The sequence below is a fragment of the Streptomyces sp. NPDC093085 genome (assembly GCF_040683935.1).
Lineage (GTDB): Bacteria > Actinomycetota > Actinomycetes > Streptomycetales > Streptomycetaceae > Streptomyces.
Genome location: NZ_JBFBFB010000001.1, coordinates 1,379,049 through 1,435,526, shown reverse-complemented (window position 1 = coordinate 1,435,526; position 56,478 = coordinate 1,379,049). Strand labels below are relative to the sequence as shown.

At 72.9% G+C, this 56,478-nt stretch carries 50 protein-coding genes (2 of these 50 running past the window's edge); 23 read left to right on the top strand and 27 right to left on the bottom strand.

Annotated elements, in window-relative coordinates; genetic code table 11:
* Both AB0O07_RS05940 and AB0O07_RS05935 read left to right on the top strand, forming a co-directional pair.
* Positions 1-299, top strand: partial view of a cytochrome P450 gene (locus AB0O07_RS05940; RefSeq protein ID WP_365627404.1) — the 3' end only. 919 nt of this gene lie to the left of the window's left edge; only the last 299 of its 1,218 coding nucleotides appear in the window; the start codon falls outside the window, past its left edge; its stop codon occupies positions 297-299.
* Positions 300-355: 56 nt separating this feature from the next.
* On the top strand, positions 356-2,062 hold the full coding sequence (locus AB0O07_RS05935) for a glycoside hydrolase family 13 protein (RefSeq protein ID WP_365627401.1): 1,707 nt from the start codon (positions 356-358) through the stop codon (positions 2,060-2,062).
* Positions 2,063-2,064: 2 nt separating this feature from the next.
* On the opposite strand, the gene AB0O07_RS05930 is transcribed toward AB0O07_RS05935, so the two are convergent.
* The gene (locus AB0O07_RS05930; protein ID WP_365627398.1) at positions 2,065-2,643 is read right to left on the bottom strand and encodes a cupin domain-containing protein; all 579 of its coding nucleotides are present in this window, start codon (positions 2,641-2,643) and stop codon (positions 2,065-2,067) included.
* 139 nt (positions 2,644-2,782) lie between these two features.
* Between AB0O07_RS05930 and AB0O07_RS05925 the strand changes: the two genes are divergently transcribed.
* The 9 genes from AB0O07_RS05925 to AB0O07_RS05885 all read left to right on the top strand — a co-directional run bounded on the left by AB0O07_RS05925 (position 2,783) and on the right by AB0O07_RS05885 (position 12,337).
* On the top strand, positions 2,783-3,253 hold the full coding sequence (locus AB0O07_RS05925) for an Rrf2 family transcriptional regulator (RefSeq protein ID WP_365627396.1): 471 nt from the start codon (positions 2,783-2,785) through the stop codon (positions 3,251-3,253).
* A 47-nt stretch (positions 3,254-3,300) separates the two neighbouring features.
* The gene (locus AB0O07_RS05920; RefSeq protein WP_365628062.1) at positions 3,301-4,191 is read left to right on the top strand and encodes a DsbA family protein; all 891 of its coding nucleotides are present in this window, start codon (positions 3,301-3,303) and stop codon (positions 4,189-4,191) included.
* 520 nt (positions 4,192-4,711) lie between these two features.
* On the top strand, positions 4,712-6,301 hold the full coding sequence (locus tag AB0O07_RS05915) for an ABC transporter substrate-binding protein (RefSeq protein WP_365627393.1): 1,590 nt from the start codon (positions 4,712-4,714) through the stop codon (positions 6,299-6,301).
* The gene (locus AB0O07_RS05910; protein WP_365627390.1) at positions 6,298-7,326 is read left to right on the top strand and encodes an ABC transporter permease; all 1,029 of its coding nucleotides are present in this window, start codon (positions 6,298-6,300) and stop codon (positions 7,324-7,326) included. Before AB0O07_RS05915 ends, AB0O07_RS05910 begins: the two co-directional genes overlap by 4 nt.
* A gap of 1 nt (position 7,327) precedes the next feature.
* The gene (locus tag AB0O07_RS05905; RefSeq protein WP_365627387.1) at positions 7,328-8,221 is read left to right on the top strand and encodes an ABC transporter permease; all 894 of its coding nucleotides are present in this window, start codon (positions 7,328-7,330) and stop codon (positions 8,219-8,221) included.
* On the top strand, positions 8,221-9,129 hold the full coding sequence (locus AB0O07_RS05900) for an ABC transporter ATP-binding protein (RefSeq protein WP_365627384.1): 909 nt from the start codon (positions 8,221-8,223) through the stop codon (positions 9,127-9,129). Before AB0O07_RS05905 ends, AB0O07_RS05900 begins: the two co-directional genes overlap by 1 nt.
* 116 nt (positions 9,130-9,245) lie before the next feature.
* A complete protein-coding gene (locus AB0O07_RS05895) occupies positions 9,246-10,070 on the top strand; it encodes an ABC transporter ATP-binding protein (protein ID WP_365628059.1) in 825 nt (274 codons plus the stop codon).
* A gap of 79 nt (positions 10,071-10,149) precedes the next feature.
* Positions 10,150-11,484, top strand: a complete 1,335-nt coding sequence (locus AB0O07_RS05890) for an LLM class flavin-dependent oxidoreductase (protein WP_365627381.1) — start codon at positions 10,150-10,152, stop codon at positions 11,482-11,484.
* 1 nt (position 11,485) lies between these two features.
* A complete protein-coding gene (locus tag AB0O07_RS05885; protein ID WP_365627378.1) occupies positions 11,486-12,337 on the top strand; it encodes an alpha/beta hydrolase in 852 nt (283 codons plus the stop codon).
* A 100-nt stretch (positions 12,338-12,437) separates the two neighbouring features.
* On the opposite strand, the gene AB0O07_RS05880 is transcribed toward AB0O07_RS05885, so the two are convergent.
* From AB0O07_RS05880 to AB0O07_RS05845, 8 genes are all read right to left on the bottom strand, one after another.
* Positions 12,438-13,589, bottom strand: a complete 1,152-nt coding sequence (locus tag AB0O07_RS05880; RefSeq protein WP_365627375.1) for a glutathione-independent formaldehyde dehydrogenase — start codon at positions 13,587-13,589, stop codon at positions 12,438-12,440.
* Between the two features lie 184 nt (positions 13,590-13,773).
* Complete coding sequence (locus AB0O07_RS05875) at positions 13,774-17,946, bottom strand: amino acid adenylation domain-containing protein (RefSeq protein WP_365627372.1); 4,173 nt, start codon at positions 17,944-17,946, stop codon at positions 13,774-13,776.
* Positions 17,943-18,176 carry a phosphopantetheine-binding protein gene (locus AB0O07_RS05870; protein WP_365627369.1) on the bottom strand — a complete coding sequence of 78 codons (234 nt, stop codon included), beginning with the start codon at positions 18,174-18,176 and terminating at the stop codon, positions 17,943-17,945. The genes AB0O07_RS05875 and AB0O07_RS05870 overlap by 4 nt, the downstream gene beginning before the upstream one ends.
* Complete coding sequence (locus AB0O07_RS05865) at positions 18,173-18,814, bottom strand: isochorismatase family protein (protein ID WP_365627366.1); 642 nt, start codon at positions 18,812-18,814, stop codon at positions 18,173-18,175. The genes AB0O07_RS05870 and AB0O07_RS05865 overlap by 4 nt, the downstream gene beginning before the upstream one ends.
* Positions 18,815-18,861: 47 nt before the next feature.
* Positions 18,862-20,637 (bottom strand): (2,3-dihydroxybenzoyl)adenylate synthase, encoded by a 1,776-nt coding sequence (locus AB0O07_RS05860; RefSeq protein ID WP_365627363.1) that lies wholly within the window; start codon positions 20,635-20,637, stop codon positions 18,862-18,864.
* Positions 20,634-21,905, bottom strand: a complete 1,272-nt coding sequence (locus AB0O07_RS05855; RefSeq protein WP_365627360.1) for an isochorismate synthase — start codon at positions 21,903-21,905, stop codon at positions 20,634-20,636. The genes AB0O07_RS05860 and AB0O07_RS05855 overlap by 4 nt, the downstream gene beginning before the upstream one ends.
* A 191-nt stretch (positions 21,906-22,096) precedes the next feature.
* Positions 22,097-22,879, bottom strand: a complete 783-nt coding sequence (locus AB0O07_RS05850) for a 2,3-dihydro-2,3-dihydroxybenzoate dehydrogenase (protein WP_365628056.1) — start codon at positions 22,877-22,879, stop codon at positions 22,097-22,099.
* A gap of 125 nt (positions 22,880-23,004) precedes the next feature.
* Positions 23,005-23,994: an ABC transporter substrate-binding protein gene (locus tag AB0O07_RS05845; RefSeq protein WP_365627357.1), complete on the bottom strand. Its 990-nt coding sequence runs from the start codon at positions 23,992-23,994 to the stop codon at positions 23,005-23,007.
* A gap of 146 nt (positions 23,995-24,140) precedes the next feature.
* Between AB0O07_RS05845 and AB0O07_RS05840 the strand changes: the two genes are divergently transcribed.
* The 4 genes from AB0O07_RS05840 to AB0O07_RS05825 all read left to right on the top strand — a co-directional run bounded on the left by AB0O07_RS05840 (position 24,141) and on the right by AB0O07_RS05825 (position 29,819).
* The gene (locus AB0O07_RS05840) at positions 24,141-25,202 is read left to right on the top strand and encodes an iron chelate uptake ABC transporter family permease subunit (RefSeq protein WP_365627354.1); all 1,062 of its coding nucleotides are present in this window, start codon (positions 24,141-24,143) and stop codon (positions 25,200-25,202) included.
* Positions 25,199-26,305, top strand: coding sequence for an iron chelate uptake ABC transporter family permease subunit (locus AB0O07_RS05835; protein WP_365627350.1), 1,107 nt, complete (start codon positions 25,199-25,201; stop codon positions 26,303-26,305). The genes AB0O07_RS05840 and AB0O07_RS05835 overlap by 4 nt, the downstream gene beginning before the upstream one ends.
* A 92-nt stretch (positions 26,306-26,397) precedes the next feature.
* Positions 26,398-27,693, top strand: coding sequence for an alpha/beta hydrolase-fold protein (locus AB0O07_RS05830; RefSeq protein ID WP_365627347.1), 1,296 nt, complete (start codon positions 26,398-26,400; stop codon positions 27,691-27,693).
* Between the two features lie 131 nt (positions 27,694-27,824).
* Positions 27,825-29,819, top strand: coding sequence for an alpha-glucuronidase (locus AB0O07_RS05825; RefSeq protein ID WP_365628053.1), 1,995 nt, complete (start codon positions 27,825-27,827; stop codon positions 29,817-29,819).
* A 56-nt stretch (positions 29,820-29,875) separates the two neighbouring features.
* On the opposite strand, the gene AB0O07_RS05820 is transcribed toward AB0O07_RS05825, so the two are convergent.
* The 5 genes from AB0O07_RS05820 to AB0O07_RS05800 all read right to left on the bottom strand — a co-directional run bounded on the left by AB0O07_RS05820 (position 29,876) and on the right by AB0O07_RS05800 (position 36,370).
* A complete protein-coding gene (locus AB0O07_RS05820; RefSeq protein WP_365627344.1) occupies positions 29,876-31,999 on the bottom strand; it encodes a beta-galactosidase in 2,124 nt (707 codons plus the stop codon).
* A complete protein-coding gene (locus AB0O07_RS05815) occupies positions 31,996-32,643 on the bottom strand; it encodes a hypothetical protein (protein WP_365628050.1) in 648 nt (215 codons plus the stop codon). Before AB0O07_RS05815 ends, AB0O07_RS05820 begins: the two co-directional genes overlap by 4 nt.
* 104 nt (positions 32,644-32,747) lie before the next feature.
* Entirely contained in the window at positions 32,748-34,394 is a 1,647-nt protein-coding gene (locus AB0O07_RS05810) for an extracellular solute-binding protein (protein WP_365627341.1), read from the bottom strand.
* A 51-nt stretch (positions 34,395-34,445) separates the two neighbouring features.
* Complete coding sequence (locus AB0O07_RS05805) at positions 34,446-35,291, bottom strand: carbohydrate ABC transporter permease (protein WP_365628047.1); 846 nt, start codon at positions 35,289-35,291, stop codon at positions 34,446-34,448.
* Positions 35,292-35,404: 113 nt separating this feature from the next.
* A complete protein-coding gene (locus AB0O07_RS05800) occupies positions 35,405-36,370 on the bottom strand; it encodes an ABC transporter permease subunit (RefSeq protein ID WP_365627339.1) in 966 nt (321 codons plus the stop codon).
* 230 nt (positions 36,371-36,600) lie between these two features.
* Here AB0O07_RS05800 and AB0O07_RS05795 point away from each other — a divergent pair, with 230 nt between their 5' ends.
* Complete coding sequence (locus AB0O07_RS05795) at positions 36,601-37,590, top strand: acetylxylan esterase (RefSeq protein ID WP_365627336.1); 990 nt, start codon at positions 36,601-36,603, stop codon at positions 37,588-37,590.
* A gap of 55 nt (positions 37,591-37,645) precedes the next feature.
* Here the strand turns inward: AB0O07_RS05795 and AB0O07_RS05790 are convergent, their stop codons facing one another.
* From AB0O07_RS05790 to AB0O07_RS05775, 4 genes are all read right to left on the bottom strand, one after another.
* Positions 37,646-38,776, bottom strand: a complete 1,131-nt coding sequence (locus tag AB0O07_RS05790; RefSeq protein WP_365627333.1) for an LLM class flavin-dependent oxidoreductase — start codon at positions 38,774-38,776, stop codon at positions 37,646-37,648.
* 90 nt (positions 38,777-38,866) lie between these two features.
* The gene (locus AB0O07_RS05785) at positions 38,867-40,243 is read right to left on the bottom strand and encodes an NtaA/DmoA family FMN-dependent monooxygenase (protein ID WP_365627330.1); all 1,377 of its coding nucleotides are present in this window, start codon (positions 40,241-40,243) and stop codon (positions 38,867-38,869) included.
* Positions 40,240-41,451: an LLM class flavin-dependent oxidoreductase gene (locus AB0O07_RS05780; RefSeq protein WP_365628044.1), complete on the bottom strand. Its 1,212-nt coding sequence runs from the start codon at positions 41,449-41,451 to the stop codon at positions 40,240-40,242. The genes AB0O07_RS05785 and AB0O07_RS05780 overlap by 4 nt, the downstream gene beginning before the upstream one ends.
* 159 nt (positions 41,452-41,610) lie before the next feature.
* A complete protein-coding gene (locus tag AB0O07_RS05775) occupies positions 41,611-41,685 on the bottom strand; it encodes a putative leader peptide (RefSeq protein ID WP_365628041.1) in 75 nt (24 codons plus the stop codon).
* Between the two features lie 511 nt (positions 41,686-42,196).
* Between AB0O07_RS05775 and AB0O07_RS05770 the strand changes: the two genes are divergently transcribed.
* The 3 genes from AB0O07_RS05770 (at position 42,197) to AB0O07_RS05760 (ending at position 45,052) form a co-directional block, all read left to right on the top strand.
* Positions 42,197-43,069 (top strand): ABC transporter permease, encoded by an 873-nt coding sequence (locus AB0O07_RS05770; RefSeq protein ID WP_365627327.1) that lies wholly within the window; start codon positions 42,197-42,199, stop codon positions 43,067-43,069.
* An 89-nt stretch (positions 43,070-43,158) separates the two neighbouring features.
* Positions 43,159-44,220 (top strand): ABC transporter substrate-binding protein, encoded by a 1,062-nt coding sequence (locus AB0O07_RS05765; RefSeq protein WP_365627324.1) that lies wholly within the window; start codon positions 43,159-43,161, stop codon positions 44,218-44,220.
* Complete coding sequence (locus AB0O07_RS05760; RefSeq protein ID WP_365627321.1) at positions 44,204-45,052, top strand: ABC transporter ATP-binding protein; 849 nt, start codon at positions 44,204-44,206, stop codon at positions 45,050-45,052. Before AB0O07_RS05765 ends, AB0O07_RS05760 begins: the two co-directional genes overlap by 17 nt.
* Positions 45,053-45,088: 36 nt before the next feature.
* On the opposite strand, the gene AB0O07_RS05755 is transcribed toward AB0O07_RS05760, so the two are convergent.
* A complete protein-coding gene (locus tag AB0O07_RS05755; RefSeq protein WP_365627318.1) occupies positions 45,089-45,826 on the bottom strand; it encodes an SDR family oxidoreductase in 738 nt (245 codons plus the stop codon).
* 245 nt (positions 45,827-46,071) lie between these two features.
* Between AB0O07_RS05755 and AB0O07_RS05750 the strand changes: the two genes are divergently transcribed.
* A complete protein-coding gene (locus tag AB0O07_RS05750; protein ID WP_365627315.1) occupies positions 46,072-46,719 on the top strand; it encodes a hypothetical protein in 648 nt (215 codons plus the stop codon).
* A 98-nt stretch (positions 46,720-46,817) separates the two neighbouring features.
* Here AB0O07_RS05750 and AB0O07_RS05745 read toward each other — a convergent pair whose 3' ends face one another.
* From AB0O07_RS05745 to AB0O07_RS05730, 4 genes are read right to left on the bottom strand one after another with little or no spacing between them, the layout of a single operon-like run.
* Positions 46,818-47,417, bottom strand: a complete 600-nt coding sequence (locus tag AB0O07_RS05745; protein ID WP_365627312.1) for a DinB family protein — start codon at positions 47,415-47,417, stop codon at positions 46,818-46,820.
* A gap of 50 nt (positions 47,418-47,467) precedes the next feature.
* A complete protein-coding gene (locus AB0O07_RS05740; RefSeq protein WP_365627309.1) occupies positions 47,468-47,818 on the bottom strand; it encodes a cytochrome C oxidase subunit IV family protein in 351 nt (116 codons plus the stop codon).
* Positions 47,819-47,826: 8 nt separating this feature from the next.
* On the bottom strand, positions 47,827-48,471 hold the full coding sequence (locus tag AB0O07_RS05735; protein ID WP_365627306.1) for a cytochrome c oxidase subunit 3: 645 nt from the start codon (positions 48,469-48,471) through the stop codon (positions 47,827-47,829).
* The gene (locus tag AB0O07_RS05730; RefSeq protein ID WP_365627304.1) at positions 48,468-49,298 is read right to left on the bottom strand and encodes a hypothetical protein; all 831 of its coding nucleotides are present in this window, start codon (positions 49,296-49,298) and stop codon (positions 48,468-48,470) included. The genes AB0O07_RS05735 and AB0O07_RS05730 overlap by 4 nt, the downstream gene beginning before the upstream one ends.
* A gap of 193 nt (positions 49,299-49,491) precedes the next feature.
* Here AB0O07_RS05730 and AB0O07_RS05725 point away from each other — a divergent pair, with 193 nt between their 5' ends.
* A complete protein-coding gene (locus AB0O07_RS05725) occupies positions 49,492-50,256 on the top strand; it encodes an SDR family oxidoreductase (protein ID WP_365627301.1) in 765 nt (254 codons plus the stop codon).
* 189 nt (positions 50,257-50,445) lie between these two features.
* On the opposite strand, the gene AB0O07_RS05720 is transcribed toward AB0O07_RS05725, so the two are convergent.
* From AB0O07_RS05720 to AB0O07_RS05705, 4 genes are all read right to left on the bottom strand, one after another.
* A complete protein-coding gene (locus tag AB0O07_RS05720; RefSeq protein WP_365627298.1) occupies positions 50,446-50,643 on the bottom strand; it encodes a ferredoxin in 198 nt (65 codons plus the stop codon).
* The gene (locus AB0O07_RS05715) at positions 50,640-51,854 is read right to left on the bottom strand and encodes a cytochrome P450 (RefSeq protein WP_365627295.1); all 1,215 of its coding nucleotides are present in this window, start codon (positions 51,852-51,854) and stop codon (positions 50,640-50,642) included. The genes AB0O07_RS05720 and AB0O07_RS05715 overlap by 4 nt, the downstream gene beginning before the upstream one ends.
* 68 nt (positions 51,855-51,922) lie before the next feature.
* Positions 51,923-52,327, bottom strand: a complete 405-nt coding sequence (locus AB0O07_RS05710) for an iron-sulfur cluster assembly protein (protein ID WP_365627292.1) — start codon at positions 52,325-52,327, stop codon at positions 51,923-51,925.
* Positions 52,324-53,409, bottom strand: coding sequence for an amidohydrolase family protein (locus tag AB0O07_RS05705; protein WP_365627289.1), 1,086 nt, complete (start codon positions 53,407-53,409; stop codon positions 52,324-52,326). The genes AB0O07_RS05710 and AB0O07_RS05705 overlap by 4 nt, the downstream gene beginning before the upstream one ends.
* 140 nt (positions 53,410-53,549) lie before the next feature.
* Between AB0O07_RS05705 and AB0O07_RS05700 the strand changes: the two genes are divergently transcribed.
* Positions 53,550-55,124, top strand: a complete 1,575-nt coding sequence (locus AB0O07_RS05700; RefSeq protein WP_365627286.1) for an AMP-binding protein — start codon at positions 53,550-53,552, stop codon at positions 55,122-55,124.
* A 228-nt stretch (positions 55,125-55,352) separates the two neighbouring features.
* On the top strand, positions 55,353-56,478 hold the 5' portion of the coding sequence (locus AB0O07_RS05695) for an aromatic ring-hydroxylating dioxygenase subunit alpha (RefSeq protein ID WP_365627283.1). Its footprint extends 17 nt past the window's final position; the window shows 1,126 of its 1,143 coding nt (coding positions 1-1,126); it begins with the start codon at positions 55,353-55,355; its stop codon lies off the right edge, out of view.

Sequence of the window (56,478 nt, the reverse complement as noted above, 5' to 3'; positions counted from 1 at the left end):
TCACGGTCCCCCGGGGCGCCCCGCTGATCCTGGTCCTCGCCTCCGGCAACCGGGACCCCCGCCGCTTCACCGACCCCGACCGCTTCGACCCGCTGCGCGAGGACAACCAGCACCTGGGTTTCGGCAGCGGCGTCCACAACTGCTTCGGCGCCCCGCTCGCCCGGGTGGAGGCCCAGATCGCCCTGCACGCCCTGCTCCCCCGGCTGGCCACCCTCCACCCGGTCGAGGACCCGCCCCCGTACCGCCGCAGCCCCATCCTGCGCGGGCCCCGCTCCCTGCTGGTGGAACGGACGGGGTGACGGAGCCGGCCGTGCGCCCTTCCCTCCGGGCCGTCCGGGGAGGGAGAATCGCCGGCATGTCACCCACCGCGCCGTGGTGGCGCAGCGCTGTCATCTATCAGGTCTACATCCGCAGCTTCGCCGACGGGAACGGGGACGGCGTGGGCGACATCGCCGGGCTCCGGGACCGGCTGCCGTATCTCGCCTCGCTGGGGGTCGACGCCCTCTGGATCAACCCCTGGTACGCGTCGCCGATGGCCGATCACGGGTACGACGTGGCCGACTACCGCCGGATCGACCCGCTCTTCGGCACCGTGGCCGAGGCCGAGGAGCTCATCGAGGAGGCCCATCGGCACGGGCTCCGCATCATCCCGGACATCGTGCCCAACCACACCTCCGACCGGCATGTGTGGTTCCAGGAGGCGCTGGCGGCGGGGCCCGGGGGCGCGGCGCGGGAGCGGTACATCTTCCGGGCCGGGCGGGGGGCCGGCGGTGCCGAGCCGCCCAACGACTGGGTCTCCGCGTTCGGCGGCCCCGCCTGGACGCGGCTGCCGGACGGCGAGTGGTATCTGCATCTGTTCGCGCCCGAGCAGCCCGATCTCAACTGGGACCACCCCGAGGTCCACGAGGAGTTCGCCTCGGTGCTGCGGTTCTGGTTCGAGCGGGGCGTCGACGGGTTCCGTATCGATGTCGCCAACGGGCTGCGCAAACACCCGGATCTGCCGGATCTGGCGCGCCACCCTGATCCGGCCGGGGCCGACGGGACTGACAGGGCTGACGGGGCGGAGAGTGCGGACGGGGCGGACGGGGCGCGGGTGCGGCGCCATCGGGATCATCCGCACTGGGACCGCGACGAGGTGCACGCCATCTTCCGGGCCTGGCGCAAGGTGGCCGAGGAGTTCCCCGGTGACCGGTGCTTCGTCGCGGAGGCGTGGACGGACACGCCCGAACGGCTCGCGGCGTATGTCCGGGCGGACGGTCTGCACACGGCGTTCAACTTCGACTTCCTCATGTCCGCCTGGGACGCCGGGGAGCTGCGCACGGTCATCGACGACTCCCTGGCCTCGCTCGGCGCGGTGGGCGCGCCCGCGACCTGGGTGCTCTCCAACCATGACGTCATGCGCCACGCCAGCCGTCTCGGCCGGGGGGCCGCCCGCCGCTGGACGGTCGAGACGGGGTACGCGCCGGCCGGCCCCGTCGACCGGGAGCTGGGCGTCCGCCGGGCCCGCGCCGCGGCCCTGCTGATGCTCGCGCTGCCCGGCGGCGCCTATGTCTACCAGGGGGAGGAACTGGGCCTGCCCGAGGTCGAGGACCTGCCGGACGCCGTCCTCCAGGACCCGGTCTGGGAGCGCTCGGGCCACCGCGAGCGGGGGCGGGACGGCTGCCGGGTCCCCCTTCCCTGGTCGGGCGGGGCCGCCCCGTTCGGCTTCAGCCCGGAGGGCGCGTCGGCCGGGCCGTGGCTGCCGCAGCCGGCCGGCTGGGGGCGGTACGCGGTGGCGGCGCAGGACGGGGATCCGGCCGCCGTGCTGGAGCTGTACCGGTCGGCGCTGCGGCTGCGCCGTCGTCATCCCGCGCTCGGGGACGGCGGCCTGACCTGGCTCGACGCGCCCGCGGGGGTGCTCGCGCTCCGCCGCGACCCCGGTTTCGTCTGTGTGGTCAACCTCTCCGCCGAGCCCTGCCCGCTGCCGGAGCACACGGCGGTCCTGCTGGCGAGCGGGCGGGTCGAGGACGGCCTGCTCGGGCCGGACCAGGCGGTGTGGCTGGCGACGGAGGTACGGGCCTGACGTCACCCCGCGTCGGCGGGGCCGGGGTCAGGGGCGGCGCCGGGCGGGTCGGCGTCGGCGGGGTCCGTGCCGGGGGTGTCCGCGTCGGCGGGGAGGGCGTACAGCCGGGGCAGGTTGACGACGATCGCCTCCTGTGTGCTGCGGGCGATGACGACCACCGCCTCCTCCTCCGGGTCCGGGTTCTCCTCCCGGTGCGGTACGAACGGGGGGACGAAGACATAGTCGCCGGGCGAGGTCCGCAGCCGTACCTCCACGGGCTCCGCGCCGGAGTCGTCCAGGAAGACGAACTCGGGGTGGCCGCTCACCACATGGATGGCGGTCTCGGAGGCGCCGTGGTGGTGGTCGGAGGAGGAGGTCGCGGGGGCCACATGGGTCTGGCCCATCCACAGCTTCTCGGAGCCGACGGTCTTTCCGCTGATCGCGGCGAATCTGCGCATGCCGCCCGTCTGGGCGGTGCCGCCGTCCAGCGCGTCGGCGCGGATGTGGTGGAGACGGGTGTGGAGGGGCGCCGTCGAGGGGTCCGGGGTGGGGTGGAGATGGGGGTGAAAGCCTTCACCGGGGGTGGTCAGCGGCTCGCTCATGGCGTGGACGGTAGAGCGCCCCCGAAAAGGATGTCAAGAGGTGTCCATTGCGCTTCACCTGCGGCAATGTTCCCGCAACGTGGGGAGCGGGGCGGCTCGGGGCGGCCTCTTCCGACACATGCTCAGGCATGATGTGGGCATGCATATTTCCGCGAAAGCGGACTACGGCACACGGGCGCTGCTGGAGCTGGCCCGCGAACCCGCCCGTCCGCTCACCTGTGAGGCCATCGCCTCCTCGCAGGAGATCCCGTTCCGGTTCCTCAAGTCCGTGGTGGGCGAGTTGCGCAGAGCGGGGCTGGTCCGGAGCCAGCGCGGCTGCGAGGGCGGTTACTGGCTGGGCAGGCCCGCCGGTGAGATCACCCTGCTGGACATCGCGCGCGCCGTGGACGGCGAGCTGATCACCCTGCGCGGTACGGGTCTCGCCGGGCTCGCCTACCCGGGCCCGGCGGCGGGGCTGCCCGGGGTGTGGCGCGAGGTGGAGGCGGGCGCGGCGGCGGTGCTGGGCGGGGTGACACTGCTGTCGCTGCTGCCCGGCGCCGCCGCCGGTGCGCCGGCCGGTGCGCCGGCCGGTGCGCCGGCCGGTGGGCCGGCCAGGACGGGCGCCGCGTGACGGGCGGGGCCGGGGAGGTCGTGGAGAGCGTGCACGTCGGGGAGAGCGTGGACGTCGGGAAGGTCGTGGAGGTCGTGGAGTACACCGACCCGCTCTGTCCCTGGGCGTGGGGGTCGGAGCCGGTCTTCCGGGCGCTGCGCCGGGCGCTGGACGGGCGGGTGCGCTGGCGGCGGGCGTACGCGATCCTCTTCGACCACGACGACGACCCGGCGCCCGACCCGGCGGCGGAGACCGCCTGGTACGCGCGGTACGTCGAGGAGGTCAGCGCCCACACCCTGGCCCCTCGGGCGCCCCGGCTGAGCCGGATGCCGGCCGATTCCTGGCCCTCCTCGCTGGTCGCCAAGGCCGCCGGGCTCCAGGGCGAGGAGGTGGCGGCGCGGGCGCTGCGGCGGCTGCGCGAGACCGTCTTCGTCCTGGGTGAACCCGCGGACACGATGGCATCGGCGCTCGCGGCCGTACGCTCCGTACCGGGGCTGGATCCGGTACGGCTCGCCGCCGACGCGGGCTCCCCCGAGGTGTTGGCGGGGGTACGCGCGGACCATGCGGAGGCGCGCCGTCCGGTGGCCGGGGTGCGCACCGTACGGGGTGACTCGCCGCATCCCGGCGCGGCCAAGGAGACCCCCGGCGGCGGGTACCGGTACGCGCTGCCGACCCTGCTGGTCCGGGGGCCCGGGGGCGAACGGGCGGTGCCGGGGTGGCGGAGTCCCGGGGAGTACGCCGCCGCGGTGGCCGAGGTCTGTCCGGGGGCTCCGGTGACCCCGGTGGCGCTCTCGGCGGTGGCGGCGCTGGAGCGGTACCGGAGTCTGACGGATCCGGAGCGCGCGCTGCTGGCGGAGGGCGCGTGGCCGCCGCCGGGCGCCGTACGGGTGGAGACCGGCAACGGCCCCCTGTGGCTCCATCCCGAGGAGGCGTCCGCCCGCCCCGATACCGCCGGTTGACCCCCTCCGCGCTCCTTCGGGGCGCTGAGCTGCGGAGGGAGGCCGTTCCGCCGAATGAGACACCAATTGGTGTCCATTGACAGCCGGGCTCGGCTGCCTCCAGGATGTGCACCATGCTGACGACACACCCCGGTGTGGTGTGCCGCTACGTGGATCTGCGGCGCACCAGCAGCGCACTCTGTCGCTGACCGCCCGCCCCCGGCCGACCGCCGCCTGACCGCCCCGCGCGGTCGCGCCGCCCGTCGCCGGGCGCTCCCCGCCCCGCCGGGTGCCACCCCGGGGACCTCTTCTCCCGGGGCTTTCCGTCGCCGCCCGGTCCCGTCACCCTCCGGTCCCGTCACCGCCCGGCCCCGGCGCCGGTCTCTCGTCGCCCGGCCCGCCCGCGCCGCCGGGCAACCGTCAACTCCCGTACGCCTTACGCCCGTACGCCATCAGTCCGTACGCCCCGATGGTGCGCGCGGTGGCAGGCCAGGACCCGGCCCTGCCCGCGCCCCTCCCTCTTCTCCTCAGGAAGACCACGATGCCCGTATCCCTGCCCCATCGCCCCCGCCCTGAACGGCGGCCCCTCCCCCGGTTCCCCCGGCGCTCCGGCGCCCTGCGGACCGGCGCCCTCGCGACCGTGCTCGTGGCCCTGCTCACCACCACGCTCGGGGCCTGCGGCTCCGGCACCGGCGCCGCCTCCGCCGGTGGTGCCACGCTGCGGTGGACCTCCTCGTACTTCCCCGCGCACTGGGACCCGGTGGTCGGCGGCAGTGGCGCGCAGTTCCGTGAACTCGCCCTGACCTATGCCTCGTTGACCCGTACCGACGAGAACGGGAAGGCCGTTCCCGATCTCGCCGAGAGCTGGCGGTACAACGCGAAGGGCGACGAGATCACCTTCCGTCTCCGCCCGGGGCTGAAGTTCAGCGACGGCGAGCCGGTCGACGGAGCCGCCGTCAAGGCGGCGATCGAGCGGGCGCAGCGGCAGAAGAACTCGGCGCTCTTCGGCGATCTGACCTCGATCGGGCCGGTCGAAGCCCGGGGGCTGGACGTGGTCCTCCATCTTACTCAAGTCGACTACCAGATACCCCAGTTGCTCGGGGAGCGCGTGCTCCAGGTGGCCAGCCCCAAGGCGGCGCGGGACCCGGCGAAGCTGGACCAGAACCCGGTCGGCGCCGGGCCGTTCATCGTCACGCAGCTCGTCCCCGGCACCAAGGCGGTCCTCAGGAAGAACCCGGACTACTGGGACGCGAAGAACATCCACATCGACAGCGTCGAGCTGACCTCGGCGCCCGACGCCGCCACCGTCGTCTCCGGGCTGCGGACCGGCGTCTACAACTTCGCCGACCTGGAGCCGAGCCAGGCCGCCGCCGCGAAGAAGGCGGGCCTCGGCGTCTTCGTCCTGCCGGGCTTCAACGCCTCCAACATCAGCCTCAATGTCAACAAGGCGCCGTTCGACGACCCCAAGGTGGTCGACGCCGTCCGGTACGCGGTCGACCGCCAGGAGTTCGTCTCCAAGCTGACCTTCGGGTACGGGGAGGTGACCGACCAGCCGTTCCCCAAGGGGTACGTGGCCTACGACCCCGCGTCCGAGGGCGCCTACCCGTACGACCCGGCGAAGGCGCGGAAGCTGCTGGCCGAGGCGGGGCACCGGGCCGGTGACATCAAGCTCGACCTGGTCATCCCGTCGGAGGACCCGCAGGCCGAGATCGTCCAGTCGCAGTTGGCGAAGGCCGGGATCACCGTCACCATCAAGATCGACAAGAACTGGGCGACGCCGTTCTTCGCGAAGAACCTCACCTTCTCGCTCTACTCGACCACCGGCCGCGACTCCGCCGTACAGACCCTCACGGCACACTTCGGCCCGCACGGCCCGCTGAACCTCAGCTCCCCGTACGAGCCGGCCGGTTTCGAGGCGGCCGTCGCCAAGGTGCGGCGGACCCCGCTGGACGATCCGGAGTACGCCGAGGTGCTCCGGGCGGCGACCCGGGCGGGGCTGGAGAGCAGGGCGCTGGTCTTCACGTACTCGCAGCCCAATCTCTTCGCCAAGAGCCGCGCCATCTCCGGTCTGCCGAAGAACCCGGCCCATATCGACTGGACCGGTGTGACCGTCTCCGGGGCGACCCCATGACGACAACCGCCGTACGGGCGGCACCCGTTCGCCCGGCCGGGCCGGTGGCGCCCCGGGTCCGGCACGCGGTGGGCCGGGTACTGGCCGCCCTGGCCAGGTCGGTGGCGGTCTTCGTGCCGGTCTTCCTGGTGGCGACGTTCGTGACCTTCGCGCTGCGGTCGCTGAGCGGGCTCAGCCCGGCCCGGATCCAACTGGGCGAGGAGGCGACCCCGGAGGCGGTCCAGCGGGTCGAGGCGGAGTGGGGGCTCGACCGCCCCTTCCTGGTCCAGTACGGCGACTGGTTCGGCGGTGTCCTCCACGGCGAGCTGGGCACGAGCTGGAGCAACGGCGCGGACATCTCCACCCTGATCGGCCTCGGTCTGGGGGTGAGTCTGTCGGTCGCCACGTTCGCGCTGGTGATCGGGGTGCTCGTGGGGTTCGCGCTGGGGACGGTGGCGGCGCTGCGGCGCACCACCTGGATCGACCGGGCGGTCACCGGGTTCGTCACCCTGATCTCGGTGATGCCCGCGTTCGTCGTCGGGATCGTGCTGGTCACGGTCTTCGCGACCGGGCTCGGGCTCTTCCCCTCGGCCGGCTATGCGCCCCCGGAGCAGGGGATCGGGCCCTGGCTCACGCACATCACCCTCCCGGCGGTCGCGCTGAGCTTCGATGTCGTCGCCGATGTGGCCCGCCAGCTCCGGGGCGGCCTGGTGGCGGCGTACCGGGAGAACTATGTGACGGGTGCGGTGGTACGGGGGCTGAGCCCCCGCCGGATCTTCCTCGCCCATGTGCTGCGCAACGGGATGGGCCCGGCGCTCGCCACACTCGGGCTGAAGTTCCCGGCGCTGGTCGGCGCCTCCGTCGTCACCGAGTGGATCTTCGGGTTGCAGGGGTTCGGACGGTTCGCCAACGACTCCGCGCAGGCCGGTGACGTACCGGCGGTGCAGGGCGTCCTCGTGGTGTCGATCGTGCTGGTCGTGCTCTTCAACCTGATCGTCAATCTGGTGCTGGCACGGGTGACGCCCGCGGCACGGCGGGGGGTCTGACATGGTGCGCCGCGTGCTCTCCCTCCCGTCCGGCCGGATCGCCGTCGCCGTCCTCGCCGTGATCGCCCTGCTGGCGCTCCTCGGCCCGCTGCTCGCCCCCCAGGATCCGCTGGCCACCAGTGGGAACACCCTCGCGGATGCCTCGGGAGCGCACTGGCTCGGCACCGACCATCTGGGCCGTGACGTGTTCAGCCGGCTCCTCGCCGGCTCCCGGGTCAGTGTGCTCGGCTCCCTCGAAGTCGCCGTGATGGCGCTGTTCGTCGGCGCGCTTCCGGGTGTCCTCTCGGTCTATCTCGGCCGGGTCTTCGAATGGCTCACCCTGCGGCTGGCCGACACCCTGGTCGCGCTCCCGTTCCTGCTCTTCGCGGTGGCCGTCATCGCGCTGCTCGGCAACGGCATCGCCCAGGCGATGTTCGTGACGGGGGCGCTGGTCTCACCGCTCTTCTACCGGGTGGCGCGCGCGGCGACGCTCTCGGTGGCCCGCTCGCCGTATGTGGAGGCCGCGTTGGTCTCCGGGGCCTCGGTGGGGTGGGTGGTGCGCCGCCATGTCTGGGGCAAGGTACTGCCGCCGGTCGCGGTGGCGCTCGCCCAGACCATCGGCACGGGCTTCATCATCGTGTCGAGCCTGACGTTCCTGGGCATCGGTGTCCAGCCGCCGGCCCCCACCTGGGGCGGGCTGCTCGCCTCCGACCTGGGGTATCTCGACTACCAGCCGTGGGCGCCGCTCGCCCCGGCGCTCTTGATCATGGTGACCGTCTGGGCGAGCAATCTGCTGGCCGACGCGATCCGCGATGTCTCCGGCGAGGCGGGCCGCGCCTTCGTCGACCAGCGCCGGGCGCGGGCGAACCGCCGTGCCGGGGCCGACGCCGGCGCCGTATCCGCGGGAGGTGTGTGATGACGACCGTGTCCACGGAGGTACCCGGCGGCGGGTCCGCAGGAGGGTCACCCGAGGGGTTCGCCGAAGGGTCCGCCGACAAGTCCGCCCACAAGTCCGTCGACAGGTCCGGTGGCGGGGAACCAGTGCTCGCCGTACGGGAGTTGCGGGTCGGTGACCGGGCCCAGGAGCGTGAGATCGTCCACGGGGTGGGCTTCACGCTCACCCCCGGCAAGGCCGTCGGCATCGTCGGGGAGTCCGGCAGCGGCAAGACCCTCACCTGCCGGGCGGCGCTGGGTATCCTGCCGCCGCACTTCGAGATCGCGGGGACGGATGTCGCGGCGCTGACACCCCGGGAGTGGACGGCGCTGCGGGGCGCCACCATCAGCGCGGTCTTCCAGGACCCGGCGTCGTATCTCAATCCGTCGATCCGGGTGGGCGCGCAGATCGCCGAGGCCGTCCGGGCCAAGAAAGGGGTGCGGCGGCGCGCGGCCCGGGAGCGGGCGGTCGAGCTGCTGGCGGCGGTACGGCTGCGCGACCCGGAGCTGGTCTACGGCCAGTACCCGTACGAACTGTCGGGCGGCATGCTCCAGCGCGTCCTGATCGCCACCGCGATCGCCGCGGGACCGAGGATCCTCATCGCGGACGAGGCCACGACCGCCCTCGATGTCACGGTCCAGGCCGAGATCCTGGACCTCCTCGCGGAGCTGCGCGAGCGCACGGGGCTGGCCCTGGTGGTCGTCTCCCACGATCTGGCCGTCGTCGCCCAGCTCTGCGACGAGGTCCTGGTGATGCGCGCGGGCGAGGTGGTGGAGCAGGGGCCGACCCGGTCGGTCCTGCACGAGCCGCGCCATGAGTACACCAGGCTCCTCATCGCCGAGCACGAGCAGTACGGCCTGGAGAAGTTCCGCCCCGAGGAGGCGTCATGAGCGACGGTACGGAGTCGGAGAGCGGCGCTCCGGCGCCGGAGGGCAGCGGTCCCGTGGCGGAGGGCGGCGGTCCCGTGGCGGAGGGCAGCGGTCCCGTGGCGGAGGGCGGCGGCGCGATGGAGCGTGCCGTGCTCGATGTCAGCGGGCTGGAGGTGCACTACGGGGCGGGCCGGCGGCGGCGCCGGGCCCTGCACGGGGTCTCGCTCACGGTCGCGCCCGGCGAGACCCTCGGGGTCATCGGCGAGACGGGGTCGGGCAAGTCGACCTTCGCGCGGGCCGTGCTCGGACTGGTGCGGGCCTCGGCGGGCCGTATCGTCATCGACGGCGAGGACGTCCGTACGTACGGCACCCGCCAGTGGCGCGCGCTGCGCCGCCGTGGGGTGGTCCAGTACGTCTTCCAGGACCCGCTGCGCAGTCTCGACCCGGATCACACCATCGAGGAGTCGCTGGTCGAGCCGCTGCTCGTACGGGGGATGGCGCGCCGGGAGGCGGGCGGGCTGGCCCGTGCCTTCCTCGCCCGGGTCCACCTCGACGAGGAGTTGCTGGACCGGCTGCCCGGGGAGCTGTCGGGCGGCCAGCGGCAGCGGGTCGCGGTGGCGCGGGCCCTGGTCACCGAGCCACGGCTGATCCTTCTCGATGAGCCGGTGAGCGCGCTGGACTCGGCGAACCGGGTACGGGTCCTGGCGATCCTCAAGGAGCTGCGCGCCGCCGGGGTGGCGCTCGTCTTCATCTCGCACGACCTCGGATCGGTCGCGGGGATCGCCGACCGGGTCGCGGTGCTCTACCGGGGCGAGCTGGTCGAGACGGGCGCCGCCCGCGAGGTGATCACCGCCCCGCGCCATCCCTACACGCGGCTGCTCGTCGGCTCCGCGCCCACCCTGCGGACGGCCCCGGCCACCCGGGCCGAACGCGAGGCGCTGCGCGCGCTGTTGCACGCCTGAGCCTTTCTGTCCGCCTCCCTGGTTCCCTGCCCCCTGCCCCCTGCCTGTCGCCACCCGTCCAACGGAGAGGATCTTCCCGATGTCCCGCACCATCCATCTCGCCCTGCACCCTTACGGTGTCGGCGGCCCCGGCCAGCACGGCCTGTGGAAGGACCCACGGGTCGCGAAGAACGCCAGTATCGACATCAACTACTACATCGCACAGGCGAAGGCTGCCGAACACGCCCTGTTCGACGCCCTGTTCGTCGTGGACAGCCAGTTCATCAACGCCACCTACCCCTCGCACTACCTCAACCGGCTGGAGCCGCTCACCCTGCTGTCGGCGGTGGCCACCCACACCCGGCACATCGGTCTTGTGGGGACGGCGAGTTCGACGTACAACTCCCCGTTCAACCTGGCCCGCAGGTTCGCCTCGCTCGACCACATCAGCGGCGGGCGCGCCGGGTGGAACGTGGTGACCAGCTTCGACACCGGGACGTCCCGGAACTACGGGTTCGACGAACACCTCGACTACGCGACGCGGTACGGCAGGGCGCGGGAGTTCGTCGAGGTGGCCCGGGGGCTGTGGGACTCGTACGAGGACGACGCCTTCCCCGCCGACGTGGCCCGCAACGTCTTTCTCGACCCGGCGAAGCTGCACGAACTGGCCCATGAGGGCGAGCACTTCAAGGTCGCCGGGCCGCTCAACCTGTCGCGCTCCCCGCAGGGCCAGCCGGTGATCTTCCAGGCCGGGGTCTCCGAGGAGGGCCGCGATCTCGCCGCCCGGGTCGCCGAGGGCATCTACGCCCCGGGCGGCTCCCAGGAGCAGGCGCGGGAGTACTACGCGGACATCAAGCGGCGCACCGCCGCGTACGGGCGCGACCCCGATCACATCAAGATCTTCATCCATGGCGGTCCCGTGGTCGCCGCCACCGACGAGGCGGCGCTCCGGCGCGAGCGGGAGATCTTCGAGGAGGACCGGGACTTCGACCGGAGCCTCGCCCTGCTCGGCCGCTCGTTCGGGGCGTACGACTTCAGTGTGCACGACCTGGACGCGCCGTTCCCCGATGTCGCGCACCTGGCGGAGAAGGGCGGCCGGACCGGCGCCGGCAAGATCATCGAGCGGGCCCGGCGGGAGAATCTGACACTCCGTCAAGTCGCCGATTCGCTCGCGGAGTTCCGGCGTTCGCCGTTCGTGGGGGCGCCGGGGACGGTCGCCGACACCATCGAGGAGTGGTTCGCCGCCGGTACCTTCGACGGTATCAACCTCGCCTTCCGCAACAACGACGACCTGGAGGCGTTCGTCGACGGGGTGGTCCCGGTCCTCCAGCGGCGCGGGCTGTTCCGCACCGCGTACGAGGCCGACACCCTGCGCGGCAACCTCGGGCTGCCGGTCCCGGTCAACCGTCACACGCGCGAGCGGGCGGGGGCCTGAGATGAGCACACACACCGACACCGACACCGACACCACTGTCCACACCGACGACTTCCACGGGCCCTCGGGGCTGCGGACGCGGGGCACGGTCCTCGTGGTACCGGGACGGGGCGAGAGCCGGGCCGCCTACACCCGCCTCGGGCGGCGGCTCGCCGCCGACGCCTACCGGGTCCGGGTCCTCGACGCGCCCCGGATCGACGGCGACGACCTGGCGGGCTCGCTCGCCCGGTTCGGCGGTGGGCTCGCCGCCGCCCTCGACGGGGCCGCCGACCCCGCCGGGGGCTCCGGGGGCGGTGCGGCCGGGCCCGTCGTGGTCGTCGGCGCCGACACCGGCGCGGCGGCCGTCGCCGCGCTGCTCGCCGCCGGGACCGGATCCGGGACCGGCGCAGCGACCGGATCCGGGTCCGGATCCGTCGCCGGGCGGGTGGACGGGGTGGTCCTGGCGGGGCTTCCGGGGCGGGGCGCCGGGCCCGGCGGAGGGTGGGACGCCGAACTCGACGTCCGTACGGCCTGCCCGGCGCACCGGGGTGTGCTCGGCGCGGGGCCCGACGCGCTGCGGGGCGCGCTGGACACCGCCGTGCCGGGGGCGCTGCTCGATGCCGCGTACGGCGCGGAGCTCGCCGTCCCCGCCCTGTTCCTGGTCGGGGAAGCCGACCCGCTCGCGGACCGGGACGCCCTGGCCCGTACCGTCGCGGCACAGGCCGCCGCACGTCTCGCGGTGGTCAGGGAGGCCCACCACGATGTGCTCAACGACCTCCAGCACCGCTCGGTGGCGGCCGAGGTGGTCTCCTTCCTGGAGGCGCTGCGCGGTTCGCTCGTGCCCTCTGTGGTCGTGGAGTCCAGTACGTGGTGAGTCCCGTACGTGGTGAGTCCCGTACGTGGTGAACGGGGAGGGGGCGGAGGGGCGGCTCTCTCGGGTCTGCCGCCCCTCCGCGTTCAGGGTCCCGGGTGGTTCACGCCGCCAGCGCGTGTCCCGGGTGCAGGACGACCTTGGTGTACCCCTCGATCCTGCGGTCGAACTTCTCGTACGCCGAGGGCGCCTGGTCCAGCGGGAGTTCGTGGGAGACCACGAAGCTCGGGCGGGCGCGGCCCGCGATGATCAGGTCGCGGAGCTGCCGGTTGTACTGCTTGACGTTGCACTGCCCGGTGCCCATCTGCTGGCCCTTCTCGAACATCCGCCCGATGGAGACCAGGAGTTGGCCGTGCTGGGCGTTCGCGTCGGGGCCGCCCGGGTCGGACGGTACGTACAGGCCCGGTACGCCCAGCATGCCCGTGGGCCGTACCGTCTCGACGAGCGCGTTGAGGACGGTGGCCGGCTCCTCGTGACTGGCGTCGTGCGCCTGGGCCTGGTAGCCGACGGCGTCGACGCCCTTGTCGGTGCCCTCGCCGCCGGTCTCCTCCTTGATCTGGGCGGCCGGGTCGTCCCGGGTGAAGTCGACCGGGACGGCACCGATCTCGGCGGCCTTGGCGAGCCGTTCGGGCACCCGGTCCACGCAGAACACCTTCGAGGCGCCGCGCAGCAGCGCGGAGTAGGCGGCCATGAGTCCGACGGGGCCGGCGCCGAAGACGGCGACGCTCTCCCCTGGGGAGACCTTGGCCAGTTCACAGCCGTGGTAGCCGGTCGGGAAGATGTCGGCGAGCAGCACGAAGTCGCTCTCGAACTCCTGGCCCGGCGGCAGTTTCAGGCAGTTGAAATCGGCGAAGGGCACGCGCAGCAGCTCCGCCTGCCCGCCCTTGTAGGGGCCCATGGCGACATATCCGTAGGCTCCGCCGGCGAATCCCGGGTTGACCGTGAGACAGAAGGCGGTCTTTCCGGCGAGGCAGTTCTTGCAGAATCCGCAGGCGACGTTGAACGGCATGACGACCCGGTCCCCCGGGGACAGGGAGGTCACACCGGCGCCGACGTCCTCGACGATGCCCAGGTTCTCGTGGCCGAAGACGATGCCCGCCTCGGCGGCCGTACGGCCCTCGTACATGTGCAGGTCGGAGCCGCAGATGGCGGTCGACGTTACCCGTACCAGCACATCGTTCGGGTGCTGGATACGCGGGTCGTCGACGTCTCTCACCGCGACACTGAAGGGCTTCTCGTAGACAACGGCTTTCACCTGTATCACCTCCGCGTCCACGCCGGGTGACGACGGGACCGCCTTCACCGAGGCCCGTGCCGTTGTACACGTGACGCTGTGGAGGCCCTCGATCCGTCTCGTAGCCCCAGACGCTCTGGTTTCACCTCTCGTACCTCCAGGAAACTCCCGTCACCGTGCGGACGGCAACCGCACGGCGCCGCGGCTACGCTCCGTGGCGCGGGGGTTCCGGTGCGCCGGGCGCCCCTGCCGGCACCAGCCAGGGGGTCAGGGCGCGGGCGATCGTCGCCACGTGCTCGTCCCTGAGCAGTTCCGGGTGGGTGCAGGGGAGGTCGTGGTTGGTCAGGGTGCCGGTGAGGTGGGGGCGCCAGGCCTCGCGGGTGAGCCACTCCTCGGAGCGGGGGGCAGCCGCCGTGAAGAAGAGCAGGTCTCCGTCGAAGCGGCGGTGGATGTGCTCCCGCATCATGCGGGCGTGGTTCGGGACGATGTCGACGATCCGGGAGAGGGTGGCCTCCGAGAGCCCGGCGAGGGGGCTGCCCGCGGTGCGGAGGGTGGCGAGGACGTCGTCGCGGGTGCGCTCGGTGGTGCGGTCGAAGCCGGCCATCCGCAGGACCGCCGTGAGCGCGTCGCCCTCCTCCGGGGCCGGGCGCTCGCGCCACTGTTCGGCGGGGAACGCGTCGAGGAGCGCCAGCAGCCGGACGGCCTCGCCGGCCTCCTGGAGCAGCACCGCCACCGTATGGGCGAGGATGCCGCCGACGGACCAGCCGAGCAGGTGGTAGGGGCCGTGCGGCTGGATCGCGCGGATCGCGGTCACATAGTCGGCGGCCTGTTCCCACAGGGTGCCCGGCAGGGGCGCGTCCCCGGTGAGGCCGCGGGCCTGGAGGCCGTGGACCGGCTGGTCCTGGCCGAGGCGGGCGGTGAGCCCGGCGTAGCACCAGGAGAGGCCGCCCGCCGGGTGGACGGCGAAGAGCGGCGGCCGGGTGCCCTGGGCGCGCAGGGGCAGGGTGGGGCCCAGGGCGTCCGTGGCGACAGGGGCCACGTCCTCGATACGGGCGGCGAGCGCGGCCGGGGTGGGTGCCTGGAAGAGGGAGCCGATGGTCAGCTCGGCGCCGAGTTCCTCGCGGATACGGGCGACGAGGCGCACGGCGAGCAGGGAGGTGCCGCCCAGGTCGAAGAAGGCGTCGTCGGGGCCGGGGTGCCGGGCGTCCAGGATCTCCGCGAAGAGGCGGACGACGACGGCCTCGCGCGGGGAGAGCGGCCGGTCGCCGCCGCTCGCGGTGGTGGCGCCGGTGCCGGTAACTGCTCCCGTGCCGGTGCCGGAACTCGTGCCCGCGTCCGTGCCTCTGCCCGTGCCCGTGCCTCTGCCCGTGCCGGTGCCGGTGTCGGTGTCGGTGCCGGAACCCGCGCCCGTGCCGGTGAAGACGGGGGCGGGGAGTTCGCGGCGTTCCAGCTTGCCGCTGGGGCTGAGCGGGAACTCGGTGAGCGGCACGATCGCCGAGGGCACCATGTGGTCGGGGAGCTCGCGGGCGAGGGCCGCGCGGAGCGCCCCGGGGTCCGCCGCGCCGGTCACATAGCCGATGAGGCGGTCGTCGCGGACCAGGGCGCAGGCGCCGTCGACGCCGTCCTGGGCCTGCAACGCCGCCTCGATCTCGCCGAGTTCGATGCGCTGGCCGCGCAGCTTCACCTGGTGGTCGGTGCGGCCCAGATAGACGACCTCGCCGTCCTCGGTCCACCGGGCCAGGTCGCCGGTACGGTACATCCGGCCGCCGTGGAACGGGTCGGGGACGAAGCGCTCGTCGGTCAGCTCCGTGCGGTTCAGATAGCCGTCCGCCAACTGCCGTCCCGCCAGGTGAAGTTCACCGGTGACGCCGGGCGGGCAGGGCCGGCCAGCCGGGTCGAGGACGTACAGCCGGGTGTTCCAGACGGGGCGCCCGATCGGGACCGGGCCGGTCGCCTCCGGGTCGCAGGGGTGGTACGTGACATCGACGGCGGCCTCGGTCGGTCCGTACAGGTTGTGCAGGGCGACCCCGGGCAGGGTGCGCGCGAAGGCGCCCACCGTGTCGCGGGGCAGCGCCTCGCCGCTGCAGAAGACCTGGCGGAGCGCCCCGGCGCAGGAGGGGGCGTCCGGCCCGGCCAGGAACACCTGGAGCATCGAGGGGACGAAGTGGCAGGTGGTGACGGACTCCTCGCGGATCAGCCGGGCCAGATAGGCGGGGTCCTTGTGGCCGCCGGGCTCGGCGACGACGAGGGTGGCGCCCTCGCGCAGCGGCCAGAAGAACTCCCAGACGGAGACGTCGAACGACGACGGTGTCTTCTGGAGGATCCGGTCACCGGCTCCCACGGGGTAGGTGTGCTGCATCCAGCGGAGCCGGTTGTCGATCGCGGTGTGCGGGACGACAACACCCTTGGGGCGGCCGGTCGAGCCCGACGTGTAGATGACGTAGGCGGGGTGCGCGGGGGTGAGCGGGCGCTCCGGGGCGGTGGCGGGGTACGCGGAGAGGTCCGGTCCGTCGGGCCCGTCTCCCCCGCCGAGGGCGACGACCGGGGTGCCGCCGGTGTCGGGCAGCCGCCCGGCCCGGTCCGTGAGCGCGCAGACGGGGGCCGCGTCCTGGAGCATGAGGGCGAGCCGGGCCGCCGGGTAGTCGGGGTCCAGCGGCAGATAGGCGGCGCCGGACTTGAGGATCGCGAGGAGGGCCACGACCAGTTCGGCGGAGCGCGGCACGGAGAGCGCCACCAGGGCGCCGGGGCGGGCGCCGAGGGTGCGCAGATGGTGGGCCAACTGGTTGGCTCGGGCGTCGAGTTCGCCGTACGTCAGCGAGGTGCCCCGGTAGCGGAGGGCTTCCGCGGCCGGGGTGCGGGCGGCCTGTTCCTCGATCGGGCCGATGAGGGTGGTGGGCGGCAGGGCGCGCTCGGTGCGGTTGAACTCGTCCAGGACCAGGGAGAGTTCGGCGGGGGTGGCGATGGTGTGGGTGGCGAGTCCGTCGTCCGCGTCGGCCTCGGTGAGACGGCGCAGCAGATCCACGAAGCGGTCCTGGTGCGCGGCGAGTTCGGCGTCGCTGTAGAGGTCCGGGTTGGCGTCGTGGTCGATGTGCAGGCCCCGGCCGTCGCCGCGGTCGCGGATGTTCACCGTCAGGTCGTCGACCGGGCCGGCCGCCAGGTTGTGAACGGTGCCGGACGATCCGGCGAAGTCGGCGCCGTAGTCGAAGGGCAGGACGTTGACCAGCGGTCCGGCCAGCCCCCGGTGCTCGCCGAGGAGTCCGAGGTCGCGGCGGATGTCCTCGTAACGGTAGCGCTGGTGGCGCCGTGCCCGCCGGACGGCGAGGACGACCTGGCGGACCAGTCCGGCGAAGGTGGCCTCCGGGGTGACGGTGAGGCGCAGCGGCAGCACGTTCATGACCATGCCGGGGACGCGCAGGGCGACCGAGCCCATCCGGCCCGTCACCGGCAGGCCGAGGACGATGTCGGAGGTGCCGGCGGCCCGTGCGGTGTAGAGGGCCTGGGCGGCGATGAGGAGGTCGGGCCAGGTGGCGCGGGTCCGGGCGGCGAGGGCGCGCAGCCGCTCGGTGGTCTCCGGGGAGAGCCGGGCGGTACGGCGCCGGAAGGTACGGGCTGGGAGCGCGCCGCGCCCGGCGAGCCTGGGCGCCTCCGGGCGGTCCCGGAACGCCTCGGTCCAGTGGGCGCGGTCGGCGTCGAGGGCGTCGCTCGTACGGTACGCGGCGTCGAGGGCGATCAGTTCGGTGAGCGGCGCGAAGGGGCTCGGCCCCGGGTCCGTGCCGCGTACCAGCGCCGTGTAGATCTCGGCGGTGCGACGTACCAGGAGGGCGTGGCCGTAGCCGTCGATCACGAGGTGGTGGACGCGCTGGTACCAGAGCCAGCGCTCCCGGCCCACCGGGAAGAGGGCATGGGCGAAGAGGGGTCCCGCCGCGAGGTCGGGCGGGGTGGCGAGGTCCTCGCGCATCCATGCCAGGGCCTGGGCCTCGGTGGTGCCGTGGTGCACGGTCAGCGGCAACTCGACGTTCTCGCTGAGGAGTTGGCGGGGTCCTTCCGGAGTGTCCAGGACCCGTACCCGCAGGGTGTCGGCCTCGGCGGTGACCTGGCGCAGCGCCCGCGCGAACACGTCGGGGTCGAGGCCGCCGTCGATCTCCACGTACTCGGCGGTGTTCTGCGCGGGGCTGAGCGGGTCGAGCGCCTGGGCGAACCACATACCCGACTGGGCGGCGGTCAGCGGCAGTTCACACTCCCCCGCGCCGGGGAGGGCCGGGAGATCGGGTGCGGAGAGCGTCGTCGGCGCTGTGGGTGTCGTCGGTGTTGTGGGTGCTGTCGGTGTGGTGAGTGCTGTGGGTGTCGTCGGTGTCGTCGGTCCGGTTGCCGGGGTCATCGGGTGGCCGCTCCCAGGATCCGGGCCCATGCCTCGACGGCCGGCTGCTCGGCCAGGTCGGCGAAGGAGACCGTGACCCCGTGGTCGCGGCGCCAGCGCTCCAGGAGGGTCATGACGCGGACGGAGTCGAGGCCGTGGTCGACCAGGTTCTCGTCGACGGGGATGTCGGCGGGGTCCTCGCCGAGGCAGTCGGCGACCTCGGCGTGGATCTGCTCCAGGGTGAGGCTCATCCGGCCCGTACCTCCTCGATGAGGGCGTCGGTGGTGCGGACGGAGGCACAGCGGCCGGCGGCCCAGCGCAGCGCCATGTCGTGGTCCTCGCGGGTGAAGTCGGCGACGGCGTCGGCGACGACGAACGCCTGGATGTCCCGCATCCACGCGTCGGCGGCGCTGATCAGCACGCCGATATGGGCGTAGACCCCGGCGATCACCAGTTGGTCGCGGCCCGCCGCCCGCATCAGCTCTTCGAGTTCGGTGCGGACGAAAGCGCTGTACTTCCACTTGGTGAGGACGGTGTCCCCGTCCCGGGGCGCGACGGCCTCGGGCACGGCGAGCGCCGCCGGGTCGTCGGCGGCGCCGGGGCCCCAGAAGTCGAGCTGGAGCCCGCGTTCCCCGGGCGTCTGGCCGCCGCGCTGGGCCGAGTAGACGACGGGGACGGCGTGGCCGCGCGCCTCCGCCAGCAGGCGGGCGGTGTTGGCGAGCATCCCGGTCAACGGCTCTTCGCCCTGGGGGTACGGGGCGAGGAAGTGGTGCTGGAGGTCGTGGACGAGCAGGACGGCGCGCGCCGGGTCGACGGTCCACCGGACCCGGTTGGCGGGCACCTCATCGGGGAGCGGCAGCGGATAGGTGGAGATGGCGGGAAGCGCCATGGGACATCAGGGCCTTTCGGAGGTTTCGGTGGTACGCGGCGGCCGGGTCAGTGGTGCCCGGCGGCGGTCCGCTGCTGCTTCTTGCTGACTTTCCCGATGCCGGTCCGGGGGAAGGACTCGACGAATTCCACCAGGTCGGGCACCTTGTACGCGGCGATGCCCCGCTCGCGTACGAACCGCTTCACGGCGACGGAGGTCAGCGGCGCCGCGTCGGCGCGGAGGATCACATAGGCGAGGGAGCGCTCGCCGAGGTACGTGTCGGGGACGGCGACGACGGAGACATCGTGCACGGCGGGGTGGGCGAGGATGATGTTCTCGACCTCCTCCGGGGCGATCTTCTCGCCGCCCCGGTTGATCTGGTCCTTCGCCCTGCCCTCCACGACGAGATGGCCGGTGGGGGTACGGCGCACGATGTCGCCGGTGCGGTAGAAGCCGTCCTCGGTGAAGGAGCGGGCGTTGTGTCCGGGCGCCCGCCAGTAGCCCCGGATGGTGTACGGGCCGCGCGTGAGCAGATGCCCGAACGCGCCCTCGGGGACCTCCTCGTCGGCGTCGTCGACGATACGGACCTCGTCGTCCGGGGAGATCGGCCGGCCCTGGGTGGTGACGACCGTCTCCACGTCGTCGTCCAGCCGGGTGTAGTTGACCAGGCCCTCCGCCATCCCGAAGACCTGCGTCAGCCGGCAGCCGAGCGCGGGCTGGAGGCGGCGCGCGGCGGCCTCGCTGTATTTGGCGCCGCCGACCAGGATCAGCTCCAGGGTGGACAGGTCGTGACGGGTGCCGGGCCCGGCCTGGGTCCAGACGAGGGCGAGCGGCGGGACGAGCCCGGTCATGGTGATGCCCTCGCTCGCGATGAGCGGGAACGCCGTCTCCGGGTCGGTGCCCGGGGACATCACCACGGTGCCGCCCGCGTACAGCGCACCGAGCCAGCCGGGGGAACTCATGGGGAAGTTGTGGGCGGCGGGCAGGACGACGAGAAAGCGGGTGCGGCCGTCGACCCCGCAGATCTCGTTCGAGCCCCGCACCGAGTAGAGGTAGTCGTCGTGGGTGCGCGGGATGAGTTTCGGCTGTCCGGTGGTGCCGCCGGAGAGCTGGAGGAAGGCGAGCTCGTGCGGCTCGGGGCCGTCGAGGCCGACCGGTCCCGCCGGTCCGGCCGGTCCGCGTGCCACCTCGGTGAGCGGGGTGTGCTCCCCCGCCTCCGCTCCGGCGACGAAGACATGGCGCAGGCTCGGGGTGGCCGCCTTGACCCGGGTCGCCAGCGCCAGATGGTCGAAGCCCGCGTGCCGGTCCGGGACGACATAGGCGACGGCCTCGGCGAAGGAACAGAAGTAGCCGATCTCCTCGTCGCGGTGGGCGGGCAGCGCGTAGACCGGGAGCGCGCCGATCCGGAAGAGGGCGAAGACGACCTCGACGAACTCGCCGATGTTCGGGAGCTGGACGACGACCCGGTCGCCCTTGCCGATGCCGTACGCGAGGAATCCGGCGGCCAACTGATCGGCACGCTGGTCGAGTTGACGGTACGTCCAGGTACGGCGCGCCGGGGCCGGGTCGATGAGGGCGATCCGGTCGGGGTGCTCGTCGGCGCGCTCGCGCAGGACGGAGCCGAAGGTCTCGCCGCGCCAGTAGCCGGCCGCCCGGTACCGCTCGGCGAACTCGGCGGGCCAGGTGGGGGCGTCGGCGTCCGGTACGGTCGCGGGGCGCGGGGCGTCGGCGTGCGGGGCGTCGGTGTGCGGGTTGCCGGTGTGCGCGGCGTCGGTGTGCGCGGCGCTCCGCACAGTGTCGGTGTGCGCGGTGGTGGTGTGCGCGGTGGTGGTCGCGGGGTTCACAGGGCGGCTCCCACGGCGTTGAGGAAGGTACGGAACTTGGCGCCCGTCTCGGCGGTCTCGGCCTCGGGGCTGGAGCCGGCCACGACGCCCGCTCCGGCGAAGAGGCGGAGCAGCGGGCCCTCGGCCTCGGCGCAGCGGATGGTGACGACCCACTCGCCGTCGCCGTCCGCGTCCTGCCAGCCGACCATGCCGGTATAGGCGCCCCGGTCGAACGGCTCCGACTCCCCGATCACCGTCCTGGCCACCTCCGTCGGCGTGCCGCAGACGGCCGGGGTGGGGTGGAGGGCGGCGGCGAGATGGAGCGCGGTGGTGGCCGCCGGGTCGGCGAGTTCGCCGGCGACGGTGGTGGACAGGTGCCACATCGCCGCGGTCCGTATCAGGGTGGGGCGTTCGGGGACGTCCAGGCGGGTGCAGAAGGGGGCGAGCGCCTCCCGTACCGCCGCCACGACGACGGCGTGTTCGTGGAGGTCCTTCGGGGACGCGAGGAGGGCGGCGGCGCGCCGTACGTCCTCGGCGAGGTCGGTGCTGCGCGGCGCCGAGCCGGCCAGCGGGTTGGCGGTGAGCGCCGGCCCACGCCGGGCGACGAGGAGTTCGGGGCTCGCGCCGATCAGCGTCCGGCCGGGGCCGCTGGGCAGGGCGAAGGTGTATCCGGCCGGGTCCCGGTGGGCGAGGCGGCGGAGCATCGTGGCGAGGTCGGGGGCGTGGGGTGCGGTGAGTTCGAGGGTACGGGCGAGGACGACCTTGTCGAACTCGCCGGCCCGCATCCGGGCCACGGCCGAGGCCACGGCGGCCCCGTACACCTGCGGCTCGGGCACCTCCCGTACGCGCCAGCCCGCCGCGTCCGCCGCCTCCGGCACCGGCAGTGCGACGAGCGGGTCCTGGCGGAGCGGGGGCGCCCAGCGCACGGTGGCGGGGACGGCGAGGGCGGGCGGGGCGTCCGGGGCGAAGGGCAGGGCGCCCATGACGACCGGCGGGGCCGTCCCCTGGTCCCGCCTGCCGTCGAGGAGTTCGCGGACCCGGTCGGCCAACGGCCCTGTTCCGTGCGGGAGTTCGGCGGCGGTGCCATGGCCGAGGAGGGTGCGGGTCGGTGTGGCGAGGAAGCGGTCGCGGGAGGGCAGGTACGCGTGGAGGAGCGCGGTCGCGGCCCCGGGGGTGATGGCCTCCGGGGTCTCGGACGAGGTCTCGGGCGCCGCGGCTGTCCCGGGCGGTGGTGTGCGTGCGGTCGTGGCGGTGGGGGCGCCGGGTGCGGACAGGGACCTGGTGGTCATCGTGCCTCCGGTGGGGGGATGGCGGGTGGATCCGGGCGCGGCGGACCGCGCCGCGTCGGGACGGACGGGACGGGGGTACGGGGCGGCCCGGACGGCGCGGGTCGGGCGCTGCGCGCCGGGTGAGGTGGTGCGCGTACGGGCCGGGCGGTACGGGCGGGGTGGCGCGCGGCCGGGCGGCCGGGCGGCGCGGGTCAGGCGCGGAGGGTGGCACCGCCGTCCACGTAGAGGTCGTGGAGGGTGATGTGCCGGGCGCGGTCCGAGGCGAGGAAGGCGACGGACTCCGCGATGTCGGCCGGGTCGGCGATCCGGCCGAGCGGGATGCCGTTGCGGTACGCGGCGAGGTCGCCCGCCACGACGGACCGGGCGGCGGCCTCCGGATCGGCGGTGCCGGACGCCTCCCACATGCCGCGCTGCATGTCGGTGAGGGTGGAGCCGGGGCAGACGGTGTTGCACCGTACGCCGCGCGCGGCCACTTCGAGGCCGAGGCATTTGGTGAACATGACGGAGGCCGCCTTCGACGCGGCGTACGCCGCCATGCCCGTACGGGGCACACCGGCGGCGTTCGAGGCGACGGTGACGATGCTGCCGCCGCCGCGCTCCGCCATCCGGCGGGCGACGGAGCGGCAGACGTGGAAGACCCCGTTGGTGTTGACGGCGAAGGTGGCCGCCCAGTCGTCGTCCCCGAGCTCCGTCGCGGGCGACATACGGAGGACGCCCGCGACGTTGACCGCGATGTCGAGCGGGCCGAGGGTCTCCTCGGCCTCCGCGACCAGCCTTTCGACGGCCGTCGCGTCGCTGACGTCGAGCGGGCGGCCGACGACCCGCCCGCCCGGGTACGCCGCCGCGACCTCGGCGACGGCCCCGCCGTCCAGGTCGGTGGCGAGGACCCGGGCCCCGCGCCCGGCGAGCGCGCCGACCACCGCGGCGCCGATGCCCCGGCCCGCGCCGGTGACGAGGGCGAGCCGGCCGGACAGCTCGCCGGTGACGGCGGTGGCGTCCCCGAGGGCAGTGGCGTCCCCGAGGGCAGTGGCGTCCCCCACGGCGGTGGCCGTGGTGACCGTGGCGGTGTGGAGCGCGGCGGTGTGGAGCGGACCGGAACTCACTTGGCCAGCGCCCCCTTGATGTCGTCCAGGACGATCCGGGCGGAGAGCGGGCCGCCCGCGCTGTTCCACGCGGAGCCCTCGACGACCACGATGTGCCCGTCCTTCTCGACGGCCAGCCGGTCGAAGTTGGTGACCGCGCGCGCTTCGGTGTACGCCTTCTCGCCGTCGGCCCGGTCGCCGAGCGTCCCGAAGAACATCCAGTCGCCGTCGACGGTGTCGAGCTTCTCCAGGGAGACCGGTTCGCTGTGCCCGGTGCTCGCGCCCTGCTGCTCCTCGGGCCGGGTCAGGCCGAGCGCGCCGAGGGTGGAGCCCACGACACCGTCGCCCTTGCCGACGACGGAGGGCGCGCCGTCCTGCCACCGGATCACGGAGACGGAGGCACCGGCGTTGGCGCCGAGCGCGCTCTTCGTCGCGGCGACGTCGCCGTCGAATGTGTCCAGCCACTTCTCCGCTTCCGCCTTCCTGTCGAGGGCGTCGGCGGTGTCGGTGAAGGACTTCTTCCACTCCTCGTTGAGCTTCGCGGTGACGACGGTCGGGGCGATCCGCTGGAGTTTGTCGACGCTCTTCTTCGCGCCGGTCGTCTCGTCCAGCAGGATCAGGTCGGGGCGGAGGGCGGCCAGTTTCTCCATGTCGGCCTCGGCGACCGAGGCGACGACCTGGGCCTGGCCCGCCTTGGCCGCGAGATAGGTGGACACGCCCTTCTGGCCCCGGCCGGCGGTCGTTCCGACGGGCTGCACCCCGAGGGCGAGCACGGCGTCGAGGGTCGGCTCGCTCAGCGCGACGACTCTCTTCGGGGCGGCGGGCACGGTGACTTCACGGCCCTGGGCGTCGGTGATCTGCCGCGTCGTGGCGGTTTTCGCCTGCGCGCCGGCTCCGTCCGTACCACCGCCGCTGTCGGAGCCGCAGCCGCTCAGCAGGAGGGATCCGGCGAGGGCGGCGGCGGTGGTGAACAGCGTCGCGCGGCGGGCGGATCGCAGAGAGGACATGGGTGTGAAGCTCCTTGGGGCAGGGAGAGTTGAGCGGATATACATGGGGAGAAGCGGATACGTGGGGGGAAGCGGATACGCGTGGGGACATGGGAGGGCATGGACGCACCCACCAGGGCAACGTTAGGTTAGCCTAACCTAAGCGCATGTGCACAGAGACGACCCTTCCACGGGAAGGCGAACCGCGGCCCCCGGGCACCGTCCGCGGGGCCTGCCGCAGCCGCCCGTCCCCCGCCACCGGCCTCGCCCTGGGGGCGGTGCTGCTCCTCGCGGCCGCCGCGCTGTCGCTCGCGGTGGGGACCGAGCAGATCCCGCTCTCCGATGTGCGGTCGGCGCTCTTCTCCCCCACCGGGTCCCGGTTCGACGGCATCGTCCGGGAGTTGCGGCTGCCGCGCACCCTCATCGGCATCGCGGTCGGCGCGGCGCTCGGGGTCGCGGGCGGGCTGATGCAGACACTGACCCGCAATCCGCTCGCCGACCCCGGACTGCTCGGTGTGAACGCGGGGGCGGCGGGGGCGGTGGTCACGGCGATCAGTGTCTTCGGCATCACCTCGTTCACCGGCTACCTCTGGTTCGCGCTGGCGGGCGCGGCGCTCGCCGCCGTCGTGGTGAACGCGCTGGGCGGCACCCGGGCGGCCACCCCGGTACGGCTCGCGCTCGCCGGAACCGCCGTCAACGCGGCGCTCTTCGGCTATGTCAACGGGGTGCGGCTCCGGGACCTCGACACCCTGGATTCGATGCGGTACTGGTCGGTGGGCACCCTCGCCAAGCGCGACCCGGCCCTGCTCCTCACCGCCCTGCCGTTCCTGGTGGCCGGTGGCCTGCTGGCGTTCGCCCTGGCCCGCCCGCTCGGCGCGCTCACCCTGGGCGAGGACCACGCCCGCGCGCTCGGCACCTCCGTACGGCGCACCCGGGCCCTGTCGGTCGTGGCGATCACCCTGCTCTGCGGCGGGGCGACCGCGCTCTGCGGCCCCATCGGCTTCGTCGGCCTGATGATCCCGCACGCGGTGCGCGCGTTCACCGGCCCCGATCCACGCCGGCTGCTGCCCTACTGCGCCCTGTTCGCGCCCGCGCTGACGCTGGTCGCCGATGTGATCGGGCGGGTCGTGGCGGCGCCCTCCGAGATCGAGGTGGACATCGTGACCTCGTTCGTGGGCGGGCTGCTCTTCATCCATCTCGTACGGCAACGGAAGGTGGCCCAGCTGTGAGCCTCGCCACGGAGACCCGGCGGACCGGGGCCGCGGACACCGGGCGGCCGGGGGACAGACCGCGCACCGGCACCCGCCACGCCCTGCTGCGCGCGGGCCGCTACTCGCTCCGGTTCGGGCCGCGCGCCTTCCTGGTCTGTCTGGCCCTGAGCGCGGTCGGCGCGGCGGTGACGGTGGTCTCCCTCGGCACCGGTACGTATCCGCTCTCGCCCCTGGAGGTGGTGCGGACCCTCGCCGGAAACGGGCCGCCCGGCGCGGAGTTCGTGGTCCTGGGGCTCCGGCTGCCGCGCGCGCTGGTGGCGCTGCTGGTCGGCTTCGGCATGGGGCTGGCGGGCGCCGTTTTCCAGTCGCTGACCCGCAATCCGCTGGGCAGCCCGGACATCATCGGCTTCGGCAACGGCGCCTCGGCCGGGGCGCTCGTCGCCATCGTCGTCCTCGAAGCGGGCGCCCCGCAGACCGCCCTCGGCGCGGTCCTCGGCGGCTTCGCCACGGCGGCGGCGGTGTACGCGCTGGCGTGGCGCCGGGGTGTGCACGGCTACCGGCTGGTCCTCGTCGGCATCGGTACGTCGGCGGTGCTCGGGGCGGCGACCAGCTTCCTCTACGTACGGGCCGACATCGGCAAGGCGGCGCAGGCGGCGAGCTGGATGATCGGGTCGCTCAACGACCGGGGGTGGAGCGAGGTGCGGGTCGCCGCGTCCGGGTTGGCGGTGTGCGTGCCGCTGGTCCTCGGGTACGCGCGGCGGCTGACGGTGCTGGAGATGGGCGACGACTCGGCGGGCGCCCTGGGGGTGCCCCCGGAGCGGAGCCGGCTGGTGCTGCTCTGCGCGGGCACCGGGCTCACCGCGATGGCGGTGGCCGCCGCGGGCCCGATCCCGTTCCTGGCCATGGCGGCACCGCAGTTGGCGCGCCGGCTCACCCGCTCGCCGGGGCCGAACCTGCTGCCCGCCGCGTGGCTGGGGGCGGTTCTGGTCGCGGCGGCCGATCTGGTGACCCAGCGGGTGACCGGGTCGGCGCTGATGCCGGTCGGCATCGTGACGGGGGTGGGCGGCGGTCTGTATCTGGCGTGGCTGCTGCTGCGGGAGCGCCGGGCGCACCGCCTGTAAGGCGACCGAATGACAAATTAGGCTAGCCTTACCTTTCCAGGCCGAGCTCTCGCCTTCGAGTGCTCATGGACGACGGGAGTGCCTTGCGCGACATGGCGGCGGTCGAGACGGTGGACACGGTCGAGAGTCCTCGGCTGAGACGCCTCGTCGACGAGGTACGGGACGAGGCACGGAACGGGAGAGGGCCGGCCGGTCCCGGGGCGCTCGACCGCTTCTGGCGGGAGCTGGCCGCCGAGGGGGCGCCGCTGGTGGAGCCGGTCCCGTACGCCCCGGACGAACGCCTGGTGACGGTGGTATGGCGGGCGGACCGCCCCGCCCCCGGCGCGCCCGGCTCCCCCGTCGCCGGTGTCTATGTGATGGCGAACCGCGTCACCGACAAGGTCCACGCGCGCCGGGGCATGATGCGCCGTCTCGCCGGTACGGACCTCTGGTACGTCAGCCTCCGGCTCCCCCTGGGGCTGCGCTGCTCGTACCGTATCCACCCCTTCGGCCCCGACGACCCGCTGCTGGGCGCGGAAGGGCCGCGCTCCGGGTCCGCGCGCGGACTGCCCGACGACCGGACGGACCCCCTCAACCGCCATGCCGGGGGCCCGTTCGGCTCGCTGATCGAGGTGGGCGAGGTCCCCTCGCTGGCCGAGTGGTCCGCGCGGGCCCCGGAACCGTCCGCGGGCCGGACCGACACCTACGACGTCACCGCCGCCGACGGCACCGCGTACCGTCTCCACCGCCACCTCCCGGCCGGCCTGCCGGAGCGCGACGCCGGCCTGCTCGTACTCCTCGACGGAGAGCGGTGGTTCGGCGACTTCGGGGTCGTCGGCGCCATCACGGCCGCCGTCGCGGCGGGCCGGATCCCGCCGCCGGCGGTCCTCGGCGTGGAGGCGGGCGGCCCCGCCGCACGGATGCGCCAGCTCGGCGCCAACCCTGCGTTCATCGACACCCTCGCCGACGAACTCGTCCCCGCGGCGACCGCACACCTCCCGGCCCGCCCGGCGCCCCGGCGTACCATCCTCTGCGGACAGAGCCTGGGCGGCCTCACCGCGCTCACCGCCGCCCTGCGCCGCCCGGACGCCTTCGGTACGGTGCTCGCCCACTCGGCCTCCACGTGGTGGCGACCCGGGATGACCGCCCGGCCCCGGGCGGTCGCCGCCGACGCGGACACCTGGCTCTACGAGGAGGCCGCCCGGGCCCCGGTCGGCGATGTCACCGTCCGGATGGACGTCGGCGCCAACGAGGGCACGATGGTCGGCCATCTGCGCGCGCTGCACACCCTGATGACGGAGCGGGGGTTCGACGCCTCGCTCAACGTCTACACCGGCGGCCACGACCACTGCTGCTGGGCCGCCGCCCTGATGGACGGCCTCACGGAGGTCACCGGAGACCTGGTGTGACCGGAAAGCCGGTGTGACCGGACGGCTGGTGTGACCGGGCGGGCGCGTGGGATCATCGGCGGGCCCGTGACCGAAGGGATCCCGTGACCGATCCAGCTTCCGTTGCCAGCGAGGCGTCCTTCGCCGTCGCCCTGCCGCCGTCCGGTGTCCATCCCGCCTGGCTGCCCCCCGAAGCGTTCCGTGCCCTCGGCTCCCGTCGGGTCGCCGTCCACGCGGGCGGGGAGGTCGCCGGGCGGGTGGCCGCCGAAGTGGCCCGCGCCTGCGCGGCGTTCGGCGGGTCCGCCGTCTGCACGGCACGGACCCCGGCCGGCCCGGCCGGGTACGACCTGCTGTTCCGCCTCGGCGGTGCCGAGGAGGCACTGGGCGAGGAGGGGTTCACCCTGCTCCGCGAAGGCGGCCGGACGGTGGTGACGGCCGCCGGTGAACGCGGGCTGCTGTACGGGCTGTTCCATGTCGTACGGCTCGGGGAGGCCGCGTTCGGAGCCGGCCCGGCCCCCGAGACCCACCGCCCCGCACTCGCCTCCCGGATGCTCGACCACTGGGACAACGTGGCCGTGCACCCGGTGATGGGCCAGGTGGAGCGCGGCTACGCGGGCGGTTCGCTGTTCTGGCGGGACGGGGCGGCCCGCGGCGACCTGACCCGGGTACGGGCGTACGGGCGGCTCCTGGCGGCCTGCGGGATCAACGCGATCGCGGTCAACAACGTCAACGTGCACGACACCGAGGCACGGCTGCTCACCGACCGGATCGGCGAAGTCGCCCTGCTGGCCGACGCGTTGCGCCCGTACGGGATCACGACGCACCTTTCGGTCACCTTCGCGGCGCCGGTGCTCCTCGGCGGGCTGCCCACCGCCGATCCGCTGGACCCGGCGGTCCGCGCCTGGTGGGCCGGGGCGACCGAGCGGGTGTACGCGGCGATACCGGACTTCGGCGGGTACGTGGTGAAGGCGGACTCGGAGGGCAGGCCCGGGCCGTTCGCGTACGGCCGCAGCCACGCCGAGGGCGCGAACCTGCTGGCCGACGCCCTCGCCCCGTACGGCGGCACCGTGCACTGGCGGGCCTTCGTCTACGACCACCGGCAGGACTGGCGGGACCGCACGACGGACCGGGCGCGCGCCGCCCACGACCATTTCGTGCCGCTCGACGGGGAGTTCCGGGAGAACGCGGTCCTCCAGGTGAAACACGGGCCGATGGACTTCCAGGCGCGCGAGCCCGTCTCGCCGGTCCTCGGCGCCATGCCGCGCACCCGGCTGGCGGTGGAGGTGCAGGCAACCCAGGAGTACACCGGCCAGCAGCACCATGTCTGCGCCCTCGCCCCGATGTGGAGCGAGGTGCTGCGGTTCCGCCCCGGGGGCGGGGCCGGGCCGGCCGTGGGCGAGCTGGCGCGCGGCGGTCTGGTGGCGGTGTCGAACGCCGGGGACGACCCCTACTGGACCGGGCACCCGCTCGCCCAGGCCAACCTCTACACCGCGGGGCGGCTCGGCTGGCAGCCGGACGCCGACCCGCTCGCGCTCCTCGACGAGTGGATCGAGCTGACCTTCACCCCCGGACGCACCCCGGACCCGGAACGGCTGCGGGCCGGGGTGCGCGCCGTGCTGCGGGGCTCGTGGGCGACGTACGAGAAGTACACGGCGCCGCTCGGGGTGGGCTTCATGGTGCGGCCGGGGCACCACTACGGGCCCGCCGTGGACGGGTACGAGTACAGCCCCTGGGGCACCTACCACTTCGCCGACCGGGACGGTGTCGGGGTCGACCGGAGCGGTACCGGGACCGGCTACGCGGAACAGTACGGCGCGCACTGGGCCGCGGTGTACGGGTCCCCCGCGACCTGCCCGGACGAACTGCTGCTCTTCTTCCACCATGTGCCGTACGGGCATGTGCTGCACAGCGGGGTCACGGTGATCCAGCACATCTACGACACGCACTTCGCGGGCGTGGCGGAGGCCGAGGCGGCCCGGGAGGTGTGGGCGTCGCTCGCCGGGCTGGTGGAGCCGGCGCTGCACGGGCGGGTGGCGGAGCGGTACGGGGAGCAGGTGCGCTCCGCCCGCGAGTGGCGGGATCACATCAACAGCTACTTCTTCCGGAAGTCCGGGGTGCCGGACGCGCGGGGCCGCCGGATCCACTGAGCCCGGCGGGGTCCACCGGGGTCCGGCGGCCCGTACCGTACGGACCGGGTACCGGTCTACAGCCGCAGTACCGCCACCCCCAGCGGGTCGAGGGTGAGCGGTTCGCCGCGTTCCGTGCGCTTGCCGGTCAGCAGGTCGGTGGCGGTGGCGTGGGCGGTGAGCCGGGCGGGGGCGCGGCCGTGGTTGAGGAGGAAGAGCAGCCGGGTGCCGTCCGGGGCGACCCGGGTGGCGGTCTCCAGGTCCGGGTGGTCCGCGTACGGGCCGATCAGTCCGTGCCGGGCGAGGACGCGCCGTACCACCTGGTCCACCCCCGGCTGGTCCAGCGCGGTGGCCACGTACCAGCCCTCCCCCGCGCCGAAGCGGTGGCGGGTGACGGCGGGGGTCCCGGCGTAGAAGTCGGCGCCGTAGGTGCCCGCCGGTTCGGCGCCCCGGGGCAGGACGATCTCGAAGACCAGCCGCGCGTCCACCGGCCCGCCGGCGAGGTGCACCGGGTTGACGGTGTCGGCGGGTCGGGAGTCCCACTCGTCGACCCGGACACCCGTCAGGGGCGCCAGCGGTCCGGGTACGTCGGCGAGGAAGGCCCGGTCGTGTTCGTCGGCCCGGCCGGAGAGAAAGGTGGTCAGGACCGTGCCGCCGCGCGCGGCGACGGCTTCGAGGCGGGCGGCGAGATCGCCCTTGACGAGGTGGAGCAGCGGGGCGAGCACCACGTCGTACGCGGTGAGGTCGGCGGTCACCGGCACCACGTCGACATCGGCGCCCGCCGCCCGGGCCGCCCGGTAGTAGGCGTGCGCCTGCTCCTGGTAGCGGACCAGCCGGGACGGGCCGTCGGAGATCTCCAGGGCCCACCAGCTGTCCCAGTCGAAGAGCAGGGCGGTACGGGCCGGGGTGCGGGCGCCCAGGGTGGCACCCCCCAGCGCTTCCAGCTCCTCGCCGAGCGCGCTCACTTCGCGGAAGACCCGGGTGTCGTCGCGGCCCGCGTGGCCGATGACGGCGCCGTGGTACTTCTCGCAGGCGCCGCGCGAGGCGCGGAGCTGGAAGTAGAGCACGGCGTCCGCGCCATGGGCGACGGCCTGCCAGCTCGCCAGGCGGAGTTCGCCGGGGCGGCGGAGCGGGTTGACGTCCCGGCACGCGGTGGTGGCGGGGGTCTGCTCCATCAGCCAGAACGGGGCGCCGTCCTTGAGCCCGCGCATCAGGTCGTGGGCGAGGGCGGGCACGGTCGGCGGGGCGTCCAGCGGCGGGTAGTTGTCCCAGGAGGCGAAGTCCAGGTGGGGCGCCCAGCGGTGGTAGTCCAGCGGCCGGTACACGCCCATCATGTTGGTGGTGACGGGGGTGTCGGCGCTGTGTGCGCGGATCGCCTCCTTCTCGGCGAGGAAGCAGCCGAGCAGCGCGTCGGTGGTGAAGCGCAGATAGTCGAGGGTGATGCCCTGGAAGGCGGTGTGGTCGGGGCCCCGCCAGTGCTCGGTGAGGGCGCTGGGCGGCTCGATCTGGTCCCAGTCGGTGTAGCGGTGCGACCAGAAGGTGGTGCACCAGGCGTCGTTGAGGGCGTCGAGGGTGCCGTGGCGGCCGCGCAGCCAGCTCCGGAAGGCGTCCGCGCACCGGGCGCAGTAGCAGGCGCCGCCGTATTCGTTGCCGATGTGCCAGGCGAGCAGCGCCGGGTGGTCCGCGTACCGTTCGGCGATCCGTCCGGCCAGCGCGGCGGCGGCCTTGCGGTAGACGGGTGAGCTGGGGCAGAAGTTGTGCCGCTGGCCGTAGCCGTGGCGGCGGCCCTCGAAGTCCGTACGGTTGACCTCGGGGTGGGCGCGGGCCAGCCAGGGCGGGAGGGCGGCGGTGCCGGTGGCGAGGCAGACCCGGCGGCCCTCGGCCGCCGCGCGCTCCAGGGTCCGGTCGAGTTCGGTGAAGTCGTAGGTGTCCGCGTCCGGTTGGGTGAGCGACCAGGCGAAGACACCGACGGTGAGGGTGTCGATCCGGGCCCGGGTGAGGAGGCGGTGGTCCGCGTCCCGGATCTCCTCGGGCCACTGCTCGGGGTTGTAGTCGCCGCCGTGGAGGATCTTGCCGGTGCGGGGAAGCCCGCCGGTGCGGGGGGTCGTGGCGGTGCGGGAGGTCGTGCCGGTGCGGGAGGTCGTGCCGGTGCGGGAGGTCGTACCGGTGGGGAGGAGCTTCTCGGTGCGGGGCGCGGTCATACGGTGAAGTCCTTCTCGGTCTCGGTGATCACCGGGCGGCTGGTGTGCAGCAGCGACAGCAGCAGGAGCGGCGCGAGCAGGGCGGTCAGGGCCTCGGTGGCGAGCAGGGTGAGGGCGGCGGCGAGGATCAGCAGGGAGGCGGCGCCGAGGGTGGCCCGCCCGTGCCGGAGCAGGAAGTAGGCGGCGAGCCGGCAGGTGTCGGCGGTACGGAAGGCGAAGAGTGCGGTGAGGGTCAGGGCGTGCGCGCCCCACACCAGCGTGCCCATCGCGACGAGTACGAGCAACCCCGCCCACCAGCCGGGGAGTTGGGCGGCCCGGAAGTGGGTCAGGGTGAAGCCGATCACGGTGAGCCAGCCGAGCAGCGGGGCCCAGATCTTCAGCGCGGGCAGGGCGTTCAGCCGCCACCCCCGCCGGTAGTCGCGCGCCGGGTGCAGCTCGGTGAGGTCGCGGCCGCGGTGGTGCAGCGCGTACAGGGCGGCGGCGAGGGCGGGGCCCAGCGGCAGCCAGCAGGCGGCGGCGAGCGGGAGGTTGGCGGGGCCCGGGGCGAGGAGGAGGGAGACGAGGAGGCCGGGCGCGAGGGTGGCGAGCACCATCGCCTCCACGGTGAGCAGGGTGTGCACCAGCGCGGCGGCCCGGGAGAGCACGCCCTCGCCGAAGCCCCGGTGCGCGGGGCTCCAGGTCCCCGTGCCGGATCCGGCGCCGCCGTCGGCACCGGATCCGGTACCGGCGCCCGTGGGGAGGGCGGTCGTCACCCGTTCTCCTTCTTGAAGCGCTCGTAGGCCTTGTTGTGCAGATCGATGTACTGCCGCATGTTCTTGGCCTTGAGTTCGGCGAGATAGTCGCCCCACTCGCTCAACGGCCGCTTGCCCATGGCGAATCGCAGGGTGTTCTGGGTGACGTGGTCCTTGAGCGGGGTCTCCCAGAGCGTCGCCTGTTCCTGCTCCTCGGAGCGGAGCGGGTGGGCCGGTTCCACGGCGATGGGCCGGCGGGCGGTCATCGCCTCCTGGAACCGCGTCTCGTCCGGCGAGAAGGCGGAGGAGACCAGCGCCCACGAACCGCCGTACGCGAAGACGCCGTTGGAGAAGCCGTAGTCCTTCTGGAGGTCCTTGGGCGCGGCCGGATCCGAGCCCAGGTTGTTGATGCCGTCGGCGACGTGGTAGTCACCCGGTCCCGAGCTGGTGTACGTGGTGCCCTTCACCCCGTAACGGGCGAACTCCTGGCCCGCGTCGGAGTACCAGAGCCAGTCCACGAACTGCATCAGCGCGACGAAGTCGTCGCCCTTGAGCGCCTTGCTGGAGATCATCAGGCCGTTCTCCAGTCGGCTGCCCGCGACGACCGGTCCGGTGGGGCCGATGGGCACGGGCACCATGTCGATGGTGGCGCCCTTGAGCTGCCGCCCCAGGTTGTAGCGGTAGTTCTGGGTCAGTTCCTGGGGGTTGGCGCTGATCGCGAAGGACTTCCCGGCGAGGAGCTTCTTGATCGCCTCGTCGTCGGACTGGGTGAAGCTCTCCGGGTCCATCAGCTTCTCGTCGATGAGTCTGCGCAGATAGGCGACCATCTCGCGGTACTCGTCCATGGCCCCGGTGAAGACGTACTTCTCCGCCTTGGCGTCCCAGGTGGTGTTCGTGTAACTCCACCCCGCCTTGGTGCCGAACGCCGGGCCCAGGTACTGGAAGAGGGCGCCCCCGGGGGTGGGCTGCCCCCACCGGTCGGAGAAGGGATAGACGTCCGGATAGGCGGACTTGAGGGCCTTGAGGACGTCGTGGACCTCGTCCCAGGTGGCCGGCGCCGCCAGTCCCTCCTTCTCCAGGATGTCCGTACGGAAGGCGAGCGAGTAGCCGGTCCTGACCTTCTCGTGGAGCCCGGGCAGAAGATAGAAGTCGCCGTCGGCCTGGCGGATACTGTCCACATCCGCCGTCAGGCCCCACTTGCGCACCTTCTCCCGGAAGTTGGGCATCAGCTCGGTGTACCGGCTGACCGGCAGGACGGCCCCGGAGGAGACGAAGGGCGCCTCGGCGCCGGGGTAGGTCTTGGGGATCAGCAGGGGCGCGTCGCCCGCGCCGATGAGCAGGCTGCGCTTGCGCTCGTAGTCGCTGGCGGGGACGGTGGTGGGGTGGAGGGTGACGCCGGTGCGCCGGGTGAGTTCCCGCCAGAAGAGCCAGTCCTTCCGCAGCGGGTAGTTCGGCATGTTGTTGTGGAGGAGGGTGAAGCCGAGCGCCGTGGTGGCCTGGAACTGGTCCCCCGCCCGGTAGGTCTCCATCGCCCCGGTGCGCTTCTTGGTGAGGTCCTTGGTGTCCTCGGTGTCCCCCGCGCCGCACCCCGTCAGGGCGGCGAGCCCCGCGAACCCGGCGGCGGCGAGCAGGCTTCTGCGGGACAACTGTCCGCTGTTCTTCACGGAGACTCCTTTGTTCCGAGAGATGGGCGTGCGTGTGTGACCGCCGGCCGGTCAGCCCTTGACCGCGCCGAGCATCACTCCGGAGACGAAGTAGCGCTGGACGAAGGGGTAGACGAGAAGGATCGGCAGCGCGGTGAGCACGATCGTCACCGACTGGATGTTCGCGGCGACCTGGGTGAGCTGGTCCGTCTCGGCCCCGGCGCCCCGGCCGCCGGTCGCGCCCGCGATGAGGTTGCGCAGATAGACGGTGACCGGCAGCGCCTCGGCCCGGTCGAGATAGAGAAAGGCGGTGAACCAGGAGTTCCAGAACGACACCGAGTAGAAGAGCACCATCGTCGCGATGACCGCCTTGGAGAGCGGCAGCACGATCCGGAGCAGGATCCCGTACGTACTGAGCCCGTCGATCTGCGCGGCCTCCTCCAGCTCGGTCGGCAGACTCTCGAAGAACGCCTTCATCACCAGCAGGTTGAAGACGCTGATGGCGTTGGGGATCACCATCGCCCAGAGGGTGTTCTTCATGCCGAGGCTGGTGATCAGCACATAGTTGGGGATCAGCCCGCCGGAGAAGAACATGGTGAAGACGGCGATCCCGACCAGCGCGCCGCGCCCCTTGAGCCGCGGCTTCGCCAGCACATACGCGTAGCAGGTGGTGAGGACCATCGCGATGGCGGTGGCGACCACCGTGTAGAGCACGGTGTTCCCGTAGTTCCGCCAGAACATCGCGTCATGGAGGACGATCCGGTACGTGGTGAGGTTGAACCCCTCGGGGAGCAGCGTCACCCGCCCGGCCCTGATCCGGTCCTCGGCGCTGAAGGAGCGGGCGATGATGTTGAGGAACGGGAAGAGGGTGACGGCCACGACCCCGGTCAGGACGACCCCGTTGACCGCCTGGAAGATCCGGTGGCCGCGGGTCGGCCGGTGGACGGAGCGCCGTGGACGCGCGGGGCGCCGGGGCGGTGCGGGACGGTGGGGCGCGGGGTGTCCGGACGGTGCGGGGTGTTCGGCGGAGGTCACCACAGGCTCGTCCCCACGGTGCGGCGCGAGAAGAAGTTGGCGGAGCAGATCAGGACCAGCCCGATGACCGCCTCGAAGAGGCCGATGGCGGCGGCGTAGCTGAAGCTGTTGGACTCGATCCCGGCGCGGTAGAGGTACGTGGAGATCACATCGGCGGTCGGGTAGGTCAGCGGGTTGTAGAGCAGCAGGATCTTCTCGAAGCCGACGGCCATGAAGGTGCCGATGTTGAGGATCAGCAGGGTGATCATGGTCGGCCGGATGCCGGGCAGGGTGACATGCCAGATCTGCTGCCAGCGGTTGGCGCCGTCGATGCGGGCGGCCTCGTAGAGGTTGTCGTCGATGGTGGTGAGGGCGGCGAGGTAGAGGATGGTGCCCCACCCCGCGGTCTGCCAGATCTCCGAGCCGACATAGACCGTCCGGAACCACTCGGGCTCCTGGAGAAAGGGCACCGGTGTCCCGCCGAAGAACGTCAGGGCGTGGTTCACCGGGCCGTCGGAGGCGAGCATCTGCATGGTGATGCCCGCGACGATGACGACGGAGAGGAAGTGCGGGAGGTACGACACCGACTGGACGAATCGTTTCAGCGATCTGGTGCGCACCTCGTTCAGCAGCAGCGCCAGCACGATGGGCACCGGGAAGCAGAACAGCAGGGTCAGGGCGCCCAGCCAGAGCGTATTGGTGAAGACCTGCCAGAACGTGGGATCGGTCAGGAACATGCTCACATAGCGCAGTCCCACCCACTGGTCGCCCAGAATCGATCCGCCGGGCTCGAAACGGCGGAAGGCGATCACATTGCCGATCATCGGCAGGTAGCGGAAGACGAAGAAGAAGAGCAACGGCAGCACGACGAGCGAGTACAACTGCCAGTCACGGCGCAGCGCCTGCCGCCAGGGGCGGGGTGGCGCGGGCCGCCGGGCGGGCCGGGGGAGGCCGGCCTCCAGTGGTGAAGCACTCCGGGACATAGGGCTCCGATAGTTTCCGTAAAATTCCCGATAATGCAGCGGCAACCTAGGTGCGCCTCGCCCCGGTGTCAATGGTTTGAACAGGCGGGGCCCTGCCCTGGTGATTCCCTCAAATCCCGGTCAGCACAGAGGTCTGGACCGCGCGTAGGCCCACTGGCAGGTTCCGATAATTCTCGGTATACAAGCGCAACTATCGGTGAACCGACCGCCCCGACCCTCTGCGAGGTGCCGTGCCCGCCTTCGATCTGCCCCTGGACAAGCTGGTCGCCCACCGCCCCGTGCCCGACGAACCCGCCGACTTCGACGCCTTCTGGCAGGCCACCCTGGAGGGGTCGGACCACGCCGATCCGGTGGTCTCCGTACGGCCCCACGACAGCGGCCTGCGGCTGGTGGAGAGCTGGGACGTGACCTTCCGCGGCTTCGCCGGCGAGCCGGTACGCGCCTGGTACACCCGGCCGCGCGGGCTCCCCGGGCGGATTCCGGCGGTGGTCGAGTACGCGGGGTACGGACGCGGGCGCGGCCTCCCGCACGAGCGGCTGACCTGGCCCGCCGCCGGTTATGCGCATCTGCTGATGGACAACCGGGGCCAGGGCGACCGGTACGGGAGCGGCGGTGACACGCCCGACCCGTACGGGACAGCGCCGGGCGGCCCCTGGCCCGCCGCGCGCGGGCTGCTCGACCCGTACGCCTTCCACTACCGGCGCCTGATCACCGACGCGGTGCGGGCCGTCGCCGCGGTGCGCTCACTGCCGGGCGTGGACGGGGCCCGGGTCGCGGCCGTCGGCAACAGCCAGGGCGGCGGCCTCGCCCTCGCGGTCGCCGGGCTCACCTCCGCGCTGGCGGGGGTGCTGGTCACCGCGCCGTTCCTCTGCGGCATCCGGCGCGCCCTCGATCTCACCGACGCGGGCCCGTACGGCGAGATCGCCGCCTTTCTCGCCGTTCGGCGCGGCGCGCAGGACGCCGCGTACCGGACCCTCTCCTATGTCGAGGGCATCTCCTTCGCCCGCCGGGCGACCGCCCCCGCCCACTTCGGAACGGGGCTGCGCGACACGGTCTGCCCGCCCAGCGGCGCCTACGCCGCGTACAACCGCTACGGCGAACTCTCCGGCGGGGCGGGCCCGAAGGAGATCCACGCCTATCCGTTCAACCAGCACGAGGGCGGGGACGCCGTCCATGTGCGCAGGCAACTCGCCTGGCTGGACGGCGTCCTGCGGCCGTGAGCGGCGCGTGCCGGATCCTCCGCCCCGTGACTCCGCCCGGTGACTCCGCCCGGTTTCAGCGGCGTTGCCACTCCTCGGCGAGGAGTTCGTAGGACCGTACCCGGTCGGCGTGGTCGTGGGTGATGGTGGTGACGATCAACTCATCGGCCCCGGTGGCCTCCTGGAGCTGTTCCAGGTGGTCGGCGACGCGCCCCGGGGAGCCGACGAACTGGGTGTCGACCCGGTCGGCGACCAGCTCGCGGTCGGCGTCGCTCCAGGGGTGGGCGCGCGCCTCGGCCGGGGTGGGGAACGGGATGGCGCCCTCGGCGGTACGGATGGAGCGCACCCAGAGCCCGTACCCGGTGGCGAGTTCGCGGGCGGTCGCCTCGTCCTCGGCGACCACCACATCGGCGGAGACCGCGACATACGGCTTGTCGAGCGTCGCCGAGGGCCGGAACGCGGCGCGGTAGCCCTCGGCGGCCTCCAGTACGGAGGCCGGGCTGACATGGTAATTGGCCGCGAACCGCAGGCCGTTGCGGCCCGCGACGGCGGCGCTGGTACCGCCGCTGCTGCCCAGGATCCAGATCTCCACGTCGGCGCCCTCGCCGGGCACGGCGTGTGCCTCGACGCCCTCGGCGGAGCGGTAGGTCCCGCGCAGCAGGGCGAGGATGTCGTCGATCTGGGCGCCGTACTCCTGCGGCTGGGCGCCGGCCTGGTGGAGCAGTTCCCGCTGGAGGGCGATCCGGGGCGAGCCGAGCAGCCGCTCGAAGGAGAACTTCGGCGGGATGAGCAGCCCGTTGGGGGCGCGCCCGTCCACCACCTCCACCGTGACCGGCGGCGGCCCGCCCGCGCCGGGCCCGGTGGGCCGGCCGGGCGAGCGGCCGAGCCCCAGGTCGAGCCGGCCCGGGTGGAGCGCGTCGATCAGGCCGAACTCCTCCACGGTGGAGAGCGCGGTGCGGTGGCCGAGCTGCACGGCACCGGAGCCGATCCGGATGGTGGAGGTCGCGGAGGCGGTCAGGGCGAGCAGCACCGCCGGGGAGGTGCCGGCCACCCCGGGGTTGAGGTGGTGCTCGGCGAACCAGTAGCGGGCGTATCCGAACCGTTCGGCGCTCCTGGCCAGGTCGAGGGTGTTGCGCAGGGCGTCGGCGGCGGTGGCGCCGGACGGGACGGGGACGAGGTCGAGGACCCCGAGGGGGATACGGGACACGGTGGGCCTCTCCTCAGCGGGGGACGGACGGGACGCGGGGGTGGTGCGCCGGGGTGCCGGAGCGGTACGTCATGACGCGGCGGTGGTACGTCATGACGCCACCCGCCGGGCGGTCCGCACGGTGTCGGGATGGGCCAGGCCGAGGTGGTCGCGGAGGGTCGGCCCGGTGTACTCGGTGCGGAACACACCGCGCTCCTGGAGGAGGGGGACCACGGTGTCGGCGAAGTGGTCGAGGCCGCCGGGGGTGAGGTGCGGGACGAGGATGAAGCCGTCGGCGGCGTCGGCCTGCACGAAGGCGTCGAGGGCGGTGGCGACGGTGGCCGGGGAGCCGATGAACGCCTGCCGGTTGCCGGTCTCGATGACCAGGTCGCGGATGGACCAGCCGTTGGCCCGCGCGCGCTCCCGCCACTCCCGGGCGACGGCCAACGGGTCGCGGTACATACGGACTTGGGCGCGGCCCCGGGCCACGGTGTGTTCGCCGGGGTCGGGGTCGATCTCGGGGAGCGGGCCGTCCGGGTCGTATCCGGAGAGGTCCCGGTTCCAGACGAACTCCAGGTGCTTGATGGCGGTGGCCCCGCTGACCTGCCGTCGGCGCACCTCCCGGGCGGTCTCCCGGGCCTCCTCGTCGGTGTCACCGAGGACGAAGGTGGCGGCGGGCAGGATCAGCAGTTCGTCCGGCGTGCGGCCGTAACGGCCCAGCCGGCCCTTGACGTCCGTGTAGAACTCCTGGCCCTCGCGGAGGGTGCTGTATCTGCTGAAGATCGCGTCGGCGTCCGAAGCGGCGAACTCGCGCCCCTCGTCGGAGTCGCCCGCCTGGAAGATCACCGGGCGGCCCTGGGGACCGCGCGGAACGTTGAACCGCCCCTCGATGTCGAAATGCCGCCCGTGATGGGCGAAGGCGCCGGCCCGCGCGTCGCGGAGGAACGCCCCGGTCGCCGGGTCGGCGGCGAGCGCGTCCCCGGGCCAGGAGTCGAAGAGTTCATGGGCGGTGCTCAGGAACTCCTTGGCCCGGGAGTACCGCTCCTCCTGCGGGAGGAAGCCGCCGCGGCGGAAGTTCTCGCCGGTGAAGGCGTCCCAGGAGGTGACGACGTTCCACGCGGCGCGCCCGCCGGAGAGGTGGTCGAGGGTGGCGAACTGCCGGGCCACCTCGTAGGGCTCGTTGAAGGTGGAGTTGATGGTGCCGGTGAGCCCGAGGTGGGTGGTGACAGCGGCGAGAGCGGAGAGCACGGTGAAGGTGTCGGGGCGGCCCACAACATCCAAGTCGTAGATTTTCCCGCCCTGTTCACGGAGGCGCAGCCCCTCGGCGAGGAACAGGAAGTCGAATTTGGCGCGTTCGGCGGTCCGCGCGAAGTGGGCGAAGGAGCCGAACTCGATATGGCTGCCCGCCTCGGGGTCGCTCCACACGGTGGTGTTGTTGACGCCGGGGAAGTGGGCCGCGAGATGGATCTGCTTGAGCGGCTTGCTCATGATCGGTGGTCCCTCCGGGCGGGGTGGGCGGCGGCGTAACGGTTGGCGGGGCGGGCCAGACCGAGCAGCCCGCGCAGGGTGGTGGCCTCGTAGGCGCTCCGGAACACACCACGGCGGCGCAGTTCGGGCACGAGCCCCCGGGTGATCGCCGGCAGGTCGTGGCCGACGGCGGCGGGGCGCAGCCGGAACCCGGTCAGCCCGGCCCCCCGCCACTCCAGAAGCAGGTCGGCCAGACCGGCCGGGGTACCCGTGAAGACCTTGGCGTCGCTGGTGTACGGGGCCCCCGCGAGCCCGTCGAGCCGGTCCCGCCGGGCGGCCGCGGCCCCGGGTTCGTCGTCCAGGAAGACCACCAGGTCACCGAAGAGGTGCAGGGGTTCGTCCCGCCTCCCGGCGGCGTCCTGTTCGGCGCGGATCTCCTCGACGGTGGCGCGGGCCTGGCCGGTGTCGTGCGGGGTGACATAGCCGATGTCGGCGGAGCGCGCGATGAGCCGGTACGCGAGGCCGCCGTGCCCGAGCGCGCTGACGACCGGCTGCCCCTGGGGTGGCCGGGGTGTGATGGAGGGCCCCTTGACCCGGAAGTACCGGCCCTGGAAGTCGATGTAGTGCAGTTTGTCGCGGTCGATGAAGCGGCCGGTGGCGACATCCCGGATCTCCGCGTCGTCCTCCCAGCTGTCCCAGAGCCGGCGCACCACCTCGACATGGTCGGCGGCCTCGTCGAAGAGTCCGGTGAGCACGTCCAGTTCCTCGGGCGGATGGGGCCCGCCCGGACGGATACGCGGCACCGTACGCCGGCCGAAGTGCGCCGCCTGGTCGCTCCGGGCCGACACCTGGACCCGGAGGCCCGCACGCCCCGAGCTGACATAGTCCAGGGTCGCGATCGCCTTGGAGATGTGGAACGGCTCGGTATGGGTGGCGACGACGGTCGGCACGACCCCGATATGCCGGGTCAGCGGGGCGACCCGCGCGGCGACGAGCACCGCGTCCAGCCGCCCCCGCACCTGGTCCGTACGGTCGTCGGGTTCGGTGGGGTGCGAGGACTGGGGCCCGAGACCGTCCTCGATGGTCACGAAGTCGAGAAGTCCCCGCTCGGCCTCCTGGACGAGGTCGGCCCAGTACCCGGCGGAGAACAGCTCCCCGGCCCTGGCCCCCGGCTCACGCCAGGCGGCGGGGTGCCATCCGGCGCCGTCGAGCGCGACGGCGAGGTGCAGCTCCCCGGAGGAAGACGGAGAAGACGACGGAGAAGACGGAGAAGGAGACGAGGAAAAGGGCGGAATAGCGGAAGAAGATGACACGAGAGGGTGCCTTCCTGATCGACCGTGTGTGCTCCGCGGCCCCTCATCGGGAGGGCGCGGCGGCAGGGAAACGGGTCAGGAGGGACAGAGCGCGCCGGCCACGCGCTGGAGGTCGATATGCGTCCGCGAATAGAGGTGGAGCCGGGGCATGGGCCCGTGCGGAACGCGGACGGGCGGGCGGGAAGGGACCCGGGCGGGCCACACCGACGACACGACCGTCACCTCCACTCCACCCGTACGACGCGGGGGTCCCCGGCGGACCCTCACCAGCTTCCCGAGGCTACGCGGGCCCCCTGCCCCGCGCAATGCCCGCCGCCCGTGGACACATCTGGCTCCCACCAGGGCGGTGTGCTACAAACTCTCCCGTGACCAGCGACCGGTATCTGGTGAGGCGCCTGAGCGTCGATCTCTGCCGTGTGACCAGCTCCTCCTGTTGAGTTGAGCCCGCACCGGCGGCGCTGACCCCTGCCTCGCCCACTCCCCGGCCTCACCCACTCCCCGGCCTATCTTGCCCCCCTGGGCGGGTCCCGCACGCCTGCGGGCCACAGGCACGGCAGAGGGGCGCACCCCCGTGCGTACCTCTTCTCCTCCCCTCCCGCTCCCCCTCCCGCTGTCCGTCCCGGCGGGCTTCCGCCTGTCCGTACCCCCGACGGAGTCCGCCATGACCACGTCCACCGCCCCCTCCACCGTCACCACCCCCACCGCCGACGCCGACGCCCCGGGGAAACGGCCGCCCCGCCCGGAGCGTGCCGCACGGCTGCGCAGGGTGGGGCTGCGCCTGCTCGCCCTGGTGGTCCTGCTCGCCCTCTGGCAGCTCGTGACCTCGCTGCGGCTCTGGTCCCCGGTGCTGGTGCCGCCGCCTTCGGCCGTCTGGGACGCGTTCGTCCAGACATCGGGAACCCATGACGGGGTACGCGGCTACCAGGGCCACACGCTGATCGAGCATCTGGCCGTCAGCCTGCGCAGGATCGCGATCGGGGCGGGCGCCGGCATCCTGGCCGGTCTGGTCGCCGGGGTGCTGATGGGGACGCTGCCCTGGGTACGGGTGGTGTGCGAACCGGTGGTCGCCTTCCTCCGTACGCTGCCGCCGCTCGCCTACTTCAGCCTGCTGATCATCTGGTTCGGCATCGACGAGGCGCCCAAGCTCTGGCTGCTGGCGATCGCCGCCATGCCGCCGGTCGCCGTGGCCACCACGGCCGCCGTCGCCTCCGCGCCCACCTCGCTGGTGGAGGCGGCGCGGGCGATCGGGGCGCGCCGCTCCCAGGTGGTGACCACCGTCGTACTGCCCGCCGCGCTCCCGGAGATCCTGGTCGGCGCGCGGCTGGCGTTCGGTATCGCGTATTCCTCGGTCGTCGCGGCGGAGACCGTCAACGGCCTCCCCGGCATCGGCGGCATGATCCGCGACGCCCAGCGCTACAACCAGTCGGCCGTGGTGATCCTCGGGCTCTTCGCGATCGGCCTCTCCGGCCTGCTGATCGACGCGCTGCTCCGCACCGCCGAGAACCGGCTCGCCCCCTGGCGCCGGCACTCCTGACCGGCCCCCGGCGCCCTCCCTTCATCTTCCTTCATCTCCCTTCGACTTCCTCATCTCCTTCGTCTCCTTCATCGGAAAAGGACCCCGTCATGCCCGCACCCCACGGTTCGCGCCGTATATCCACGCTTGTCGCGGCTCTAGGAGCACTGATCGCCGTCACCGCCTGCTCCGCCGGCGGAGGCGGCACGGACGGCGCCGGCGCCGGGACGGACGGAAAGACGGTCCGGATCGCCTATCAGGCCTTCCCCAGCGGGGACTTGATCGTGAAGGAGAAGGGGTGGCTGGAGAAGGCGCTGCCCGGGTACACGATCAAGTGGATCAAGTTCGACTCGGGGGCGACCATCAACACCGCGTTCGTCGCGGGCTCGGTGGATCTGGCGGCGATCGGCTCCAGCCCGGTGGCCCGTGGTCTGTCCGAGCCGCTGCACATCCCGTACCAGGTCACCTGGGTCCTCGATGTGGCCGGGGACAATGAGGCGCTGGTGGCCCGTAAGGGGTCCGGGGTGAAGAGCGTCAAGGACCTGGTGGGCCGCAAGGTGGCGACACCGTTCAGTTCCACCTCGCACTACAGCCTGCTCGCCGCGCTCGACCAGGCGGGCGTGGACGCGTCGAAGGTCACCCTGCTGGATCTCGAACCGCAGGACATCGCGGCGGCCTGGGCGCGCGGGGACATCGACGCGGCGTATGTGTGGCTGCCCACGCTGGACGAGTTGAAGAAGAACGGGACGACCCTGCTCTCCAGCCGTGATCTGGCGAAGGCCGGCAAACCCACGCTCGACCTGGGGGTGGCGTCGACGCGGTTCATCGAGAAGCGGCCCGAGGTGATCGGCGCGTGGCGGAAGGCGCAGGCGCGGGCGCTCGATCTGATCCATGACGAGCCGCCGGCCGCCGCCGAGGCCGTGGGCAAGCAGCTCGGGATCGCCCCCGGGGAAGCTGCGGCCCAGCTCGAACAGGGCATCTTCCTCAAGCCGGCCGAACAGGCCGACGACAAGTGGCTGGGCCGTCCCGGCCGGGTCGGCGGCCTGGCCGGGAACCTGCGGAGCGCGGCGGAGTTCCTGGCCGGGCAGAAGCAGATCCCGGCCGCCCCGGGCCTGGCGGAGCTGGAGAAGGCCGTATACGTGGAGGGGCTCCCCGATGCCGTCGCCGAGTGACCTGCCGGCCAGCGGCGTCCCGCGCCCTTCCCGCCCTTCCCCGCTCCCCCGGCCGTCCCCGGGGCGCGAGGCGGTCTCGCTGCGGGAGGTGGCGCACCGGTACGGGCGGGACCGGGAGGCGGCTCCGGTGCTCGGCCCGCTCTCGCTCGCCATCCCGGCCGGGGAGTTCCTGGTCCTGGTGGGGCCTTCGGGGTGCGGGAAGAGCACGCTGCTGCGGCTGATCGCCGGTTTCGAGCGCCCTTCCTCCGGCGAGGTCACCGTCGGCGGGGGCACCCCGGAACCGGGGCGGCAGGCGGGCGTGGTCTTCCAGCAGCCCCGGCTCTTCCCGTGGCGTACCGTCGGGGAGAACATCGCGCTCGCCCTGCGCTTCGCCCAGGTCCCCCGGGCCGAACGTCCGGCCCGGGTCGAGGAGTTGCTGGAGCGGGTCGGGCTGGCGGGCACGGCGCGCCGCAGGACCTGGCAGTTGTCCGGCGGCCAGCGGCAGCGGGTGGCCATCGCCCGGGCCCTGGCCGGCGGCAAGGAACTGCTCCTGCTGGACGAACCGTTCGCCGCGCTGGACGCGCTCACGCGTGAGCGTCTTCAGGAGGATCTGCGGAGGGTGAGCGCCCTGACGGGGGTCACCGCGGTCTTCGTGACGCACAGTGTGGACGAGGCCGTCTTCCTCGGCACGCGCGCGGTGGTCCTGAGCGCCCGGCCCGGCAGGGTGGCGCTGGACCTCCCGCTCGCGCTGGACCGTACCGGGAACGAGGACCCCGACGCGCTGCGGGGAGCGCCGGAGTACGCGGCGCTCCGCGCCGAGCTGGGGGCGGCGGTACGCGACGCGGCGCGCTGACCGCCCCCGGGCCGCCGGCCGCCCCCGGGCGGTGGTTCAGGCGAGGCCGCCGTTGGTGAAGAGGACCTGGCCGTTGACCCAGCGGGCCGGGCCGGCGAGGAAGGCGACCGTCTCGGCGATGTCCGCCGGCTCCGCCAGCCGCTCCAGCGGGGCGGCCTTGGCGAGCGCGTCGACGGTCGCCTCGTCCTTGCCGTCCAGGAACATCGGGGTGGCGGTGGGGCCGGGGGCGACGGCGTTGACGGTGATGTCCTTGCCGCGCAGCTCGCGGGCGAGGATCAGCGTCATGCCCTCGACCGCCGCCTTGCTGGCCACGTACGCGCCGTAGGCCGGGAACCGGGTGCGGGTGACGGTGGTCGAGAAGTTGATGATCGCCCCGCCGCGCCGGACCCGGCGGGCGGCCTGCCGGGAGACCACGAAGGTGCCCCGGATGTTGGTGCGGTGCATGCGGTCGAGGTCGTCCAGGTCCAGTTCCGCGATCGGGCCGAGGACCATGACAGCGGCGGTGTGCACCACCACGTCGACCCCGCCGAACGCCTCCTCGACCGCGTCGAACGCCGCCGTCATCGCACCGTCGTCCGCGACATCGCCCCCGACGGCGATGGCCTGCCCGCCTGCCGCCACGACCTCGCGTACCACGGCCTCCGCCCGGTCCCTGTTCCCCGAGTAGTGCACGCCGAGCGCGAACCCGTCACGTGCCAGCCGCTCGGCGGCGGCCCGCCCGATACCGCCGGAGCCGCCGGTGACAAGCGCGACGCGAGGGCGAGGTGTGGTCATGACTGGCTGTTCCTTCCGAAGAACCGGTGCCGCTGCGGGCTTCCGCAGACGGCGGAATTCCGTTTGCCCGCATATCGCCACCCTTCGGCTCCGCATATGCCGGAAGGGAAACACGCGTGGCGAACGGAGTTTCACTGGGGTACTAGTTGAGCCATGATGCCACTGGGGGAAGCACGGGACGAACTCAAACCTGCGCGGCCGGTGTGAACGGTGGACGGGGTCGCGGGGTCAGGACACTCCTGCGGGTGAAGTTCGCGGGCAGCGCATGGGAGGAGATCGGCACGAATCCGGATCCGGCCGTCGTGGCCGCGTACGGAGCGCCGGACGGCAATCCTCTGGACCGCGAGCCCGAGCACGCCGACCGTCGTGTCGAGGCGATCGAACTGGTCGTGTCCGAGCCCCGTCTGCCGGTCTCGGCCGCCTGGGAGGCGGAGGCGGCCCACAGGGGCGCCGAGCACGGCAGCGTCCTGAAGCGGCTCAGCAACATCGTGGGAGCGGCCGTTGTCGCCGCCATCGCCGTCGCGAAGGTCACGGACATCGTCAAGGACCGCGAGTCCCGCGTCCGGAAGGCGCGCCAGGAGCGCAAGGCCATGATCGACGAACAGGCGCAACGGGCCCGCGCCGCGTTCGAGGAGGTGACGCGGGGCCAGGGACAGCTCCTGATCGACGCGGTGGAGAGCCACCACACGCACCACCGACTGCGCCTGAAGTCGACGCTGAACCAGATCATGGAGCGTATCAACGCGGAGGACACCGCCCGCAGCCGCGAGATCATCGCCCGGGTCTCCCCTGTCGACCAGGAGGGCCGGGCGCTCATCACCGCGTTGCAGGATCTCTGCGACGCCCTCGGCACCGCCCCTTATGAAGGAGGACGTCTCTCCTCCTTCTCCTGAGCCTCCTCCCCCGAGTCCCTGTCCCCCGAGCCTCCTTCTCCCGGGCCGTCGGGCCCGGCGACCGCCGGGCCGTCGGGCCCGGCGGTCGCCGCGGGGGCTCAGCCGGCGTCCGCCTCGCGGGCCACGCGTTCCAGGCGCTCGCGGTGGCTCTCCCACCAGGCCCGGTCGCCGTCCGGCATGCTGTCGTTGCCCAGGACCCAGCCGGTCGATCCGTCGATGAGTTCGCGGAGGATGTCGGCGTGCCCGGCATGGCGGCTGACATCGGCTGTCACCCGTACCAGCAGATGGTGCAGGGTGGTCTCGCACCGTTCCTCGGGCCACCAGGGGACCCGGCCGGTCGACTCCAGGGAGAGGTCGGCGACGGTACGGCCGGTGTGCTCCCAGGCGCTGCGGTAGAGGCCGACGATCTCCTCCTTCGACTCGTCGGCGAACGCCCACATGTCGTCGTTGTCCTCGGTGTTCTCCGTGTACCACCAGCGGGGCACCGGTCCGTCGAAGAACGGCCGGCCGAAGGTGTCGCCGAAGTAGCCCAGCTCCACCCCGGCACTGTGTTTGACCAGGCCCAGCAGGTTGGTGCCGGTGGGGGTCATCGGGCGGCGTATGTCGTACTCGGAGAGCCCTTCGAGCTTCCACAGCAGTGCGTCACGGCCGTCCTGGAGATAGCGGAGAAGGTCGTCCTTGAGGTTCTGTTCGTTCATGCGGAGAGTCTCGCACCCACCACTGACAACGGGACGGAAGGGAATTCCCGTCACCCGGGCGAGTCCGCCAGATACATCGACACCAGGACCGCGCAGACCGCGACCACCCATCCGTCGAACAGGAGGCGCAGCCCGCGCGGCGCCTCCGACAGCTCCATGAAGTGGCGTCCGACGAGGCGCACCTTGAGGAAGGCCACCACCAGGACGCCCACCGTCGCCGCCCGCCGGGCGCCGTGGCCGTCCCCGAGGTACCAGGAGAGCGCGGTGGCCGCCATCAGCACGAACCAGACGAGCACGGCCCGGCGCCTGGCGGAGCGGTGCGTGTCGGGGGCCACCGGGGTGGAAGGGGTGGCGGGGGTGGAAGGGGTGGCGGGGGTGGAAGGGGTGGCGGGCGTCGGCACGGAGGGGGTCACCTCATCAGGTACAGCAGCGCGAACAGGATGATCCAGAGCAGATCCACCAGGTGCCAGTAGCACCCCCCGGCTTCGAGGAGACGGATCTCCCGGGGGCCGGGGGACGGGGTGCGCGCGATCCGGTACATGAGGCCGAGTCCTGCCATGCCGATCAGCAGATGGACCAGATGGATGCCGGTGAGGACGAAGTAGTACATGAAGAAGGCGTTCGCGGACGGGGTGTGCCCGGCCTGGACCGCACCGGCGTACTCCAGGTACTTGTCGATGACGAAGCCCGCTCCGCAGACCAGCGTGACGAGCAACGCACGGGTCCCCGGCCGGGTGGCCCCCCGGCGCAGGGCGTGCAGGCCGAGGACGACGGAGAGGGAGCCGGTGAGCAGCAGCAGGGTGTTGAGCGTGCCGAAGGTGAGGTCGAGGGAGCGGCGGCCCAGCTCGAACGCCTCGGGGGCGCGGGCGCGTTCGTGGACGAACACACAGAAGAACACGGTGAAGACGAGCAGGTCGCCGAAGGCGAAGACCCAGATGCCGGTCTCCCCCGGGGTGCGGCCACCGCCCCGGGAGGGCCCGGCGGGCCCCCTCGGGGCGGCGCGCGCGACGAACGGGTCGGCGAAGGACTCCGGTGTCCGCGTCTCCCCGCTCACGACACGCCGGCCGGCTCTCGCCCGGGTGCCGCACCGGCCGTGTCCTGTTCATGGACGAAGCCGTTCTTCACGTTCCGCATGGACAGGTAGCTGAAGTACAGCACCCAGATGCCGAAGACCACGAAGGGGATCCAGAGGCAGACCACACCGGTCCAGCCGAACGGTCCTTCCTTGAAGAACCACACGGTGCCGCCCGGGATGAAGCCCACCCCGGCCCAGATGCTGAAGTAGCCGGTCCACCGCGGGTAGACGGGGTGGTCGGACTTGTCGAGGAGGAGGCTCAGCCCGAGGGCGACGGCCCAGACCGTGAACGGCGGCCAGGTGCCGAGCAGGATGATGTACGCGGCGTCGTTGAACGCCTGGGTGATCTCGGGGGAGACATCGCCGGCCCGGAAGGCGGCGGTGGCCCAGAGGCCGCAGTTGACGACGATCTGTGCGGTGCCCGCGGCCATGCAGGTCAGTTGGACGTAGGTGAGGGCCGGGAACATGCCCTCCTTGCGCCGGGTCTGGGTGGCCACGCAGACGCCCCACACCCCCATGAGCGCATAGGCCATGGTGGAGAGGACGAGTCCGATCCGGATGGGTGTCGCGTGGTCCTGGTAGTACCGCGCGACCTGTTCCGCCGAGTCGCCCGGATGGATGGCGGGCGGGAAGTAGCGCGCGAGCCAGACGCTGCCGAGGATGAAGAGCACGACCATCGCGGGGCCGCACCACGCGATCAGGAGCTGGGAGTTGCGGCTCATGCTCCGCCGGTCGCGTTCTCTCTGTTCGCTTGCGTTCGGGCCCTGGCCCGTGGTGGGGGCCACGGCGGTATCGGGGACGCTCATGAGGTGCCCTCCTTACCGTAAACAAACAACTGATTGTTTCCGACGGTAGCCAGGGCCCCGAGCGGTGTCAACGGGACTGACATGTCCGCGCCTTGTTGCAAACAACTATTTGTTCTAGCGTGAAAGGCCATCGCGGCGCCGATCCTCGGGTCCGGTCGCCGGGACGGGTTCCACCGATCGGAGGGAGCAGGTCATGGCCGTCGCAGGACAGCGAGCCGGCACATTGGAGGGGAAGACCGTCCTGATCACGGGGGCGGGTTCGGGGATCGGCCGGGCCACGGCGCGACTCGCCGCCGAGGCGGGGGCGTTCGTCGTCGCCGCGGACATCAAGGGGCAGGACGAGACCGTGGCGGGCATCGCCGCGGCCGGCGGGCAGGCCGAGGCGCGGCAGCTCGACATCACCGACGCGACCGCGTGGCAGAGCGTCGTGGACGAGGTGCTCGCCGCGCGCGGACGGATCGACGGTCTCGCCAACATCGCCGGGATCGTCTCCAGCACGGACACCCTGCTGACGCAGACCGAGGAGGGGTGGGACCGGCTCGTCGGCATCGACCTCAAGGGCCCCTGGCTGGGGATGCGCGCGGTGATCCGGCCGATGCTGGACGCCGGGGCCGGGAAGATCGTCAACATCGCGTCGACGGCGGGGCTGATCGGCATGCCCGACGTCCTGGCGTACTCGGCGGCCAAGGGCGGTGTCATCGCGCTCTCCCGGCAGGTCGCCGTGGAGTACGCGGCGGAGAACGTCCAGGTCAATGTGGTCGCGCCGGGCGTCATCAGGACCCCCATGCACGGCGATGTCACCCCCGCGCTGATGGCCCAGGTGAAGGCGGCGACCCCGGTCGGCCGGCTCGGTGAGCCCGAGGACATCGGCGCCATGGTCGTCTATCTGCTCGGCGCGGGCGGCGACTTCGTCACGGGCCAGGTGTTCACCGTGGACGGCGGCTGGACCGCGCGGTAGCGCGCGAGCGCGGAGGCACGGGTGGTCCGGGGCCGGTCGGGGCCCCGCACCACCACGACGGCGCCGCTCCCCCGGTGTTCCGGGGGGGGGCGGCGCCGTCCGTGTCATACGGTACGGGGCGGACGCGCGGCCGGCCGCGCACCCCGGCCGGGCGACCGGCCGGCCGGTCAGGGGCCGGTCACGGGCCGGTCAGCCGTCGAGTCCGATGGCGCGCTCCGGGCAACTGCGCGCCCCGCGCCGGGCCGACGCCTCCGCCCCGGGCGGGACCTCCACGGCGTCGTCGCGGAGCAGGTTGTACCCCTCGTCGTCGGGGCGGTAGAGCTCCGGTGCCACGGTGTAGCAGCGGCCGTGCCCGGTGCAGAGCGAGCCGTCGACGGTGTACTTCATCGCGCCGCGCCTCCCGCCGGCCGCGCGGGGAAGACCAGGTGCAGCGACTTCATCGTGCGCAGTATCCCCGTCTCGTACTCCTGCGTGGTGCCCTCCTTGACGGTGAACTCCGGTATCCGGCGCAGGAATTCCTCCAGGACGATCCGGACTTCGAGGCGGGCCAGATGCGAGCCGATGCACCGGTGGGGGCCCACGCCGAAGGCGGTGTGCAGGATGTCCTCGCGGCCGATGTCGAGGTGGCCGGGGTTGCTGACGGCCTGCGGATCGCGGGACGCCGAGGCGTAGTTGAGCAGGACGTAGTCGCCCTCCTTGAAGCGGTGCCCGCCGATCTCGGTCTCCTGGGTGACGGTACGGCCGAGGGCGACGACCGGCGGGTAGTAGCGGACGAACTCCTCCACCGCGTTCGGGATCCGCCCCGGGTCCCCGGCGAGGGTCGCGCGGTCCTCCGGGTGGGTGGCGAGATGGAGGATCGCGCCGGCCATGACGAAGGTGGTGGTGGCGATGCCGCCGAAGGTGAGGTCGGTGAGGATGCTGACCCGGTCCTCCCAGGGGCAGGGGGCTCCGTCGCGCGCCACGCCCGCGGCGATCACCCCGACGAGATCGTCGCGCGGGGGCTCCTCGCGCCGCTTGGCGAGGAACGCGCCGAGGTAGTCGATCGCCCGTCCGAACCCCGCGGCGCGCTCCTCGGCCGGTCCGTAGGTGCCCGTGTCCATCGCGTCGATCAGCATCGCCAGGTCCTCGACCGGGACGCCGACCAGGTTCTTGAAGAAGGCCCGGCCGGGGAGTTCGGCGGCGAAGTCGCCGATGAACTCGCACTCCCCCCGGTCGATGAAGCCGTCGATGAGCTCGATGGCGTCGGCCCGGATCTGCGCCTCGTACCCCTTCACCGCGTTCGGCGAGAAGAACGGGCTGAGCACCTTGCGCCAGTCGTCGTGGTACGGCGGGTCGCACTCCTCCGGGTAGAGGTACGGCAGCCCTTCCGGGCGGTTGGGCTGGAACCCCTTGGCGCTGCTGAAGGTCCGCCAGTCCTGGCCCGCCGTGCGCAGATCCTCGTACCGGTTGATCAGCGAGTATCCGGCCCCGACCGTGCTGTGGGCGACGGGGCACCGGCCGACGAGGGTGTCGAGCACATCGTAGAAGTGCTCGTTGAATGCCGGATCGTCGATGTCGAAGTCGTGCTCGATGTCTCGTCCGAACCGCTCTGTATCCACGTGAGATCCTCCACCGGGATCGAGAGTGCGCCGCGTTCGTGACACACAAACAAACGGTCGTTCGCAAGCTAGGACGCCCCTCGGGCACTGTCAACAGCCCGCACGGGCAAGGCTGTTCCGGCGATCACCGGGGCGGAGTCGGCCGCCCGCCCACCGCCGGCCCCCTGCCGGCGGTCCGGGGTCCAGAGCACCGTCCGGGACACGGTGACCTCCACGGCGCGCACCCCGGGGAGGGCGAGGAGCACATCGGTGATGTAGCGGCGCATTCCGTCGAAGTGGACACAGGAGGGGTCGGTCAGCACCAGGGTGACCCGGACCCGGCCCGCCTCCTCGTGGACCTCCTCGACCAGCCCCATCTCGCAGATGTCCAACGGCGTGCGCATGAGCAGGCCGCACGGTTCGGGCACGGTGCGCAGCGCGGCGCGGATCCGCTCCGGCGAGGCGGCCGGCGCATCCGGCCCCTCGCCGGTCATCCGCGCTCCCCCACCGGGCGCCGGGCGCGGATCCGCCCCCAGGGGCGCCCGTCGCCGAGCGCCCTGGCCCGGTCGAAGGCGTCGCCCGCGACCCGCCGGGCCGCCTCGGCGCCGTCCACTCCGTGCACTTGGAGCGCGGTGCCGCCGAGGATCAGCCGCCGCTCGACCGCGGTGATCTGGCGGAGCCCGTACGCCTCGATCGCGTCCTGCGGGAAGCGGTAGCCGCGGAAGGCGTTGAGCAGCGGTGCCGGATGGCTCAGGTTGGCGCCGCTGCCGTACATCAACTGCCCGGCGCCGCAGGCCCCGAGCAGGGTGCCGAGGACCTTGGCGAAGACGCGGGGGCGGACGACGGCGTAGGCGAAGACCGACTCCAGGGTGGCGTAGAGGTTGCGGTGCCGGGCGAGCAGGGCCGCGGTCTGCTCCAGGAACGCGGCTCCGGCGTGCACGATATGGAAGTTCAGCTCGGGGAAGCGCTCCAGCGGGGCTGCCAGGTCGTCGACGGAGAAGGCGCCGCGCGGCGCGGGCGGCAGCCAGAGCGCCTTGTGCACGGCGACATTGCGGATGCCGAGATCGCGGGCGGCCTCCAGCAGCGGGGTGGCGTAGTCGGTGCCGTCGAGACGCCACCCCTCGCCCCGGCCGCCGTAGAAGAACGCGGGGTAGAGCTTGAGCCCGTCCACCGGGAACTCCTCTACCTGCCGGACGAGTTGCGCGATGGCCGCGTCGGTGACGGGGGTGTCGACCGTCGCGTAGAGCAGGAACCGGTCCGGGTGGCGCGCGCGGAAGGCGGCGGCGCGCCGGGGGTCGGTGACATAGTCGCGGGCGAAGCCGAGGTTGGGCAGGGCGTGGATGACGGCCAGGTCGACCTGGCTCTCCACGAAGAGGGAGTCCGCGACCGCCTCGAAGGGGAAGTCGGAGAAGAATTCGTCGCGGCTCAGCCGGTACTCCGGGTGCTCCTCCCCGGTCGCGAGGAGATGGGCGGCGTAGACCGCCTCCAACTGCTCCTCCGCGCGCGGATTCCGGTTCCGGGGAGAGAGGTTGTACGGGTGGACCACCGCGTCCACCACCACAGTGTCACCGATCACGGGTACCTCCAGCGCGTCGCCCGGTGTGTGCGTCACCTTCCATACAAACAGTTGTTTGTTATCGTCGCCAGAGGGCACGTCCGCCCGCGCGACTCCCCGCACCGCTCCCCCGTACCGGGACTTCCCCCGAGGTGACGAAGATGAGTGAGCCGACACCGTCCCCGCACACCGCGACCACGGCGGCCGGGACCCTCTGGGCCGCGGCCCGCAGCCACCCCGACCGGATCTGCCTCGCCGAACCCGGCCGCCCGGAAGGCTCGCTCGGCTACGCCGCCACCCGCGACCGGGTGGCGGCGACCGCCGCCGGGCTGCGCGCGCTCGGGGCCGAACCCGGCGACCGGGTGGCCCTGTTGCTGCCCAACGGGGTCGCGTACGTCGAAGCCTTCCTCGGCGCGCTCGCCGCCGGGCTGATCGCCGTGCCGCTCAACATCCGGCTGCTGCGCGCGGATTACGCCCACATGCTCACCGACTCGGGCAGCCGTGTCCTGGTCACCACGGGCGACTTCCTCGACCGGCTGCCCGCGCGGGAGAGCCTGCCGGGGCTGACGGTGGTCCGCGCCGACACCGAAGGCCCCGGGTCCCTCTCCGCACTGCGCGCCACCACCGCACCGCTCCCCGAGCCGTTCCCCGCGCGCTCCACCGACCCGGCCTCCCTGATGTACACCTCCGGCACCACGGGGCTGCCCAAGGCGGTGGTCCTCACCCACGGCTCCTGGCGCAGCGTGGCCGAGACCGCCCTGCGGGTACTGGGGTTCGGCCCGGGGGAGGTGATCCTGCACGCGGCCCCGCTCACCCACGGCTCCGGGTTCCTGCTGCTGCCCACCCTGATGACCGGTGGCCGCACTCTGCTGGCGCGCTCCTTCGACGCCCGGCGCACCGCCGCGCTCCTCGCGGAGGAGGGCGTGACGGGGGTGTTCATGGTGCCGTCGATGATCCGGATGCTCCTGGACGCGCTGCCCGCCGGCTATGTACCGCCGGCCGCCCTCCGGCGGGTCTACTACGCCGGGTCCCCCATCGACCCCGAGACGCTGCGCGAGGCCACCGGGGTCCTCGACGGCCGGCTGGTGCAGTCCTTCGCCCAGATGGAGTCGCCGATGTTCTTCACCGCCCTGGACCAGGAGGACCACCGCAGGGCGGCCCGCGACCCCGGGCTGCCGCTGGTCCGCTCGGCCGGGCGGGTGCTCCCCGGCGTACATCTGACGGTCGCCGACGGGACGGGCGCACCGCTGCCGCCCGGCCGGGCCGGGGAGATCCTGGCCCGGGCGCCGCAGACCATGGCCGGGTACTGGAACCGCCCCGAGGAGTCGGCGGCGGCGCTCGCCGGCGGTGTGCTGCACACCGGGGACATCGGCTACCTCGACGAGGACGGCTATCTCTTCCTGGTCGACCGGAAGAAGGACATGATCGTCACCGGCGGCTCCAACGTGTACGCCCGCGAGGTGGAGGAGGTCCTGCTCCGGCTCGACGGGGTGCGGGAGGCCGCCGTGGTCGGCACGGTCCACCGGGTCTGGGGCGAGGCCGTCACCGCCGTCCTCGTCCCGGACGGCGCGCCGCGCGCGGAGGAGGAGATCGTGCGCGCCTGCCGGGCCTCGCTGGCCGGCTACCGGGTGCCCAAACGGGTCGTCTGGGTGGACGAACTCCCGCGGAACGCCTACGGGAAGGTGCTCAAGCGGCAGCTCCGCGAGCGGCTGTCGGCCGAGATACGGGCGGAGTGACCGCCCCTCGACCGCCCCTCGACCGCCCCTCGACCGCCCCTCGACCGCCCCTCGTCCGCCCCTCGTCCGCCCCCCGACCGTCCTCGCCCACTCCCCCTCCGGTCCCGACCGTCCGCCGTACGGCGGACGTTGACAGCCCGGGAAGCCCGTGACTACCGTTTAAAACAAATGGTTGTTTGTTAGTTGGGCAACCGTGGGCCACCCACCACGACGGGAAGTGCGGACACCGTGACGCAGACATCACCGAAGAGCGGCCTCACGGCGGCGGAGCGGCAGTACCCCCTCCCCCCGACCACCTGGGACGCGTCCGTCTACACCGACCCGGACCGCTTCAGCGCCGAGATCGCCGCGGTCTTCCACCACGCCTGGTTCCCGGTCCACCCCTCCGCCGACCTGCCCGGGCCCCGGTCCTTCCTCACCTGGGACCGGCTCGGGCAGTCGGTGGTGCTCACCCGGCTGGACGACGGCTCCGTACGCGCCTGGCACAACGTCTGCCAGCACCGGGGCGCACGGCTGGTCGACGGCTCGGGGGCGTGCGGCCGGGCCCGGTTCACCTGCCCCTGGCACGGCTTCGTCTACGACCTGGAGGGCGCGGTCACCGCCGTACCGCTGCGCGAGAGCTTCGACGAGGCGGCCCTGCGCGGGCTGCGCGCCCCCGCCGTCCGGGTCGCCGAGTGGGCCGGCTGGATCTGGCTCGCGCTCTCCGGCGACGTACCGCCGCTGCGGGAGTATCTCGGCACCATCGGGGACGAGTTGGCGGGATACGGCCTGGAGGGGTTCACCACGCGGTTCCGCACCTCGGTGCGGCTGAAGGTGAACTGGAAGATCGCGGTGGACGGCTTCAACGAGACCTGGCATGTGCCGTTCACCCACCCCGACACCCTCGGCGGGCTCGTCCTGTGGCGGGACGCCGTGCTGCGGATCAGCCCCCCGCACTCATGGATGACCCTGCCGATCCGCGGCTACACCGAGCGGGCGCGGGCGACGGACGGACGCGGGACGGACGACCACCGCGCCTCCCATCTCTGCCACTACCTGGCCTTCCCCAACACCATCTTCAGCTGCTTCCCCACCCATCTCCAGATGTGGAGCGCCTGGCCGGTGTCGGTGGACGAGACGGAGCTGTGCGCGTACGAGGTGGTCGGCCCGCCCCCACCGGGAAAGTCCGCCGAGCAGTGGGACCGGCACAACCGGCGGGACTGGCAGCAGTTCCTGGCCGTCCTCGGCGAGGACGCCGAGGTCATCAACGGCCTGGCGACGGTGCGTGGTTCGCTCGGGCTGAAGAGCGTCATGTTCAACACGGCGGAGAGCAGACTGACCGCTTTCCACCGCGAGATCGCCCGGCGTCTCGGCG

What these genes read in the sequence shown, in the direction of transcription:
- AB0O07_RS05760 (WP_365627321.1), top strand. Translation starts at nt 44,204, where the DNA reads ATGCCGTCGCCGAGTGACCTGCCGGCCAGCGGCGTCCCGCGCCCTTCC.
- AB0O07_RS05855 (WP_365627360.1), bottom strand. Translation starts at nt 21,905, where the DNA reads ATGACCACCAGGTCCCTGTCCGCACCCGGCGCCCCCACCGCCACGACC.
- AB0O07_RS05840 (WP_365627354.1), top strand. Translation starts at nt 24,141, where the DNA reads ATGTGCACAGAGACGACCCTTCCACGGGAAGGCGAACCGCGGCCCCCG.
- AB0O07_RS05725 (WP_365627301.1), top strand. Translation starts at nt 49,492, where the DNA reads ATGGCCGTCGCAGGACAGCGAGCCGGCACATTGGAGGGGAAGACCGTC.
- AB0O07_RS05845 (WP_365627357.1), bottom strand. Translation starts at nt 23,994, where the DNA reads ATGTCCTCTCTGCGATCCGCCCGCCGCGCGACGCTGTTCACCACCGCC.
- AB0O07_RS05915 (WP_365627393.1), top strand. Translation starts at nt 4,712, where the DNA reads ATGCCCGTATCCCTGCCCCATCGCCCCCGCCCTGAACGGCGGCCCCTC.
- AB0O07_RS05765 (WP_365627324.1), top strand. Translation starts at nt 43,159, where the DNA reads ATGCCCGCACCCCACGGTTCGCGCCGTATATCCACGCTTGTCGCGGCT.
- AB0O07_RS05730 (WP_365627304.1), bottom strand. Translation starts at nt 49,298, where the DNA reads ATGAGCGTCCCCGATACCGCCGTGGCCCCCACCACGGGCCAGGGCCCG.
- AB0O07_RS05785 (WP_365627330.1), bottom strand. Translation starts at nt 40,243, where the DNA reads ATGAGCAAGCCGCTCAAGCAGATCCATCTCGCGGCCCACTTCCCCGGC.
- AB0O07_RS05865 (WP_365627366.1), bottom strand. Translation starts at nt 18,814, where the DNA reads ATGGCGCTTCCCGCCATCTCCACCTATCCGCTGCCGCTCCCCGATGAG.
- AB0O07_RS05900 (WP_365627384.1), top strand. Translation starts at nt 8,221, where the DNA reads ATGACGACCGTGTCCACGGAGGTACCCGGCGGCGGGTCCGCAGGAGGG.
- AB0O07_RS05885 (WP_365627378.1), top strand. Translation starts at nt 11,486, where the DNA reads ATGAGCACACACACCGACACCGACACCGACACCACTGTCCACACCGAC.
- AB0O07_RS05910 (WP_365627390.1), top strand. Translation starts at nt 6,298, where the DNA reads ATGACGACAACCGCCGTACGGGCGGCACCCGTTCGCCCGGCCGGGCCG.
- AB0O07_RS05745 (WP_365627312.1), bottom strand. Translation starts at nt 47,417, where the DNA reads ATGAACGAACAGAACCTCAAGGACGACCTTCTCCGCTATCTCCAGGAC.
- AB0O07_RS05935 (WP_365627401.1), top strand. Translation starts at nt 356, where the DNA reads ATGTCACCCACCGCGCCGTGGTGGCGCAGCGCTGTCATCTATCAGGTC.
- AB0O07_RS05925 (WP_365627396.1), top strand. Translation starts at nt 2,783, where the DNA reads ATGCATATTTCCGCGAAAGCGGACTACGGCACACGGGCGCTGCTGGAG.
- AB0O07_RS05770 (WP_365627327.1), top strand. Translation starts at nt 42,197, where the DNA reads ATGACCACGTCCACCGCCCCCTCCACCGTCACCACCCCCACCGCCGAC.
- AB0O07_RS05710 (WP_365627292.1), bottom strand. Translation starts at nt 52,327, where the DNA reads ATGACCGGCGAGGGGCCGGATGCGCCGGCCGCCTCGCCGGAGCGGATC.
- AB0O07_RS05895 (WP_365628059.1), top strand. Translation starts at nt 9,246, where the DNA reads ATGGAGCGTGCCGTGCTCGATGTCAGCGGGCTGGAGGTGCACTACGGG.
- AB0O07_RS05890 (WP_365627381.1), top strand. Translation starts at nt 10,150, where the DNA reads ATGTCCCGCACCATCCATCTCGCCCTGCACCCTTACGGTGTCGGCGGC.
- AB0O07_RS05930 (WP_365627398.1), bottom strand. Translation starts at nt 2,643, where the DNA reads ATGAGCGAGCCGCTGACCACCCCCGGTGAAGGCTTTCACCCCCATCTC.
- AB0O07_RS05905 (WP_365627387.1), top strand. Translation starts at nt 7,328, where the DNA reads ATGGTGCGCCGCGTGCTCTCCCTCCCGTCCGGCCGGATCGCCGTCGCC.
- AB0O07_RS05870 (WP_365627369.1), bottom strand. Translation starts at nt 18,176, where the DNA reads ATGAGCCTCACCCTGGAGCAGATCCACGCCGAGGTCGCCGACTGCCTC.
- AB0O07_RS05820 (WP_365627344.1), bottom strand. Translation starts at nt 31,999, where the DNA reads ATGACCGCGCCCCGCACCGAGAAGCTCCTCCCCACCGGTACGACCTCC.
- AB0O07_RS05830 (WP_365627347.1), top strand. Translation starts at nt 26,398, where the DNA reads ATGGCGGCGGTCGAGACGGTGGACACGGTCGAGAGTCCTCGGCTGAGA.
- AB0O07_RS05720 (WP_365627298.1), bottom strand. Translation starts at nt 50,643, where the DNA reads ATGAAGTACACCGTCGACGGCTCGCTCTGCACCGGGCACGGCCGCTGC.
- AB0O07_RS05700 (WP_365627286.1), top strand. Translation starts at nt 53,550, where the DNA reads ATGAGTGAGCCGACACCGTCCCCGCACACCGCGACCACGGCGGCCGGG.
- AB0O07_RS05800 (WP_365627339.1), bottom strand. Translation starts at nt 36,370, where the DNA reads ATGTCCCGGAGTGCTTCACCACTGGAGGCCGGCCTCCCCCGGCCCGCC.
- AB0O07_RS05875 (WP_365627372.1), bottom strand. Translation starts at nt 17,946, where the DNA reads ATGACCCCGGCAACCGGACCGACGACACCGACGACACCCACAGCACTC.
- AB0O07_RS05755 (WP_365627318.1), bottom strand. Translation starts at nt 45,826, where the DNA reads ATGACCACACCTCGCCCTCGCGTCGCGCTTGTCACCGGCGGCTCCGGC.